The organism is Kocuria oxytropis, assembly GCF_040981195.1.
Taxonomy (GTDB): domain Bacteria; phylum Actinomycetota; class Actinomycetes; order Actinomycetales; family Micrococcaceae; genus Kocuria; species Kocuria oxytropis.
The window spans coordinates 112,726-170,396 of record NZ_JAVFXA010000008.1; the positions used below are offsets into that span (position 1 = coordinate 112,726).

Consider the following 57,671-nt stretch of genomic DNA (forward strand, 5'->3'; position numbering starts at 1 on the left):
CGAGGTCATGGAGCGACGGCGGGCGCACAGCGACTCCCTCGTCTCCCCGTACGCCGAGGAGCTCGTGCTCGGCGTCACGATGCGCCGCGGTGAGCTCGACGAGTACCTCGAGACCTACTCCCAGGGCTGGACCCTCGAGCGGATGCCGGCCGTGGACCGCAACGTGCTGCGCGTGGGCGCCTGGGAGCTGCTGTTCAACGACGACGTCCCGGACGGGGTCGCCGTGGCCGAGGCCGTGAACCTCGCCAAGGAGCTCGCGGGGGACGACTCCCCGCGCTTCGTGAACGGCCTGCTCGGCCGGCTGCAGAAGATGAAGCCGACGCTGCTCGGCTGAGCCCGCCCCCGCCGGACCGCCCGCCCGGACCGGCGGGACGGGGCTATCATCACGGGACCACGACCGGCCGATCCGGGAGGCCCGGATGACAGCGCCCGCGCTGCGCCTGCAGGACGTCTCGAAGCACTACGGGAGCGTCCCGGCGGTCGAGCGCGTCCGCCTGGAGGTGGCCCCGGGAGAGCTCTACGCGCTGCTGGGGCTCAACGGCGCCGGCAAGACCACCCTGATGCGGATGGTCCTCGGCATGGTCCGTCCCGCCGCCGGCACCGTCACGGTGCTCGGCCGCGGGCGCGGCGACCGGTCGGTCCGGGGCGAGGTCGGCTACCTCGTGGACCGGGCCTCCGCCTACCCCGAGCTGACCGTGCGCGAGAACCTGGAGGTCGCCCGGCGGCTGCGCCGGCTGCGGTCGCGGACGGCGGTCGACGACGTCGTGGAGCTCCTGGGCCTGGGGGAGCACGCCGACCGCCGCGCCCGCGTGCTCTCCCAGGGCAACCTGCAGCGGCTGGCGCTGGCCCGGGCCGTGCTGCACCGGCCCGCCCTGCTGGTCCTCGACGAGCCGGTCAACGGCCTGGACCCGGCCGGCGTCGTCGAGGTGCGGACGCTGCTCCGGGGCCTCGCCGCCGAGCACGGCACCGCCGTGCTGCTCTCCAGCCACGTCCTGGGCGAGGTCGCCCGCGTCGCCACCCGGGTCGGGGTCCTGCACCGGGGCCGGCTGATCGACGAGTTCGCCACGGCGGCCCTGCCCGACCGGGTCCGCCGCCGCCTGGAGCTCAGCACGCGCGACGACGCCCGCGCCCTGCGGGTGCTGGCGGCGGCCGGCTTCACGGCCGGCGGCGGAGCCCGAGGGCTGGTGCTCGAGGGGGACCGGGCCACGGACCGTCCGGACGAGGTCGCCGCGGCCCTCGTGCACGGCGGCGTCCCGCCCACGGGGCTCGCGGTGGTCCGCGAGGACCTCGAGGCCCACTTCCTGCGCCTGGTGGGCGCCCACCCCGCCGAGCCCCGGGAGCGTCCCGGTGCCCGGTGAGCTGGCGGCGGCGCTGCACGCGGAGGCCCTCAAGCTGCGCCGCTCCCGGGTGCCCTGGGCCACCGCCGGCGCCGTCCTGCTGGCCGCCGCCGTGGGGGCGTTCTTCATGTTCGTGCTCCAGGACGTCGGCCGGGCCCGGTCGCTGGGGCTGCTGGGCACCAAGGCCCAGCTCACCGGGGGCACCGCGGACTGGCCGGGCTACTTCGCGCTCACCGCCCAGACCGTCTCGGTGGGCGGGCTGATCATCTTCGGGACCGCCGCGATCTGGCTCTTCGGCCGGGAGTTCTCCGACCGGACCGTCACGGACCTGCTGGCCCTGCCCACCTCCCGCACCGCCGTGGTCCTGGCCAAGTTCGTCCTGCTGCTCGGCTGGTGCGCCGCGCTCACCGTGCTCCTGGTGGCCCTCGTGCTCGTCCTCGGGGCGCTCCTCGGACTGCCCGGCTGGTCCGGCGGGGCCGCCCTGCAGGGGGCGGCCGGCGTGCTCGGCGCCGGACTGCTCACGGCCGGTCTGGCCGTGCCCTACGGGCTGGCGGCGAGCGTGGGGCGCGGCTACCTGCCCGCCGTGGGCGTCCTGTTCCTCACGGTCCTCGTGGCCCAGGTGCTCGCCGCCGTCGGCCACGGCGCGTGGTTCCCCTGGGCCGTGCCCGCCCTGCTCGCCGGGACCGCCGGGCCGGCCGCCGCGCAGACCGGCTGGGGCGGGCCTCTGGGCGTGCTGCTCGTATGCCTCGGCTCCGCCGCGGCCACCGCGGCCTGGTGGGAGCGCGCCGACCACCGTGCCTAGCCGGGAGCGGGTCCCCGGTGAGAGGCGCCGGTCACACCCGGGCCGGGGGAGCAGGGCCGCTGTGCTACTTTGGGGCGAGCAAGCAACCTTTAAGTCCGTCCTGTGAGGCGGGGAAGGAGGCGGCACCCATGAACGACGGCACCCCCACGGCCGGTCCCGCGACGGGACCCTCGGCCGGGCGCGTCATCCTCTCGGCAGCCGACATCGACCGCGCCCTGACGCGCATCGCCCACGAGATCCTCGAGGCCAACAGGGGCAGCTCGGACCTCGTCCTGCTCGGCATCCCGCGCCGCGGCTATCCGCTGGCCCAGCGGATCGCGGCCAAGATCGCCGCCACCGACCCCGGCTTCGACGCCGCCGCCAGCCTCGGCCAGCTCGACGTCACCATGTTCCGCGACGACCTGCGCAAGAACCCCGCCCGCGCCCCGCAGCCCACCCGCATCCCGGTGCAGGGCATCGACGGGCGCACCGTGGTCCTCGTCGACGACGTGCTGTACTCCGGGCGCACCGTGCGCGCCGCCCTCGACGCCCTCGTGGACGTCGGCCGCCCCCGCGTGGTCCGGCTCGCCGTCCTCGTGGACCGCGGCCACCGGGAGCTGCCCATCCGGGCCGACCACGTCGGCAAGAACCTGCCCACCTCCTCCCAGGAGAAGGTCCGGGTCCGCCTGGCCGAGACCGACCCGGAGTCCCGCCCGGCCGAGAACGCCGACTGCGTGGTCATCGAGACCGCCGCCCCGGGGGCCGGCGCATGAGGCACCTGCTGTCCACGAAGGACCTCTCCTACGACGCCGCCCTGACGGTGCTGGACACCGCGGACCAGATGGCCGCCGTGGGCGAGCGCTCCGTCAAGAAGCTCCCCGCCCTGCGGGGCCGCACCGTGGTCAACCTCTTCTTCGAGGACTCGACCCGCACCCGGATCTCCTTCGAGACGGCCGCCAAGCGCCTGTCCGCGGACGTCATCAACTTCTCCGCCAAGGGCTCCTCGGTCTCCAAGGGGGAGTCCCTCAAGGACACCGCCCAGACCCTCGCGGCGATGAGCGCCGACGCCGTGGTGATCCGGCACTCCGCCTCCGGCTCCCCCCAGCAGCTCGCCGAGTCCGGCTGGATCGACGCCCCCGTGGTCAACGCCGGCGACGGCACCCACGAGCACCCCACCCAGGCCCTGCTCGACGCGATGACGCTGCGCCAGCACCGTGCGCGCACGGAGGGCCGCGACAGCACCCGCGGGCTCGACCTCGAGGGCCTGCACGTGGTGATCGTCGGCGACGTCCTGCACTCGCGGGTGGCCCGGTCCGACCTGTGGCTGTTCACCACCCTCGGCGCCCGCGTCACGTTCGTGGCCCCGCCCACGCTGCTGCCCGTCGGCATCGCGGACTGGCCGTGCCGGGTGGTCTTCTCCCTCGACGAGGCGCTGGACCCCGCTCCGGACGCCGTGATGATGCTGCGCGTGCAGCGCGAGCGGATGCACGCGGCGTTCTTCCCGACCGCCCAGGAGTACGCCCGGGAGTGGGGGCTGACGCCCGAGCGGGTCGCGGCCCTCGACGCCGCCGGGGCCACCACGGCGATCATGCACCCGGGCCCCATGAACCGCGGCCTGGAGATCTCCTCGGCCGCCGCGGACTCCCCGCGCTCCACGGTCCTGGACCAGGTGCGCAACGGCGTCTCCGTGCGGATGTCGGTGCTCTACCTGCTGCTGTCCGGCGACGACCTCGATCCCACCTCCACCCCCGCACCCCAGGAGCGCTGACCTCTCGTGACCTCGTACCTCATCCAGGGCGCCCGGCTGCTCGGCGAGCAGGCCGCCGACATCCTCGTGGCGGACGGCGTCGTCCGGCGCATCGGCCCGGACCTCGCCGCGGACGCGGGCGACGCCCGCGTCGTGGACGCCGCGGGTCTCGTGGCCCTGCCCGGCCTCGTGGACATCCACACCCACCTGCGCGAACCGGGCCGGGAGGACGCCGAGACCGTCGAGACGGGCACCCGGGCGGCCGCGCTCGGCGGCTACACCGCCGTCTTCGCGATGGCGAACTCCGATCCGGTCGCCGACACGGCCGGTGTCGTGGAGCAGGTGCACGAGCTGGGCCGCTCCGCCGGCTGGGTGGACGTCCGCCCCGTGGGAGCCGTGACCGTGGGGCTGCGCGGCGAGCGGCTGTCCGAGATCATGGCCATGGCCGAGTCCCGGGCCGGGGTGCGGGTGTTCTCCGACGACGGCATGTGCGTGCACGACCCGGTGCTCATGCGCCGTGCCCTCGAGTACGTCAAGGGCTTCGACGGCGTCGTGGCCCAGCACGCCCAGGAGCCGCGGCTGACCGAGGGCGCCCAGATGAACGAGGGCTCCGTGTCCGCCGAGCTCGGGCTCACGGGCTGGCCGGCCGTCGCGGAGGAGGCCGTCATCGCCCGCGACGTGCTGCTCGCCGAGCACGTCGGCTCCCGCGTGCACATCTGCCACCTCTCAACCCGGGGCTCCGTGGACATCGTCCGCTGGGCCAAGCAGCGCGGCATCGACGTCACCGCCGAGGCCACCCCGCACCACCTGCTGCTCACCGACGAGCGGGTCCGCAGCTTCGACCCGGTGTTCAAGGTCAACCCGCCGCTGCGCACGGACGAGGACGTGCACGCCCTGCGCGAGGCCGTGGCCGACGGCACCATCGACGTGATCGGCACCGACCACGCCCCGCACCCCGCCGAGGACAAGGAGTGCGAGTGGTCCTGCGCGGCCAACGGGATGACCGGGCTCGAGACCGCCCTGTCCGTGGTCCAGCTGAGCCTCGTCGACACCGGCCTGCTGACCTGGCGCGACGTCGCCCGGATCACCTCGGAGACCCCCGCCCGGATCGGCCGCCTGAGCACCCAGGGCCGGCCGCTGGCGGAGGGGGAGCCGGCGAACATCACCCTCTGGGACCCCGCCGCGACCACCGTGGTGGACCCCGCCCGGCACGCGTCCAAGGGCCGCAACAGCCCCTACCGCGGCATGGAGCTGCCCGGGGCCGTCCGGGCCACCTTCTTCCGCGGCCACCCCACGGTCCTGGACGGGGCGCTGAACGCCCCCGCGCCCGCCGTCTGACCCCGTCCGACCGCCCCGGAGGCCCCGTCCCATGGACCAGCTCACCACCGTGCTCGTCACGGTCCTCGTGCTCGCCGCGCTGTTCGCCCTGCTGCGCCGGGGCTGGCGCACGCGCGTGCGACGCCAGTCGGGGATCGCCGCGCCGGCCGCGCCACCGGCGGGGATCGAGGACCGCGAGCCCCGGCTCGCCGTGCCGGGCATGTACGTGAGCACCACGGAGACCGGCGCCCCGCTCGAGCGGATCGCCGCCCACGGACTGGGCGTCCGCGCCCGGGCGACCGCCCTGGTCCTCGACGAGGGCGTGCTCTTCGACCGGCAGGGCGCCCCGGCCCTGTTCGTGCCCGCCGCGGACGTCGTGGCCGTGGGCACCAGCTCCGGCATGGTCGGCAAGTTCGTGGAGAAGGACGGGCTCGCCGTGCTCACCTGGTCGCTGGGCTCCACCGTGGTGGACACCGGCTTCCGCACCCAGCGAGCCGAGGACAAGCAGCGCCTCCTGGCCGCCGTGGAGGCGATCGTCCCGGCGCCGCACTCCTGACCCGCCGGCGGCCCCGGGCCGCCGCACCGCCTTCCCGACCCGCAGACCCGAACGTGAGGACGACCTTGAGCTCGATCACCACCGACCCCGCCGTGCTCGTGCTGGAGGACGGCCGCGTCTTCCGCGGCCGCGCCTACGGCGCGCTCGGCACCGCCCTGGGCGAAGCCGTGTTCTCCACCGGCATGACCGGTTACCAGGAGACCATCACCGACCCCTCCTACGCCGGCCAGCTCGTGGTGCAGACCGCACCGCACATCGGCAACACCGGCGTCAACGCCGCCGACGCCGAGTCCCGCCGGATCTGGGTGTCCGGCTACGTCGTGCGCGACGCCGCCCGCCGCCCCTCCAACTGGCGCTCCGAGGGCTCCCTCGACGAGCAGCTGGCCGCACAGGGCGTCGTCGGCATCCAGGACGTCGACACCCGGGCCATCACCCGCCACCTGCGGGACCGCGGCGCGATGCGCGGCGGGATCTTCTCCGGCGACTCCGCCCTGCGCCCCGAGGCCGAGCTCGTGGCCGAGGTCGGCGCCGGCGAGCGGATGGAGGGACGCGCCCTCGCCGAGACCGTCACCGCCCCCGAGGCCTACGTCGTGGAGCCCGCCGAGCACGGCTGGACGGGCGAGGTGCGCCACGAGCTGGTGGCCGTGGACCTGGGCATCAAGTCCATGACCCCGCACCGCTTCGCCGAGCGGGGCGTGCGGGTGCACGTGGTCCCGGCCGGCACCACGTACGAGCAGATCGCCGCCCTGCGGCCCTCCGGGGTGTTCTTCTCCAACGGCCCGGGCGACCCCTCGACCGCCGGGACCCAGATCGAGACGCTGCGCGAGGTGCTGCGTGCCCGGATCCCGTTCTTCGGCATCTGCTTCGGCAACCAGCTCCTGGGCCGGGCGCTGGGCTTCGGCACCTACAAGCTCGTCTTCGGCCACCGCGGGATCAACCAGCCGGTCCTGGACCGGCGGACCCGCCGGGTGGAGATCACCGCCCACAACCACGGCTTCGCCGTGGACGCGCCCCTGGACGGTCCCGTGGAGGCGCCCCGGGCCGAGTTCGGGCGCGTCGAGGTCAGCCACGTGTGCCTCAACGACGACGTGGTGGAGGGGCTCAACTGCCTCGACCTGCCCGCCTTCTCGGTGCAATACCACCCCGAGGCCGCGGCCGGACCGCACGACGCCGCGTACCTCTTCGGGCGGTTCGTGGAGCTCATGGACAGCTACCGGGACGGCCCCGCCGACCCGACCATCGACAACGCCGTCCCCGGCGGCGCCCAGGGCGCGCAGGACGCACAGGAAGAAGGGCAGAACTGACATGCCGCGCAGGACAGATCTCACGAGCGTTCTGGTCATCGGCTCCGGGCCGATCGTCATCGGGCAGGCGGCGGAGTTCGACTACTCGGGCACGCAGGCCCTGCGGGTGCTCAAGGAGGAGGGCCTGCGGGTCATCCTCGTGAACTCCAACCCGGCGACCATCATGACCGACCCCGAGTTCGCCGACGCGACCTACGTGGAGCCCATCACCCCCGAGGTGGTGGAGAAGATCATCGCCAAGGAGCGGCCCGACGCCGTGCTGCCGACCCTCGGCGGGCAGACCGCGCTCAACACCGCGATCGCCCTCGACGCCAACGGCGTGCTGGACAAGTACGGCGTGGAGCTGATCGGTGCCAACGTGGAGGCCATCAACCTCGGCGAGGACCGCGAGAAGTTCAAGGGCGTGGTGGAGCGCTGCGGCGCCGAGTCCGCCCGCTCCGTCATCGTGCACTCCATGGCGGAGGCGCTGGCGGCCGCGGACGAGCTCGGCTACCCGATGGTGGTCCGCCCGTCCTTCACGATGGGCGGGCTGGGCTCGGGGATGGCCTACGACGAGGAGGACCTGCACCGCATCGCCGGGGCCGGCATCCAGTACAGCCCCACCTCCGAGGTGCTCCTCGAGGAGTCCATCCTCGGCTGGAAGGAGTACGAGCTGGAGATGATGCGCGACAAGCACGACAACGTCGTGGTCGTGTGCTCCATCGAGAACTTCGACCCGGTCGGGGTGCACACCGGGGACTCGATCACCGTGGCCCCGGCCATGACCCTGACCGACCGCGAGTACCAGAACCTCCGCGACATCGCGATCGCCGTGATCCGGGAGGTCGGCGTCGACACCGGCGGGTGCAACATCCAGTTCGCGATCGAGCCGGACACCGGCCGCGTCGTCGTCATCGAGATGAACCCGCGCGTCTCGCGCTCCTCGGCCCTGGCCTCGAAGGCCACGGGCTTCCCGATCGCCAAGATCGCCACGAAGCTGTCGCTGGGCTACACGCTCGACGAGATCCCCAACGACATCACCCGCAAGACCCCGGCGTCCTTCGAGCCGACCCTGGACTACGTCGTCGTGAAGGTCCCGCGCTTCGCGTTCGAGAAGTTCCCGGCCGCGGACCCCACGCTCACCACCACCATGAAGTCGGTGGGCGAGGCCATGGCGATCGGGCGCAACTTCACGGAGGCCCTGCAGAAGGCCATGCGCTCCCTCGAGCAGAAGAACTCGTGCTTCTCCTTCGTGCGACCCGAGCTCGACGACGACGCCCTGGCCCGGCTCGTCGACGACGCGCGCACCCCGACCACGGAGCGCATCCACCAGGTCCAGCAGGCCCTCCTGGCCGGGGCGGACGTGGAGCGGCTCTACGAGGCCACGGGCATCGACCCCTGGTTCCTCGACCAGCTGGTGCTGCTCAACGAGGTCGCGGACGCGGTGCGCCAGGACGGCGACCTCACGGTCCGCACCCTGCGCCTGGCCAAGCGGCACGGCTTCTCCGACGCCCAGATCGGCGAGCTCGCCCACCTGGACGAGGACGTGGTGCGCGGCGTGCGCCACGCGCTGGGGATCCGTCCCGTGTTCAAGACCGTCGACACGTGCGCGGCCGAGTTCGAGGCGTTCACCCCGTACCACTACTCCTCCTACGACGAGGAGAACGAGGTGGGCCGCCACGAGCGCCCCTCGATCATGATCCTGGGCTCCGGGCCGAACCGGATCGGGCAGGGCATCGAGTTCGACTACTCCTGCGTGCACGCGTCCATGGTGCTGCGCGAGGCCGGGTACGAGACCGTCATGGTCAACTGCAACCCGGAGACCGTCTCCACCGACTACGACATCTCCACGCGGCTGTACTTCGAACCGCTGACCTTCGAGGACGTGCTGGAGGTCGTGGAGACCGAGCGGCGCACCGGGGGGCTGCTCGGCGTGTTCGTGCAGCTTGGCGGGCAGACCCCGCTCAAGCTCGCCGCCCAGCTCAAGGCGGCGGGGGTGCCGATCCTCGGCACCACCCCGGAGGCCATCGACCTCGCCGAGGACCGCGGGGAGTTCGCGCGCGTGCTGGGCGAGGCCGGGCTGCGGCAGCCGAAGAACGGCACCGCGTCCACGTTCGAGGACGCCAAGCGGATCGCCGACGACATCGGCTACCCGGTGCTCGTGCGCCCCTCGTACGTGCTCGGCGGCCGCGGCATGGAGATCGTCTACGACGAGCCGGCCCTGGCCCGCTACCTGCAGAACGCCACCGAGGTCTCGGCCTCGCGGCCCGCGCTGATCGACAAGTTCCTCGAGGACGCCGTCGAGATCGACGTGGACGCCCTGTACGACGGCCGGGAGCTCTACGTGGGCGGGGTCATGGAGCACCTCGAGGAGGCCGGCATCCACTCCGGGGACTCCGCGTGCACCCTGCCCTCCATCACCCTCGGGCCGGACGTGGTGGAGCGCGTGCGCGAGGCGACCCTGGCGATCGCCCGCGGCGTGGGCGTGTGCGGGCTCATCAACATCCAGTTCGCCGTGGCCTCCGACATCCTCTACGTCATCGAGGCGAACCCGCGGGCCTCCCGCACCGTGCCGTTCGTGTCCAAGGCCACCGGCGTGCAGCTGGCCAAGGCCGCCGCCCTCATCGGCACCGGCACGACCATCGCCCAGCTGCGCGCCCAGGGGCACCTGCCCCAGCGGGCCGACGGGTCCACCCTGCCCCCCTCGGCGCCCGTGGCCGTGAAGGAGGCCGTGCTGCCGTTCGCGCGGTTCCGCACCGCCGAGGGCGCCGTGGTCGACTCCCTGCTCGGCCCGGAGATGCGCTCCACCGGTGAGGTCATGGGCCTGGACAAGTACTTCGACACGGCCTTCGCCAAGGCGCAGGCCGCCGCGAACGTCTCCCTGCCCACGTCCGGGCGGATGTTCGTCTCCGTGGCCAACAAGGACAAGCGCTCCTCGATCGTCTACGTGCGGATGTTCCGCGACCTCGGCTTCGAGATCCTCGCCACGGCCGGGACCGCCGAGGTGCTGCGCCGCAACGGCATCGAGTCGACCGTGGTCCGCAAGATCCGGGAGTCCGCGCCGGGCGAGCGGACCATCGTGGACCTCATCGCGGACGGGGAGATCGACCTGATCTTCAACACCCCGGCCGGCGGCGCCGCCCGCGGCGACGGGTACGAGATCCGCGCCGCCGCCACCAGCGTGGGCGTGCCCCTGATGACCACGGTCTCCGTGCTGGGGGCCGCCCTCCAGGCCGTCACGGCGCTGCGCTCCTACACGTGGGACGTGACGAGCCTGCAGGAGCACGAGCAGCGCCTCGAGGTCCTCCTGGGTGCCGGCGAGCCCGAGGCCGTGCGTGCCTGAGCCCGTCGTGCCCGAGTCCGCCGTGCCTGAGCCCGCTGACCCCGAGCCTGCCGTGCCCGAGTCCGCCGTGCCTGATCCCGTCGTCTCCGAGTCTGCCGTCCCCGAGTCCGCCGTGCCCGAGCCCGTGGTCCCCGGCCCGGCGGCTGCCGGGGCGGCGGGCCCGGTGCCCGCCGCCCCGGAGCAGCCCGCGCCCGACCGTGCGCCCTTCGGCGCGCGGCTGGGCGCGGCGATGGACGAGCACGGGCCCCTGTGCGTGGGCGTCGACCCGCACCCGGGCCTGCTGGACGCCTGGGGCCTGCCCCGCTCCGCCGAGGGCCTGCGCCGGTTCACGCTGACGGTCCTGGAGGCGGCCGCCGGCCGTGCCGCCGCCCTCAAGCCCCAGGTCGCGCTGTACGAGCCGTACGGCGCCGCCGGCTTCGCCGTGCTCGAGGAGCTGCTCGAACAGGCGCGGTCGGCGGGCCTGCTGACCGTGGCCGACGCCAAGCGCGGCGACATCGGCTCCACGATGGAGGCCTACGCGGCCGCGTGGCTGGGGGAGGGGTCGCCGCTCGCGGCGGACGCCGTCACCCTGAGCCCCTACCTCGGCTTCGAGTCGCTGCGCCCGGCCCTGGACCTGGCCGCGCGCACGGGCCGGGGCACGTTCGTGCTGGCGCTCACCTCCAATCCCGAGGGCCGCTCCGTCCAGCACGTGGGAGGCCGGGAGTCGGTGGCCGGGGCCGTGTGCGCCGCGGCCGCGACCGAGAACGCCCGGGTTCCCGGGACCCCGGGCGGGTCCGCCCGCGGCGGCCTGGGCTCCTGCGGGCTCGTGGTCGGCGCCACGGTCGGCAGCGCCCCGGCCGAGCTGGGGATCGACCTGACCGCCGTGCGCGGGCCCCTGCTCGCCCCCGGCTACGGCGCGCAGGGCGCCCGCGCCGAGGAGCTGCCGGCCGTGTTCGGCGCCGCGGCCGGTCAGGTGCTCGCGGCCTCGAGCCGGGCGATCCTGCGCCGCGGACCGGACGTGGCGGCGCTGCGGGAGGCCGTGCGCCGCTCCGCCGGGGAGCTGGCGGACGCGCTGGGCTGAGCCCCGGCCGCGTCCGCGCTCCCTCCCGGCGGGGACCCCGCTCCGGTCCCGCACGACGACACCCCTGGTCACGCCACGGTCGTGTCGCCTTGCGGAGCATCGATATTCATGTAGTTTCTTTAGCAAACGGGCTGTCCGTCCCTCGGCGGGACGGGGGCTGCAGTCCGTGGCGACGAGGAGGAACCACATGGCACTGCGTCCGTTGACCGACGACGAGCGAGCCGCCGCGCGGGAGAAGGCGACCCAGGCGCGGACGGCGCGCGCCGACGTGAAGAAGGGGCTGCGCGAACGCCGCATGACGGTCGCCGAGATCCTGGACCGCGCCGACCGGGACGAGGCCGTGAGCCGGCTCAAGGTCTCGGACCTGCTCGAGGCCACCCCCGGCATCGGCAAGGTCCGCTCCGCGGCCATCATGGACGAGATCGGCATCGCGCGCACCCGCCGCCTGCGCGGGCTCGGGGTGCACCAGCGCAAGGCGCTCATCGAGCACCTCGACCGCTGAGCCGGGCGGGGCGCGGGGGCCCGGGCGCGATCCGCTAGATTGGGGGAAACACCCCAGTCCCAGGAGGATGCCCGTGAGCCCCGACGCGCCCCGCGCCGCGCGCCCGTCCCTGACCGTGCTCGCCGGCCCCACGGCCGTGGGCAAGGGCACGGTCTCGACCTACGTCCGGGACCACTACCCCCAGGTGTGGCTGTCGGTGTCCGCGACGACCCGGGCCCCCCGACCCGGCGAGGTCGACGGCACGCACTACTTCTTCGTCTCCGACGAGGAGTTCGACGCGATGGCCCGCAACGGCCAGCTGCTCGAGTGGGCCGTGGTGCACAACCGGCACCGCTACGGCACGCTGCGCTCCACCGTGGAGCAGGCCCTCGCGCGCGGGCGCAGCGTCCTGCTGGAGATCGACCTGCAGGGCGCCCGCCAGGTGCGCACCACCATGCCGGAGGCCAATTTCGTGTTCCTGGCCCCGCCCAGCTGGGACGAGATGGTCGCCCGGCTCGTCGGCCGGGGCACCGAGACCGCGGACGAACAGCGGGTCCGGCTCGAAACCGCTAAACTGGAACTCGCGGCCGAGCCGGAGTTCGACCACACCGTCGTCAACGACCGGGTCGAGCGTGCCGCCGCCGAACTCGTGCAGCTCATGGGGGTCGACCCCGAGCAGGCATCCTGATACCCGTCCACCCCGTCTGGAGCAATCGCTTGTCTACCCACACCGAAGGCATCATCAACCCGCCGATCGACGCCCTGCTGAAGAAGTCCGACTCCAAGTACGGGCTCGTGATCTTCGGCGCCCGGCGCGCCCGGCAGATCAATGCCTACTACTCGCAGCTGCACGAGGGCCTGTTCGAGTACGTCGGTCCCCTCGTGGACACCCAGCTCAACGAGAAGCCGCTGTCCATCGCGTTCCGCGAGATCGACGAGGGCCTCATCGAGGGCCGCCCGGTGGAGCACGCCGGCTTCGCCGAGAACGGCCAGCTCACCACCGAGGCCGACCTCGCCGCCGACGTCTTCGGTGCGGACTTCTTCGCCCGGGGCACCGAGGAGAGCGCCGTGGACTTCTCCGCGGACGCCGCCTTCTCCGGCGGGACCTCCGTCGACTTCTCCTCCGGGGCCGAGGCCGAGACCCCGGCCGAGCCGCTGGGCGACCTGCCCGGCAGCGGCGCGGCCATCGCCGCCGACAGCGCCTCCGACGGTGCCGGTGACGCCGCCGACGCCGCCCCGGCGGAGCCGGGGCGCGAGCCCGGGGACCTGCAGGACCAGTGATCCGGCCGGCATCCCGGCGGCGGGGCGCGGCGGCATGAGGATCGTCCTCGGCATCGGCGGGGGCATCGCCGCGTACAAGGCGGCGCTGCTGCTGCGCCTGTTCACCGAGAGCGGCCACACGGTGGTGCCCGTGCCCACCGAGGCCGCCCTGCGCTTCGTGGGCGCCCCCACCTGGGAGGCCCTCTCGGGTCAGCGCGTCAGCACGGACGTGTTCGACCGGGTGGACGAGGTCAACCACGTCCACCAGGGCCAGTCCGCGGACCTCGTCGTCGTCGCCCCGGCGACCGCCGACCTGCTGGCGCGCGCCGCGCACGGGCACGCCGACGACCTGCTGACCACCACGCTGCTGGCCACCCGCGCGCCCGTCCTCTTCGCCCCGGCGATGCACACCGAGATGTGGCTCAACCCGGCCGTGCAGGCCAACGTCGCGACCCTGCGCGCCCACGGCCACACCGTCCTGGAGCCCGCCGACGGCCGGCTCACGGGCCCCGACTCCGGGCCCGGCCGCCTCCCCGAGCCCGAGGTCGTCCGGGACGCCGCGCTGGCGCTGACCGGCCGGGGGGACGCCCCGGCCGGTCCGCTGGCCGGCGCGCGGGTGCTCGTGAGCGCCGGCGGGACCCGCGAGCCCCTGGACCCGGTCCGGTTCCTGGGCAACCGGTCCTCCGGCAAGCAGGGCGTGGCGGTCGCCGCCGCGGCCCGGGACGCCGGGGCCGAGGTCACCCTCGTGGCCGCCCACCTGGAGACGCCGGTGCCCGCCGGCGTCGAGGTGGTGCACGTGGGCACCGCCGAGCAGCTGCGCCGCGCCTGCGTGCGCGCGGCGGCACGGGCGGACGTCGTGGTCATGGCCGCCGCGGTGGCCGACTACCGCCCGGCCCGGGTCGCCGACGCGAAGATGAAGAAGACCGAGGACGGGGCCGGCCCCGTCCTCGAGCTGGTGCGCAACCCCGACGTCCTGCGCGAGCTGGTGGACCTGCGCAACACCGCCCGGCGCCGCCAGCTCCTGGTGGGCTTCGCGGCCGAGACCGGCGACGCCGAGACGGACCCGCTGACGTTCGGGCGGCAGAAGCTCGTGCGCAAGGGGTGCGACCTGCTGGCCGTCAACCACGTGGGGGAGAACCTGGTGTTCGGCCAGGACAGCACCGTCCTGACCGTGCTCAGCGCTTCCGGCGGTCCCGAGCAGGTGCTGGAGGGGTCGAAGACGGACGTGGCCCGCGGGCTCGTGGCGCGGATCGCGCAGGAACTGGCCGGCGTCCGCGCCTGACCCGCACCCCGGCGGGGCCGGAGCGCGCCGGGCGGCGCCGGGCCGTCGGGGGCGCCCGGTAGTGTGGTCTCCCGTGAGCGAGACGACCCAGCACCTGAGACTGTTCACCTCCGAGTCCGTCACGGAGGGACACCCCGACAAGATCTGCGACCAGATCAGCGACTCCATCCTGGACGACCTCCTGCGCCAGGACCCCGAGTCCTCCGTGGCGGTCGAGACCATGGTGACCACGGGCCTGGTCCACGTGGCCGGCGAGGTGAAGACCCGGGGCTACGTGGAGATCCCCAACGTGGTGCGCAAGACGCTGCTCGACATCGGCTACAACTCCTCCGTGCACGGCTTCGACGGCGAGTTCTGCGGGGTGTCGATCAGCGTGGGGGAGCAGTCGCCGGAGATCTACGAGGGCGTCTTCCAGTCCCTGGAGGTCCGCGCGGGCACCGCCCGCGACGCCCGCGACGCCCAGGGCGCCGGGGACCAGGGCATCATGTTCGGCTACGCGTCCGACGAGACCGAGGTGCTCATGCCGGCGCCGATCTTCATCGCCCACCGCCTCTCCGAGCAGCTCACGCGCGTACGGAAGACCGCCGTGCTGCCCGGTCTGCGCCCCGACGGCAAGACCCAGGTCACCCTCGGCTACGACGGCCACCGGCCGGTGGCCGTGGACACCGTGGTGGTCTCCTCCCAGCACGTCGAGGGCTACGACCTGGACCAGCTCGCCTCCGACCTGCGCCAGAGCGTGATCACCCCGGTGCTCGAGGAAACCGGGCTGGACCTGTCCGGCACCGACGTCATCATCAACCCGGCCGGCAACTTCGTGCGCGGCGGTCCCGTGGGCGACGCCGGCCTGACGGGGCGCAAGATCATCGTGGACACCTACGGCGGGATGGCCCGCCACGGCGGGGGTGCCTTCTCCGGGAAGGACCCCTCCAAGGTCGACCGCTCCGCGGCCTACGCGATGCGCTGGGTGGCCAAGAACGTGGTGGCGGCCGGTCTGGCCCGGCGCGTCGAGGTCCAGGTCGCCTACGCGATCGGGCGCGCCGCCCCGGTGGGGCTCTACGTCGAGACCTTCGGCACCGAGACGGTCGACCCCGAGCGGATCGAGCGCGCCATCCGCGAGGTCTTCGACCTGCGGCCCCTGGCCATCATCGAGGAGCTCGACCTCAAGCGCCCCATCTACGCGCGGACCGCCGCGCACGGGCACTTCGGCCGCTCCGAGCCCGAGTTCACCTGGGAGCGCACCGACCGCGTCGCGGACCTGCGGTCGGCCGCCGGGCTCTGACCGTGGACCCGGAGGAGGACGGGGCCGCCGCGGAGGGCCCGCGGCAGCTCTCGCTCCTCTCGGGCTTCCCGCCCCGGCCGCCCCGCGAGGACGCCAAGGGCGTGGGCGCGGTCCTGCCGGCCGCGCAGAACCCCGTGGCGCGGGTGCTGCTGGACACCCACGTCCCGCACCTGGACCGCCCCTTCGACTACCTCGTGCCGGCCGAGCTGGCCGGGGCGGCGGTGCCGGGGGCGCGCGTGAAGGTCGGCTTCGGGGGCCAGGAGCTGACGGGCTACGTGCTGGAGCGCACCGCCGGCTCCGAGGTCATGGCCCGGATCCAGCCCCTGCGCCGGGTCCTGTCCCCGCTGCCCGTCCTCGCCCCGCAGATCGCGCTGCTGGCCGAGGACGTCGCGGCCCGGTCGGCCGGCACCGTGGCGGACGTCGTGCGGGTGGCCGTCCCGCCGCGGGTCGCCCGCGTCGAGAAGGAGGTCGAGCAGCGGCTCGCGGAGGCCCCGGCCCACTCCACCGGGCTGTCCCCGCAGGCCCCGGGGCCCTCCCACGACGCCGCGCTGGCGGACTACGCCGGCGGTCCGCAGTTCCTGGCGGAGCTGGCGGCGGGGGCCTCCCCGCGCGCCGTCGTCGAGGTGCTCCCCGCCCACCCGGCCCACGACTGGACGGACGTGCTGGCCGCCGCGGTCGGCGCGGCCTGGCGGGCCGGGCGCGGAGCGGTCGCCGTCGTCCCGGACCAGAAGGCGCTGGCGCGGCTGGAGCGCTCGGTCGTGGACGAGATCGGCCGGGAGCACCTCGTGCGCCTGCACGCCGAGGACGGGCCCACGCCCCGCTACCGGGCGTTCCTGGCCGCGGCCACCGGCCAGGTCCGGGTGGTCCTGGGCACCCGGTCCGCCGCCTACGCCCCCGTGGACGACCTCGGCCTGGTGGCCTGCTTCGACGACGGCGACGAGAACCTCGTGGAGCAGCGCGCCCCCTACCAGCACGTCCGGGACGTGCTGCTGCTGCGCGCCGGGCGCAGCGGCTGCGCGGCCCTGTTCGCCGGGCACGCCGTCAGCCCCGAGGCCCAGCGCCTCGTCGGCTCCGGCTGGGCCCGCCGGATCGCCCCGGCCCGGGACGTGCTGCGGCTCCACACGCCCCGGATCGTCTCCACCGCCGACTCCTTCCACGCGGCCCGGGACCCGCTGGCCTCCCGGGCCCGGCTGCCCGAGACGGCCTACCGCGCGGCCCGCGAGGCCCTCGAGCGGGGACCCGTCCTGGTCCAGGTCGCCCGCGCCGGCTACGCCCCGCACCTGGCGTGCGAGCGCTGCCGGGAGCCCGCCCGCTGCACCGCGTGCGACGGCCCGCTGGGGGTGGTGTCCCGGCGCGGGGTGCCCCGGTGCGGGTGGTGCGGCCGCTCGGCGCACTCGTGGGCCTGCTCCGCGTGCGGGTCCCCGCGGATGCGGCTGGTCACCGTCGGGGCGCTGCGCACCGCCGAGGAGCTGGGGCGGGCGTTCCCGCAGGTGCCCGTGGTGGCGTCCTCGGGCGACGCGGTGCGCGCGGACGTCCCCGGGAACCCGGCCCTGGTCGTGGCCACGCCGGGCGCCGAACCGGTCGCGGAGGGCGGCTACGCGGCGGCGCTGCTGCTGGACGGCAACCAGATGCTCATGCGTCCCGCCCTGCGCGCCGCGGAGCAGACGCTGCGCCGGTGGTTCAACGCGGCCGCGCTCGTGCGCCGGGGACGGGACGGCGGGCTCTTGGTGGTCACGGCCGAGCACGAGGCCGCCGTGGGGGCGCTCGTGCGGTGGGACCCGGCCGGGTACGCCGAGCGCGAGCTCGTGGAGCGCCAGTCCCTGGGCCTGCCCCCGGCGGTGCGCTCGGCGTCCGTGACCGGCCCCGCCGCGGCGGTCGCGGCGTTCCTGGCCGACCTCGAGCTGCCTCCGGCCGTGCGGGTCGTCGGCCCCACGCCCCTGGAGGAGCACGAGCCTGGCCCCGAGGGGGAACCCGCCCCGCACCGTGCGCTGCTGTTCTTCGGCTACGGCGTGGCCGGCGAGGTCACCCGCCGGCTGCGGGCCGGGCGCTCGAAGGCCTCCGCGCTGCGCAAGCACCCCCCGGTGCAGGTGCGCTGCGACGTCACCGACCTGCTCTGACCTCCCACCGCGGCCTGCTCCGGCCGCCCACCGTGGCCTGCTCCGACCTCCCACGCGGCCGGGCCTGCCCGGCCGCGACCGCGCGGGGTGTTGGCGCACGCGCCGCGGTGTGGTTGGTTGGTCTCCAGGGGCCGCACCGCGGCCGGGATTCGGAGGCCGTCGTGGGCGAAGAGGTCAGTTCCCGCAGCTACACGCGCGAGCAGCGCCAGCGCTACCGGGAGAAGGTCCGGGAGGACCTCGACGTGTTCGAGCAGATGCTCGCGCGCGCCTCGTTCGAGTTCGACCGGCCCATGACGGGGCTGGAGATCGAGCTCAACCTCGTGGACGGGCGCTTCGACCCGCACTTCCACAACGAGGAGGTGCTCGCCGCGATCGCGGATCCGGGGTTCCAGACGGAGCTCGCGCGGTACAACATCGAGCTCAACGTGCCCCCGCGCCCGCTGCCCGGCCGGGCGGCCCTGGACCTGGAGGAGGACCTGAGGGCCTCCCTCAACGCCGCCGACGCGGCGGCCCGCGGCGTCGGCTCCCGGATCGTGACGATCGGCATCCTGCCCACCCTGCGGCCCGAGCACTACGAGCAGGAGTGGATCAGCGACAACAACCGCTACACGGCGCTCAACGACTCGATCTTCGTGGCCCGCGGGGAGGACATCCGCCTCGAGATCGACGGCCCCGGCGGCGAGCGGATCGACACCTGGTGCGACTCGATCGCCCCCGAGTCGGCGTGCACCTCCGTCCAGCTGCACCTGCAGGTCGCCCCCGCCGAGTTCGCCGCGCACTGGAACGCGGCCCAGGCGCTGGCCGCCCCGCAGATCGCCCTCGGCGCCAACAGTCCCTACTTCTACGGCCGGCGGCTGCACGCCGAGACCCGGATCGCCCTGTTCGCCCAGGCCACGGACACCCGTCCGGTGGAGCTGAAGAACCAGGGGGTGCGCCCGCGGGTGTTCTTCGGCGAGCGCTGGATCACCTCGATCTTCGACCTGTTCGAGGAGAACGTCCGCTGGTTCCCGGCGCTGCTGGCCGAGTGCTCGGAGGAGGACCCGGCGGCGAAGCTGCGCGCCGGGACGGCCCCGGACCTCTCGGAGCTGCGGCTGCACAACGGGACGGTCTACCGCTGGAACCGGCCGATCTACGACGTGGTGGACGGCCGCCCGCACCTGCGGGTCGAGAACCGGGTGCTGCCCGCGGGCCCCACGATCGCCGACGTGATGGCCAACGCGGCCTTCTACTACGGGGCCGCGCGGGTGCTGGCCCGGCAGGAGCGGCCGGTGTGGACCCGGATGAGCTTCCCCGCGTGCGCCGAAAACTTCTCCCGCGCCGCCCGGGACGGCCTCGACGCCCGCTTCTACTGGCCGGGCTTCGGCGAGGTCAGTGCCGACGAGCTCGTGCTGCGCCACCTCCTGCCGCTGGCCCACCAGGGCCTCGAGGAGTGGGGGGTGTCCCCCGAGGTGCGGGAGCGCTACCTGGGGATCATCGAGGCCCGGTGCGTCTCCGGCGTCAACGGCGCGGTGTGGCAGACCCGGGCGGTCGAGCACTTCGAGCGCCACGGCGCGGACCGGCCCACCGCCCTGCGCCGGATGCTCCAGGCCTATGTCGGGCACATGGACGACAACCAGCCGGTGCACACCTGGCCGGTGCCCTAGCAGGCCCTCCGCGGAGCAGCCTGATTCCACCCCCGTCGCTTCACGGTATGCCCGGGTCAGCAGGCCGGGACGGGCGCCGGGGTGACCAGCCGGCGTTGGAGGGCGGCGGCGGTGGCCTTGGCGGTGGGGCCGACCCCGATGAGGGTGGCCGAGCCGGGCCCGGTCCAGTCTCCGTAGCCCACGAGGTAGAGCCCGTCCACCGTGGTGGAGGCCGTCCCGTCGATGCAGATCGACCGGTTGTCGTCGCGCACGTGCAGCGGGCGCAGGTGTCGCAGAGCCGGGCGGAAGCCGGTGCACCAGATCACCGCGTCCACGTCCTGTTCCCGCCCGTCGGCCCAGGCAATGCCGGTGGGGGTGAAGCGGTGGAACATCGGTTCCGAGTGGAGCAGCCCGGCGTCCCGGGCGCGCTTGACCGGGGGCACCACGACGATGTTGCCCAGTGCGGCGACACCACCGGGGTCCGGCAGTCCGGCGGCCAGGGCCCGGGATCGCTCGGTGGCCACGCGGAAGAGCTCCCGGCCGTCGACCTCATCGGGCAACCAGTGCGGCTCGCCCTTGAGGCACCAGGTCAGGTTCGCGACCTCGGCGATCTCGGCGGCGATCTGGGCTCCGGAGTTCGCCCCGCCCACCACGACCACTCGCTTTCCGTCGTAGGGAGCCGGGCCGGCGTAGTGGGCGCAATGCACCTGGGTGCCGCGGAACGTTCGTCGGCCGGGGACGGTGGGCCAGAAGGGCTGGGACCAGGTGCCGGTCGCACTGACCACCGCACGGGCGGACCAGGTGTCTGCGGTGGTCTCCAGGCGGAAGCCCTCACCGTGACGGTGCACGGCGTTGACGTGCACCGGCCGGCGGACAGGCAGGTCGTAGCGGGTCTCGTAGTCGGTGAGGTAGTCGATGACATGGGCCCCGTCCGGGTTCTGTGCCCCGGTGCTGGGCATGAGCCGTCCGGGCAGGGAGGAGAAAGTGGCGGGGGAGAACAGTCGCAGGGACGGCCAGGTGTGCCGCCAGGCCCCGCCTGGGGCGTCCTGATCGTCGAGGATGACGAAGGACAGGTCTGTGCGGCGGCGCAGGTACCACCCCACGGCCAGCCCCGCTTGGCCGGCGCCGATGATCGCCACGTCCACCTGGTGCTCCATGACGCTAAGCCTCCCGTTCCTCGGTTGCCCCACGGCTCGGCGCCGCCCCGTACGTCGGGGCGGCGCCGAACAACAGCGCAGAGTGCTCAGTTGCGGATCTGGTCCCACAGGGCCTGGACCCGGGTGTCGATCGCGTCGACGATGGTCCGCACCCCTTCCAGAGTCTCCTCGGAGGGATCGGCGATGCCCCAGTCCCAGTAGCGCTTGCCCGGGTACACCGGGCAGGCGTCCCCGCAGCCCATCGTGATCACGTAGTCCGCCGCGCGCACTACGTCGTCGGTCAGCGGCTTGGGGTAGGCGTGCGCCAGGTCGATCCCGCGCTCCTCGAGGGCTTCGACCACGAGCGGATGCACTTCGGTCCCGGGCAGGGACCCGGCGGAGCGGACCTCCACCTGCTCCCCGGCGTGGTGGGACAGCAGAGCCGCGGCGATCTGGGAGCGGCCGATGTTGTGCACGCACACGAACAGCACCTGCGCCACCGGTTTGTCGATCTTGCCCTGGGACTGGGCCAGGGCCCGGAGCCGGTCATCGGCGAAGTGCCCGGCGGTGGCCGCCAGGTAGGTGCGGATCCGTGCGGTGCGCGACAGCGTCGCGTAGGACTCGAAGACGTAGCGCTCGACCGTCTCCGGGGAGAAGATCCCCTCGTAGCGTTCAGCCAGGTGGGCGGCGGTGCGGGCCAGGACATGGGTGTCCATGGTCTCGGTGGGCTGGGTCATGACGGCTCCTTCACAGGCCGGACGGGGCACTCAGCAGCAGGCGGACGCACGGGGAACCCATGGGGCGGCCCCGATGGTCACCGGCTGGGGACCGGAACCACCGATGATCAGCGTGTCCGTCGCAGCAACGGTCGCGGGGCCGGTGGTGGTGTTCGTGGTCATGACCGTCCCCGCCCTTGCTCGGCGGTGGTGTCGTCGGCGGGCAGCAGCTCGGAGATCAGCGCCTGGATCCGTGCCTTGATCTCGTCCCGGATGGGCCGCACGGACTTCACGCCCTTGCCGGCCGGGTCCTCCAGAGCCCAGTCCTCGTAGCGTTTGCCCGGGTAGAACGGGCAGGCGTCCCCGCAGCCCATGGTGATCACCACGTCGGAGTCCTGCACGGCCTCGTCGGTGAGGACCTTCGGGGTCTGCGCACTCATGTCGATGCCCTCCTCGGCCATGGCCTCCACGGCGGCCGGGTTCACCGCATCGGCCGGAGCGGAGCCGGCCGAGCGCACCTCGATGCGCCCGCCCGAGAGGTGGGTGAGGTAGGCGGCGGCCATCTGCGACCGCCCGGCGTTGTGCACGCACACGAACAGGACGCTGGGCCTGGTCGTGGTCCCGGCCGGGGTCGTCGCGGTGGTCTCAGCAGTCATGGGGATCATCCGTTCGGTCGGAAGGGGGAAGAGGACAAGGGGGATGGGTCAGGCGGGATGGCCGGCGGTGAGCTCGGTGAGCAGCTTCCGGACGCGGGCGTCGATGTCGTCGCGGACCAGGCGCATCCGCTCGGCCCCCTCGATGCCTCGCTCGGACGGTTCGTCGGTGTGCCAGGTCTCGATGGTGCCGGCCATGCCGTCGACGGTCTCGACCTTCGCCTCGTCGCCCAGCACGACCACCCGGTCGACCCGGCGCAGCAGGTCCGGGTCGATCGGCTTGGGGAAACCGGTCGACATGTCCGCGCCGACCTCGGCGACCACCTCGGCGGACAGGGCGTTGATCGTGCTGCCGGGCTTCGTGCCGGCGGAGTGGACCTCCACCGCACCGGCGGCGTGCTTGCCCATGAGGGCCGCGGCCATCTGGGACTTGCCGCCGTTCTTGGCGCACACGAACAGGACGGAGGGCTGGGTGTCGCTCAATGGATACTCCTGGAGAGTCGCGGGGTCAGAGGCTTCGCGGGATGCGGTGGGGTCAGCGGGTGGGGACGGTGGCGTCGCCGGGGAAGAGCTTCCGGCCCGCCCACAGGGACACGTAGACCAGGCCCACCAGGACCGGGACCTCGATGAGCGGGCCGACCACCCCGGCCAGGGCTTGGCCGGAGGTGACCCCGAAGGTGCCGATGGCCACCGCGATGGCCAGCTCGAAGTTGTTGCCCGCGGCGGTGAAGGCCACGGTGGTGGACTTCGCGTAGTTCAGGCCCAGCGCGCGGGAGGCCAGCAGGCCGATGCCGAACATCAGGAAGAAGTACACCAGCAGCGGCCACGCGATCCGCACCACGTCCCACGGGTTGGAGGTGATCGCCTCGCCCTGCAGGGCGAAGAGCACCACGATCGTGAAGAGCAGCCCGTACAGGGCCCACGGGCCCAGCTTCGGCAGGAACGTGGCCTCGTACCACTGCCGGCCCTTGGCCTTCTCGCCCAGGGTGCGGGTGAGGAACCCGGCCACCAGCGGGATCCCGAGGAACACGAGCACCGAGACGACGATGGACCACACCGAGAACTCCGCGCTGGTGGTGGGCAGCCCGAGCCAGGCGGGCAGGACCTGGAGGTAGAACCAGCCCAGGGCGCCGAAGGCGATCACCTGGAACACGGAGTTGATCGCCACCAGCACGGCGGCGGCCTCGCGGTCCCCGCAGGCCAGGTCGTTCCAGATCAGCACCATGGCGATGCACCGGGCGAGCCCGACGATGATCAGCCCGGTGCGGTACTCCGGGAGGTCGGGCAGGAAGATCCAGGCCAGGGCGAACATCAGGGCCGGGCCCACGACCCAGTTCAGCACCAGGGAGGCCCCCATCAGCCGCCGGTCACCGGCCACCCGGTGGGTCTCGTCGTAGCGGACCTTGGCCAGCACCGGGTACATCATCACCAGCAGCCCGATCGCGATCGGCAGGGAGACCTCCCCGATCCGCACGGCCTCCAGGGCGGTGTCCAGGCCCGGGACGAAACGGCCCAGGAGCAGACCGGCGACCATGGCGGCGACGATCCAGGCGGGCAGCCAGCGGTCGAGGAAGGACAGGTCCTTCATCACCCCGTGGTGGGCGGCGGGGACGGTGGTGGTGGTGCTCATGGTCAGGGGAAACCCTTCGTATTGACGGTGATCTATCGGAAACACTAGGGGTCATATCGACATTGGTCAATGTAGGATGGTGGAATGACTCTCGCACCGGACCTCCAGGCCGCCGCTGTCGATCAGTGCGCCCCGCGCACGGCGGGCACGGAGTGCTGCTCCCTGTCGGGCGGGCCCATGAGCGCCGAGGATGCCCAGCGGATCGCGGGCCGGCTCAAGGCCCTGTCCGACCCCACTCGTCTGCGGCTGCTCTCCCACGTGGCCGCCCAGGGCTGCGGGGCGGTCTGTGTGTGCGACCTGACCGCGGTGGTGGATATCAGCCAGCCCACGGTCAGCCACCACATGAAGAGGCTCGTCGACGCCGGCCTGGTCACCCGCGAGCAGCGCGGCAAGTGGGCGCACTACTCCGTGGTGCCCGAGGCCTTCGACGAGCTCCGCTCCTTCCTCGACCTGCGCTGATGTCCTGGCGCCGGATTCCTCCAGATCGGGCTCTGTCTCATCCAGCACACCGCACGAGGGGATGACCACGGTGAGCAGTGATGCTTCATCCACCCGCCAGGACGTGCACGACGAGCTCGACCGGGTGCGGGCGGACTTCCACGCCCTCGTCGCGGCAGCGACTCCAGCGGATCTGCGCCGGCCCTCGTCCGGCACCCGGTGGACCAACGGGCAGCTGCTGTTCCACATGTTCTTCGGCTACCTCATCGTCAGGCGTCTGATCCCGCTGGTGCGCCTGATGGGCCGGCTCCCCGAACCGGTCGGTCGCACCGTCGCCCGGGTGCTGGAGGCGGGCACCCGCGCCTTCCACCTCATCAACTTCCAGAGCGACCGCGGGGCGGCCCGGGTGATCCACGGCCGGCGGCTGCTCCGGTGGTTCGACCGCACTCTCGACGTCCTGCAGGCCCAGCTCGAGGCCGAGTCCGCGGCCGCACTGGCCCGCGGGATGCACATGCCGGTCTCCTGGGACCCGTACTTCCGCGACTGGATGAGCCTGGCCGAGATCTACCACTACGGCACTCAGCACTACGACCACCACCGACAGCAGCTGACCCTCAGCCGGCCTCTTTGACAAGCCCTTCTCACGAGCTCGGCACTGCGGTCGAGGTGGCCTGATCGGCGTCCAGGGGTTCTCGGTGGCATCGCTCGTCCAGGACCGACCATGCTGACACCGATGGGGCCATGGGCAGGGGGAGGCGAACTCCGTTGTCTCCGCATGACATATGGCCCGGTCAGCGGCCGTCCACCGACGAGAGTTCTCGCATCCGGTGGAAATCTCGTCCGCACTGTCGACCGAACTCGATCACCGAGCCCGTGGCGGCAGGCCGGTTCAACGGCCGGTGCGGCGCTCGTGGACGTCCCGGGCGAGCGTGAGCAGCTGCCGCGCCGAGTCCTCCCAGGAGTGGGACCCGGCCCGGTCGAGCCCGGCCAGCACCCGGGCGCCGGTGCGCACCGGGTCCTGGAGATCCCGGACGGCCGCCGCGAACCCGGCGTCGTCGTCGGGGGCCGCGTAGGCGGCGGCGTCCCCGGCGACCTCCCGGAAGATCGGCAGGTCGCTGCACACCACGGGGGTGCCCGCCGCGAGGGCCTCCACGACCGGCAGCCCGTAGCCCTCGGCCCGGGAGGCGTGCACCAGGGCGGCCGCCTCGGCGAGCAGGGCGGAGTATTCGGCCTCGTCCACCCCGTCGTGGAAGACGACCCGCGCCCCGTCCGGGACGAGGGCCTCCAGCTGGGCGCGGCGGGCGGGGGAGATCCGGGAGAGCAGGTGCAGCTCGTGGTCAGGGAGCCGCCCGGCCGCGCGCAGCAGGGTCTCGACGTTCTTGTAGGGGAGGAAGGAGCCCATGTACACCAGCTTCCGCCCGCGACGCGGCAGGCGCTCCAGGGCCGCCCCGGCGGGGAGCACGGAGCCCGGCCGGGGGGCGTTGGGCACCACGTGCACGGGACGGCGGGTGAGCCGGTGGGCGGCGATGAGCTCACGGGTGGTCTGCGAGACGGTGACCACAGCATCGGCGCGGTCCAGCAGCAGCCGCTGGGGCCACCAGGCCCGGTGGTAGAGCCGCCAGCCCGCACGCACAGCGGCGGGCAGGTCCGCGGGCGGCTCGGGGTGGTCGTAGTAGATGAGGTCGTGCAGGGTGAGGATCAGCCCGTGCCGGCGGCCCGCGGAGCCCATGGTCTGCATGGGCGAGAACACCACGTCCGGCGCGTACCGGTTGAGCACCAGCGCGGTGGCGGCCTCGGCGGCCGAGACCGGGGACGGGCCGGTGACGTGCGGGAGCTCCGGGAGCATGGCCAGCTGCCGGGGATCGCTGACGAGCAGGGCCACGTCCAGGTCCGGGGTGTCGGCGGCGAGTCCGGCGACCGCCTCGGCCAGGCTCGCCCCGTAGCGGCTGATCCCGTCGTGGCGGCCCAGGCGGGTGTAGCGGGCGTCCAGGAGCAGCCTCACCGCCGGGACTCCCGGCGCTCACGGTGGCCCCCGGGCTGCCGGCGCCCCCGGCCCACGATCCGCTGCAGACCCGTGAACGTCGCGGTGTCGGGGGCGGCGACGTCTCCGGGGGGCACCTGGGCGTGCAGCGCGGACGGCTCCCCGTCCGGGGTGGGGACCGGCTCCGGTGCGGGGGAGGACAGGAAGTCGTGGACCAGCTCGGCGGTGGGTCCGGGGGCCTCGTAGTGGATGAGGTGGCCGACCCCGTCGAGGACCTCGAGGCGGTGCCGCGGGATCCAGGACGCCATCGTGCGCTGGGCGGCCACCGAGCCCAGCTCGTCCTGGGCACCGACGACCAGCAGCGTCGGCATGCTCAGCTGCATGGCGACCTCCGCGACCGTGTGCGAGACCGAGGCCTCGTAGGCCTCCAGCAGCACGTCCCGGTCCGCGAAGGCCGAGAAGTACGCCCGGTGCTGGTGGCGGACGTAGCCGCGGACGCGGGGGTCCTGCGACCTGGTCATCACCCCGCTCATGGCGTCCGTGACGAGCCAGCTGGAGAGCAGCCGGTTCCCCAGCCGCCGGGGGAGGGCCCGGCCCAGCCGGTAGTAGCCGGCCGTGAGCCGACTCAGCAGCGCCCGGCCGCCCTCCAGCGGCGGCTCGCAGATCGGGTTGACGAGCACCAGCCGCTCGACCATCACCGGATGGGCGGCGGCGAAGTGCGCGGCGACCACCGAGCCGAAGGAGTGGCCCAGAACGGCCACGCCGTGCGGGGCGCCGTCGTGCACCGCGCCGTCGGTGAGGGCCTCCACGAAGCCGCGCAGGAAGTCCGCGTACCCGGCGATGTCGTGGGGCCGGTCGGGGAAGGGCTCGGAGCGGCCGAAGCCGGGCAGGTCGGGGACGACGACGTGGTAGCGGCCGCGCAGCCGGTCGGCGATCAGCTGCAGGCCGTGGTGGTCGCCGCGGAAGCCGTGGACCAGCACGAGCAGCGGCTTGGGGGTCCGGTCGACGTCGTAGAACCAGTAGCGCACCTTGTGCCCGTCCAGGACCAGGCTGCGCCGCTCGGCCCAGGGGTTCTGCACGGTGCCGGCCGCCGGCTGCTCGTGCGGACCCGCCGCGGGGCTCCCGCCGCCGTCCGGTGCCTCCTGCCGCGCCCCGGCCGGTGCCGTCATGGTTCCTCCCTGGCGGGCCCGGCGGACGCCCGGTGCGTCCCGGCCCGCTGTCGATGCTAGCGGCTGGGGGCCGGGAGGCCGGGCAGCCCTGGGCTAGGATGGGACGGATTCCACCACCGTCGGCGCGCTGCCGGGCCTCCGTGATGCCCGGGTGCCGCCCACGCGACCGCGCGCCGCCCGTTCCGAGGGACGGCGGCGGTCCACGACCGCGAAGGCGAGGACCGTGACCGAACAGCAGCACACGACCGAGAGCACCGGGTACGACTTCCGCGCCATCGAGGCGGCGTGGCCGTCGTTCTGGGCGGAGCAGCAGGTCTACGCGCCCGTCGACGACGGCTCGCGGGAGCGCCGCTACGTCCTGGACATGTTCCCCTACCCCTCGGGCGACCTGCACATGGGGCACGCGGAGGCCTTCGCGATGGGTGACGTGGTCGCCCGGTACTGGCGCCAGCGCGGCTACGACGTCCTGCACCCGATCGGCTGGGACTCGTTCGGGCTGCCCGCGGAGAATGCGGCGATCAAGCGCGACGCCCACCCGGCGGAGTGGACCTACGCGAACATCGAGACGCAGAAGGCCTCGTTCCAGCGCTACGCGATCAGCGCGGACTGGTCCCGGGAGATCCACACCTCCGATCCTGAGTACTACCGGTGGACGCAGTGGCTGTTCCTGCAGTTCCACGCCAAGGGTCTCGCGTACCGGAGGAACTCCCCGGTCAACTGGTGCCCCAAGGACCAGACCGTGCTCGCCAACGAGCAGGTCGTCAACGGGGCGTGCGAGCGCTGCCACACCCCGGTGACCAAGAAGGCCCTGAACCAGTGGTACTTCCGGATCACCGACTACGCCGACCGGCTGCTCGACGACATGGCCGCGCTCGAGGGGCACTGGCCCGAGCGCGTGCTCGCCATGCAGCGCAACTGGATCGGGCGCTCCGAGGGCGCCCACGTGCGCTTCGCCATCGAGGGCGCCGGGGAGGGCGGGACCGACCGCGAGGTGACCGTGTTCACGACCCGCCCCGACACCCTCTACGGCGCCACGTTCTTCGTGGTCGCCGCGGACGCGGAGCTGGCCGGGGAGATCGTCGCCCCCGAGCACGCCGAGGAGCTGGCCGCCTACCGCGAGCAGGTCAAGGCGCTGTCCGACATCGAGCGGCAGGCCACCGACCGGCAGAAGACGGGGGTGTTCCTGGGCCGCCACGCCGTGAACCCGCTCAACGGCGAGAAGCTGCCCGTGTGGGCGGCCGACTACGTCCTGGCCGACTACGGCACCGGCGCGATCATGGCCGTGCCCGCCCACGACCAGCGCGACCTCGACTTCGCCCGGACCTTCGGGCTGCCCGTGCGCGCGGTGCTGGACACCGGGGAGGAGGACCCCGCCGAGACCGGGACCGCCACCACCGGCGAGGGCACCCTGATCAACTCCGGCGAGCTGTCGGGGCTGGAGAAGGCCGAGGCCATCGAGCGGGCCATCGGGCTGGTCGAGGCCGCCGGGACGGGCAACCGCCAGGTCAACTTCCGGCTGCGCGACTGGCTGCTGTCCCGCCAGCGCTTCTGGGGGGCGCCCATCCCGATCGTGCACTGCCCGGCGTGCGGTGAGGTGCCGGTGCCGGAGGAGCAGCTGCCCGTGCGGCTGCCCGACGACCTGCGCGGCGAGCAGCTGGCGCCCAAGGGCCGGTCCCCGCTCGCGGCCGCCGAGGAGTGGGTCAACGTGGCGTGCCCCGCCTGCGGCGGCCCCGCCCGGCGCGACACCGACACCATGGACACCTTCGTGGACTCCTCCTGGTACTACCTGCGCTTCGTCTCCCCGAACGACGAGAACGCCGCCTTCGACCTCGAGCAGACGCGCCGCTGGCTGCCCGTGGACCAGTACGTGGGTGGCGTGGAGCACGCCATCCTGCACCTGCTCTACTCCCGGTTCTTCACCAAGGTGCTCTTCGACCTCGGCCTGGTGGACTTCACCGAGCCGTTCAAGGCGCTGCTGAACCAGGGCCAGGTGCTCAACGGCGGCCGGGCGATGTCCAAGTCCCTGGGCAACGGCGTGGACCTGGGCGAGCAGCTGGACCGGTTCGGCGTGGACGCCGTGCGCCTGACCATGGTCTTCGCCTCCCCGCCCGAGGACGACGTCGACTGGGCCGACGTCTCCCCGCAGGGCTCCCAGAAGTTCCTGGCCCGGGCGTGGCGGCTGGCCCAGGACGTGGCCAGCGCCCCGGGCTCCGACCCGGCCGCGGGGGACCTGTCCGTGCGCCGGGCGACCCACCGGGCGGTCTCCGACGCCGGCCAGCTGCTCGACGCCGCGAAGTTCAACGTGGTGATCGCCAAGACCATGGAGCTGGTCAACGTGGTCCGCAAGGCCATCGACTCCGGCTGCGGCCCCGCCGACCCGGCGGTGCGCGAGGCGGTGGAGGCCGTGGCGGTCCTGCTGTCGCTGGTCGCCCCGTACACGGCCGAGGACATGTGGCACGCGCTGGGCCACGAGGGCTCGGTCGTCGTCGCCGGGTGGCCCGAGGTCGACCCGGAGCTGCTCGTGGAGGACACTGTCACCGCCGTGGTGCAGATCAAGGGCAAGGTCCGCGACCGGCTCGAGGTGCCCGCCGACATCGACGAGGACGCCCTGCGCGAGCTGGCCCTGGGCTCGGAGACGATCCGCCGCCAGTTGGGCGACGCCGAGATCCGCAAGGTGATCGTGCGCGCGCCCAAGCTCGTCAACATCGTGGCCTGAGCCGCGGCTCCCCGCCCGGGACGCCCCGGGTGGGAGCACCGCGACGGGCCTCACCAGGCTCCGGGCGGGGCCCGTCGGTGCGGATGCCGCGCGCCGCGGCCGGCCCGTGGCCCGGCAACGACGTGGCCCGGCAACGACGTGGCCCGGCAACGACGTGCCCCGGGACGACCCGTCGGGGAACGACATGTTGCGAGAACGACGTGGCCCGTGACGACCTGCCCCGGGACGGCCTGCCCGGGAACGACTCGCCCGAGAGTGGGGTCCCGGCCGGCGTCCGGGCTCCCCAGGCACCCACCCGGAGCCCGTGCGTCCCCAACAGCACCACGGGAGGGGACCGGTCCCGCCCGGGCGCGGTGAGCTGGGGGCATGACCGCCACCGTGCCGCCCGCTCGCCGGCGGAGGGCATCCTCTCCGCCCTCGGCCGCAGCGTCCTCCGCAGGGCCTCTGACGGCCCCGGCGTCCGCCTCGGCCGGGCCCCTGTCCGGCACCCCCGGTTCCGCCGCATCCGGCTCGTCGGCGCCGTCGTCCGAGGAAACGTCGTCCGTCGGAACGTCGCCCGAGGCGCCGTCGTCCGCGGGGCCGGCGACCGTCGCGGCGCCCGGCACCGGGAGCGCGGCCCCGCCCGGCGGCCGGATCCCCGAGCGGCTGGCCGCGCTGCTGGCCGAGACCGGCGCCGGCACGGCCGCACCCACCCCGGATGCCTCCGCTGCCTCCGTCCGTGCTCCCTCCGGCGGGCCCGAGGGACCGGGGGCGGCACCGGCCCACCGCCGGCAGGTCGCCGCCCGGACCAGGGTGCCGCGGTCCCTGCTCCTGCTCGCCCTCGCCGCGGTCACCGGACTGGCCTGGACGGTGCTGGGACCGGGCCGGGACGGCGCCGGAGGTCCGGACGCGGCCGTGCTCGCCGAGGCCGAGCTCGACGCCGGGCCCCCGGACGGCACTGCGCACGGCGGCTCCGCCGGCGCCGACACCGCGTCCGGAGCCGAGCCCACGGTGCCGGGGCCGACCGGCCCGTCGGAACCGTCCAGCCCACCGTGGCCCTCCCCGGGACCGACGCTGTACGTGCACGTGACCGGGGAGGTCGCCCGCCCCGGCGTCGTGTCCGTGGCCGGCGGCGCACGGGTCGTCGACGCGGTCGAGGCCGCCGGCGGCCTCACGGACGGCGCCGCGACGGACGCCGTCAACCTGGCCGCCCCCGTGACCGACGGCCAGCAGGTCCTCGTGCCCGGCACGGACGCGGCTGCCGCCCCCGCCGTGCCCGGGTTCCCGGCCGCGGCCGGGAACCCCGCCGCACCGCCCACGGGTCCCGCCGCCCCTGGCACGCCCCCGGGCGGGCCGCCGGGCGGGCCGCCGGGACCGCTGGACCTCAACACGGCCACCGCGGCCGAGCTCGAGTCCCTCCCACGGGTCGGCCCGGTGCTGGCCGGGCGGATCGTCGAGTTCCGGCAGCAGCACGGCGGGTTCACCGCCGTCACCGACCTCGACGCCGTGCCGGGCATCGGCCCCGCCCTGATGGACGCTCTCGTGCCCCTGGTCACGGTGTGAGGCACCCCGCCGTCTGGTGGGCCGGCGCCCTGGAGCACCAGGAGCACCGCGACACCCGCACCCCAGGACGCACCTGGGACCTGCGCCTCGTGCCCGCCGCCCTCGGCGCGTGGCTCACCGGGCTGCTGACCGTGCACCTGCCCCCGGACCGAGCCGCGGTCGGCGGGATCCTCTACCTGGCGGGGCTCGTCCTCGCCCACGTCCTGGTCCCGATCCTGGCACCCGCCACGATCCGCGCTGCCGCCCGCGTCCGCCGGTCCGGCTGTCCTGCCCCCGAGCGGAACGGCGCCTCTCAGATCGAGCGGAACGGCGCCTCCGGGGCAGGGCGGACCGTGCCGTGGTCGGCGGTCGCCCTCAGCACCCTCGCCGTCGCGGCCGTGCTCCTGAGCAGCGCGGCGGCCCGGCAGGACACCGCCCGGGGCCCGTTCGGGGACGCCCTCGCCCGAGGCGGGACGCTGTCCGTGACCGCCCAGGTGGCCGAGCCGCCCCGGCGATGGTCCGCACCCGCCGGAACGGGCCGCACGGGGGAAGGACACACGGGGGAAGGACACACGGGGGAAGGACACACGGGGGAGGACCGCACCGGCGTGGTCGTCGAGCTGGACCTCGACCGGGTCACCCACCGGGGCCGCAGCGGCTCCGCGGACGTCACGGCCACCGTGTTCGCGGACGGGCCGGCCTGGGCCGCCCTGGTCCCCGGGCAACGGATCGCCGCGGTGCTCACGGCCGGCCCGCCCGCCCCCGGCCCGCCGGTGCTGCGCGCGGCCGCCGAGCCCACGGGCCTGCCGCCGGCGGAGGACGGCCGGCGGGAGCGGATCCGGGAGCGCTTCGTGCACGCCACCGCCGGCCTCGGACCCGACGCCACGGGCCTGCTGCCCGGGATGACGTTCGGCGAGCGCTCCGGGATCGGCCCGGAGCTCGAGCAGGCGATGCGGGACACCGGGCTGAGCCACCTGACCGCCGTCTCCGGCGCCAACTGCGCCCTGGTCACCGCCCTCGCCGGGCACGCCGCCCTGTCCCTCGGAGCCGGACGGCGCACCTGCCTCGCCGCCGGTCTCGGTGCCCTGGCCGCGTTCGTGCTCCTCGTGGGCCCCGACCCCTCCGTGCTCCGCGCCGCCGTGATGGGAGGACTCGCCGCCCTCAGCCTCCTCACGGGCCGCACGGCCGTGTCCCTGGCCACCCTCTCCGGGGCCGTGCTCGTGCTCGTCGTCGTCCGCCCGGCGCTGGCCGCGGAGTACGGCTTCGTCCTCTCGGTGCTCGCGACCGCCGGGATCGTGGTCAGCGGACGCCCCCTTGCCCGGTGCCTGGGCGCCAGGGTCCCGGACGTGCTCGCCGTGGCGGTCGCGATCCCGGCGACGGCCCAGCTGTGGTGCGCGCCCGTGCTGCTGCTCCTCCAGCCCGCCGTGCCGGTGTACTCCCTGCCGGCCAACGTGCTGGCCGCCCCGCTGGTGCCGGTCGTGACCGTGTGCGGCCTCGCCGGCCTGCTGCTGCTGAACCTGCCCGGCGGGGCGGGGGACGCGGCGGCCGCGCTGCCCCTGGGCGCGGGAGCGGTGGGTGCCCGGCTCGTCGCCGGCACGGCCCGGACGCTGTCGGAGGCCCCCGGGGCGCTGGCCCCCTGGCCCGCGGGCCCGCCCGGTGTGCTCCTGATGGTCCTGGCCAGCGCCGGGGCCCTGCTCGCCGTGCACGCCCTCGACGTGCGCCGACGCCGGCCCGGCCCCACCGCCGGGACCCTGCGCACGGAACCCGCCCCGGACCCGCCCGCCGAGGAGCACCGGCGGTTCCGGGCCCGCCGGCGCACGGCGGCCGCCGCGGCCGTGCTGCTGCTGGTCCTGCTGCTGGCCGTGCGCGCCGCCGTGGACGCCCGCCGGCCGCCCCCGCCGTGGGAGGCCGTGCTGTGCGACGTGGGGCAGGGCGACGCGGTGCTCCTGCGCACCGGACCGGGGCGGGCCGTCCTCGTGGACACCGGCCCCGACCCGCGGGCCCTGGCACGGTGCCTGCGCCGCAGCGGAGTCGAGCACCTGGACCTCGTGGTCCTCAGCCACGCCCACGCCGACCACACCGGCGGCCTCCCGGCCCTCGCCCGGCACGGCGGGACCGAGGAGGTCTGGTACGCCACGGCCGCCCCGGGCCCCCCGGAGCAGCTGACCCGGAACCTGCCCGGCACCCCGGCCCGCCGTCCCGCCCCCGGCGAGACCCGCGCCCTGGGCGGGCTGCGGCTCACCGTCCTCGCCCCGGACCCGACACCACCGGGGCGCCGGCACGACCCGTCCTCCTCCGACGAGAACAACGCCTCCCTCGTGCTGCGCGCCGAGCTCACCGGCCCGGACGGCCGCAGCACCTCCTGGCTGCTCGCCGGGGACCTGGAGGAGGAGGGCGCACGCGCCCTCGTGCGCACCGCCGGCCTCCTCCTGGACGTCGACGTCCTCAAGGTCTCCCACCACGGCGCCCGCAACGGGGGCACCGCCGTCATCGACGCCGCCAGCCCCCGGCTCGCCGTCGTGTCCGTCGGGAGGGACAACGACTACGGCCATCCCCACCCGCGGATCCTCGCCCACCTGCGGAGCCGCGGCGTCCCGCTCGTGCGCACCGACGAGCACGGCAGCGCCTACCTCCTGCGCGAGGGCGGCCGGCTCCGGGCGGTCCCCGAAGCCCCCTGATGGCCAGGGCTCCGCGGGGCGCCGGCACGGGCGCCCCGCTCCTCCGGCTCCCGCGGCCTGCTCCCGCGGCGGCACATGTCGCCGGGACGTGGGAAGCTGGAACCCACCCCGCCCGCGGCCCCACCCGGCCGCCACGACAGGAGGACGCGGCCATGACCCCACCCCGACGCCCCGCACCCACCACCGGACCCACCTGGCGCGACGTCGAGCCCGCCCCGCTCGTGCTGCTCACCGGCCCCGAGGACTACCTCGCCGCCCGCGCCCGCGACCGCGTCCGCAGCGCCCTCAAGGACCAGCGCGGACCCGTGGAGCTCTCCACCGTGGACGCCGCCGCCTACACCCCCGGACAGCTCGCTGCGCTCGCCAGCCCCTCGCTCTTCGACGACGCGAAGCTCATCCACGTCAGCAACCTCGCGGCCATGAACGACGACTGCCTCGCCGACGGTCTCGCCTACGTCAGCGCTCCCGACCCCGACGTCGTCGTGCTGTGGGAGCACAGCGGCGGCAACCGCGGCAAGAAGCTCCTCGACGCCCTCAAGGCCGCCGGCGCCGTCGTCGTCGAGTGCAAGCCCCTCAAGAACGACCGGGACAAGACCGACTTCATCGTCACCGAGTTCCGCACCCACCGCCGGCGCATCGACCCGGACGCCGCCCGCGCGCTCGCGGCGGCCGTGGGCAGCAGCACGGCGGAGCTGGCTGCCGCGTGCGCCCAGCTGCTCTCCGACGGGCCGGAGAGCATCAGCTTCGACGACGTCGAGAAGTACTACGGGGGGCGGGTGGAGGCCACGGCCTTCAAGGTCGCCGACGCCGCGCTGGCCGGACGCGCCGAGAGCGCCCTCAAGCTGTGGCGCCAGGCCCTCGACACCGGGGTGGACCCCGTCCCGATGGTCGGTGCGCTGGCCGCCAAGCTGCGCACGATCGCCCAGGTGCACGGGACCCGGGGCGGCGCGGGACAGCTCGCCCAGCGCATCGGGGCGGCCCCGTGGCAGGTGGAGCGGGCGCAGGAGGAGTCCCGGCGGTTCTCCGAGGAGGACCTCGTGCGGGCGCTGCGGGCGCTGGCCGAGGCCGACGCGCAGGTCAAGGGCGAGGGCAGGGACCCCGCCTACGCCGTGGAACGGGCGATCACGACCATCGCCCTGTCCGGGCGGCGCTGAGCGCCGGGACCGCCCCTCGGGCCGGCGTCGTGCCCGGCCCCCGGGCACGACGGAGGCCCCGTCCCGGAGCGGGACGGGGCCTCCGTGCTGCGGCCCGCCGGTGCGGCGGGCGCGGTCCGCGAGGGGACCGGGATCAGATCTTGGCGACCAGCTTGGCCAGGCCGGACTTCTTGTTGGCCGCGTTGTTCTTGTGCAGGACACCCTTGCTGACGGCCTTGTCGAGCTTGCGGGAGACGACGCGCAGGGCGTCCTGGGCGGTCTCCTTGTCGGCGGCGCCGACGGCCTCGTCGACGCGGCGGACCAGCGTCTTCAGCTCGGACTTGTAGGCGTTGTTGCGCAGACGCGCCTTCTCGTTGGTGAGGTTGCGCTTCTTCTGGGACTTGATGTTGGCCACGTATAACTCCTTGGCGATGGGTGCGGAATTCGGTCAGTGAGGGCAAACAGGACGGTCATGTGACTGAGTGGGAGTGGGGACGCCCGTGTGGCGACCGCCCTGCAGTGCCCGACGACCAGCGCGGACACACAGCAGAACAGTCTAGCAGACCGCGCCCCGCCGCCGGACGGGGCGACACGGCCGGCCCGCGCGACGGCGCGCTCAGCCGCGCAGCCGGTGGAGCCGGCCGGCGACGCGGTCGAAGAGGTGCTCGGGCAGGACCGCGCCCTCCCGCCGGACGTCCGCGGGCAGGACCTGGATCACGCGGTCGAGCTTGACCTCCGAGGGGCGTCCCCGGGGGTCCCACGGGCCGGTCCCGACGTCCACGTAGGCGGGGTCCCTCTCCGTGTCGTCGGTGCGGTCCCGGGACGTGAGCATGAGGCACAGCAGGTGGTCCCCGGCCCGGTCCACCACGAGCACCGGCCGGTCCTTGCCGCGGCTGTGGTCCTCCTCGAAGGGCACCCAGGTCCACACGACCTCGCCGGGGTCGGCCTGGCCGTCGGACAGCGGGCGGTAGACGGGGCGGACGGGTCCGCTCCAGTCGCCGGGGTACGGCCGGGAGAGCCACTCGGGACGGCCGCCGCCGGCACAGGACGGCGCGGTGGGCCGGGCGGAGGGGGAGGCGGCGCGTCCGTGCGGCCGGCGGCGCTCCGGGCGCGCCTGCGCGGAGCGCCGGTAGAGATCCACGGCGCGGGAGGCGATCCGGGCCAGGTCACGGAGGTTCGGTCGCATGCGCCCACTCTAGCCAGTGGCCTGACCGGAGCGGTGCGCGCGGCGTTGTCGAACCGCGCGGGAGGGCGCGCCCGGCGAAATGGCCCCCCACCGCCAAACGTGGGAAACTGGACAGTCGAATCCCCGGCGCGGTCCACCCGCCGGTAGCCCCAGGACCTGCCGGAAGCGACGATCTCCGGAGAAAGGACCGCCCGTGTCACCGCTGGCCGTCAACCCCCCGGTTCCCGCTTCGACCGACCCGTCGATCCTCCGGAACTTCTGCATCATCGCCCACATCGACCACGGGAAGTCCACGCTCGCGGACCGGATGCTGCAGGCCACCGGCGTGGTGACGCCCCGGGAGATGAAGGCCCAGTACCTGGACCGGATGGACATCGAGCGCGAGCGCGGGATCACCATCAAGTCGCAGGCCGTGCGGATGCCGTGGAACGTGGCCGGCACGGACTACGCCCTGAACATGATCGACACCCCGGGCCACGTCGACTTCACCTACGAGGTCTCCCGCTCCCTGGCCGCGTGCGAGGGCGCGCTGCTCCTCGTGGACGCCGCGCAGGGCATCGAGGCGCAGACCCTGGCCAACCTCTACCTGGCCATGGAGAACGACCTCACGATCATCCCGGTGCTGAACAAGATCGACCTGCCCGCCGCCCAGCCGGAGAAGTACGCCCAGGAGCTGGGCCACCTCATCGGCGTGGACCCGGACGACGTGCTGCGGGTCTCGGGCAAGACGGGCGAGGGCGTGGAGGCCCTGCTGGACCGGATCGTGCAGGAGGTCCCCGCCCCGGAGGGCCGCGCCGACGCGCCGTCGCGGGCCATGATCTTCGACTCCGTCTACGACACCTACCGCGGCGTGGTGACCTACATCCGCGTGGTCGACGGCAAGCTGACCCCGCGTGAGCGGATCCGGATGATGTCCACCGGCGCCCAGCACGAGCTGCTGGAGATCGGGGTGATCTCGCCCGAGCCGAAGCCCACGCAGGGCCTGGGCGTGGGCGAGGTGGGCTACCTCATCACCGGGGTCAAGGACGTGCGCCAGTCCCGGGTGGGCGACACCGTGACCAACCACCAGCGGCCGGCGGCCGAGAACCTGGGCGGCTACGAGGACCCCAAGCCGATGGTCTTCTCGGGGCTGTTCCCCATCGACGGCTCCGACTACCCGGTGCTGCGCGACGCCCTGGACAAGCTCCAGCTCAACGACGCCGCCCTGGTCTACGAGCCCGAGAACTCCGCGGCCCTGGGCTTCGGGTTCCGCTGCGGGTTCCTGGGCCTGCTCCACCTGGAGATCACCCGGGACCGGCTGGAGCGGGAGTTCGACCTCGACCTGATCTCCACCGCGCCCTCGGTGAGCTACAACGTCACCCTCGAGGACCGCTCCGAGCGCGTGGTCACGAACCCGTCCGAGTTCCCCGAGGGGAAGATCGCCGAGATCCGCGAGCCGATGGTCGCCGCCACCGTCCTGGCGCCCTCCGAGTTCATCGGCGCGATCATGGAGCTCTGCCAGTCCAAGCGCGGCCAGCTCAAGGGCATGGACTACCTCTCCGAGGACCGCGTGGAGCTGCGCTACCGGCTTCCCCTCGCCGAGATCGTCTTCGACTTCTTCGACCAGCTCAAGTCGCGCACCAAGGGCTACGCGTCCCTGGACTGGAAGGCCGAGGGCGAGGAGGCCGCCGACCTCGTCAAGGTGGACATCCTCCTGCAGGGCGAGCCGGTGGACGCCTTCAGCGCGATCACCCACCGGGACAAGGCGTACGCCTACGGGGTGATGATGACCGGCAAGCTGCGGGAGCTCATCCCGCGCCAGCAGTTCGAGGTCCCCATCCAGGCGGCCATCGGCTCCCGGGTGATCGCCCGTGAGAACATCCGGGCCATCCGCAAGGACGTGCTCTCCAAGTGCTACGGCGGGGACATCTCGCGCAAGCGCAAGCTGCTCGAGAAGCAGAAGGAGGGCAAGAAGCGGATGAAGATGGTGGGCCGCGTGGAGGTCCCGCAGGAGGCGTTCGTCGCGGCGCTGTCCTCCGACGAGGCCGGGGCGAAGGACAAGAAGAAGTAGTGGCCCCCGCACAGCCGGAGGGCCTGCCCGGCCCGCTCGACGGACTGCTGCCGCCCTCCGCCGTGGAGGGCTCCGCCGACCGCACGCTCAGCCTCTACGTGCACGTGCCGTTCTGCGCGGTCCGGTGCGGCTACTGCGACTTCAACACCTACACGGCCGTGGAGCTCGGCCCCGGGGTGTCCCAGGACGCCTACGCCGGGGACGCCGCCGCGGAGGTCCGGTGGGCGCGCCGCGTGCTGGAGGACTCCGGAGCGGCCCCCCGCCCGCTGCACAGCGTGTTCTTCGGCGGCGGCACGCCCACGCTGCTGCCCGCCGAGGACCTCGCGGCGGTCCTGGCGCAGGCCCGCGAGAGCTTCGGTCTCGCCGCGGGCGCGGAGGTGACCACGGAGGCCAACCCGGACTCCGTGACGCCCCGGTCCCTGGCGGTGCTGCGGGAGGCCGGGGTGACCCGGGTCTCCTTCGGCATGCAGTCGGCCGTTCCGCACGTGCTCTCCGTCCTGGACCGCACGCACGACCCCGAGAACGTGCCGCGCGCCGTCCGGTGGGCACGGGAGGCGGGCCTGGGTGTCAGCGTGGACCTCATCCACGGCACCCCGGGGGAGTCCCTGGCCGACTGGGAGCACTCGGTGCGCACGGCCGTCGGCTACGAGCCGGACCACGTCTCCGCCTACGCCCTGATCATCGAGGACGGCACGAGGCTCGCGGCGCGGATGCGGCGCGGCGAGGTCCCGCCGGTCGACGAGGACGACCAGGCCGACAAGTACGAGCTCGCCGACCGGCTCCTCGCGGAGGCCGGCTACGAGTGGTACGAGGTGAGCAACTGGGCCCGGCCCGCGGACGGCGCCGACCCCTTGGCCCACCGCAGCCGGCACAACCTCGCGTACTGGCACAACCAGGACTGGTGGGGCATCGGCCCCGGAGCGCACTCGCACGTGGGCGGGACCCGCTGGTGGAACCTCAAGCACCCCGTGCCCTACACGAACCGGGTGCGTGCGGGGCACTCGCCGGCGGCCGGGCGCGAGGTCCTCGACGCGGACACCCGGCACCTCGAGCGGGTGATGCTGGAGGCCAGGATCCGGGACGGGCTGCCCACGGCCGCCCTGGCCGAGGACGGGCGGGCCGCAGTGGCGGGCCTGATCGCGGACGGTCTGGTGGAGCCGGCGGCGGCCCTGGCCGGATCGGTGGTCCTGACCCTGCGGGGCCGGCTGCTCGGGGACGCCGTGGTGCGGCGGCTGCTCCCCTGACTGTCCCCCGGCACGACCCACGAGCGGAGCAGGCGGGGGACCGGGTGGCGTCAGCCGCGCCGTGCGCGCTCCCGCGAGCGCTCGCGCAGCTTCTCGGCGAGCCGGTCGTAGAGCCGGGTGTTGAAGCGGTAGCGGTGCGGTTCGCCGCGGTTCACGCGGACGCCGCCGATGAGGGACCCCACGGCCAGCAGCAGCCACGCGGCGGCGGCGGCGAGCGCGAAGAACCAGCCGATGAACGGCACCGGGGCGAGCAGGATCCCGGCCACCACCACGAGACTCGGCAGCAGGGTGAAGTTCATGGCCTCCATCGACTCCTGCTCCGTGAACGGACCCCGCCCGCGGAAGACGCGGTGGACCAGGAACGACGGGACGAAGCCGATGACACCGCCGAAGTGCGCGAGGGTCGCCCACTGGTGGTCCTCGGTGACGGTCAGCGGCTGGGCCACGGGGGCAAGGCCCTCGAACGGGGCCCCGGTGTTCTCGCGGCTCGATCGGGGGTCGGTCTGCACGGGCACGGAAGTCCTTCGGAGGTGGGACCGCGGTGGGGCCGCGGCAGGTGGGTGGGACAGGACCATCCTACCGGCCGGTCCCGGCGGCGACAGGTGGCGGCCGCGCGCGTGTGCCTTTGTGACGGACCGCGGCGGCAGGGCGGACGGCGGGGCGCGCTGGTGCGCCGGATCAGGCCCCGGGGGCCGTGAGGAAGTCGATGAGCTCCTCGACCCGGCCCAGCAGGGACGGCTCCAGGTCGGCGTAGCTGTCCACGCGGGAGAGGATGTGCTGCCAGGCCCGCCCCAGGTCCCCGGGGGTGCGGTGCGGCCAGCCGAGGGCGGCGGCGGTGCCGGTCTTCCAGTCGGTGCCGCGGGGGACCACGGGCCAGGCGTCGACCCCGAGCGTGCGCGGCTTGACCGCCTGCCAGATGTCGACGTAGGGGTGGCCCAGGACCAGCACGTTGCCCGCGGCGCCGGGCAGGCGCATGGTCTCGGCGGCGATCCGGGACTCCTTGGAGCCGGCCACGAGGTGGTCCACGAGGATCCCGAGCCGCCGCCCGGGACCGGGCCCGAACTCGCGCACGGCGGCGGGCAGGTCGTCGATGCCGTGCAGGGGCTCCACCACGATGCCCTCGACCGCCAGGTCGTGGCCCCAGACCTTCGCGACCAGCTCCGCGTCGTGGTAGCCCTCGACCCACACCCGGGAGGCCTTCGCGGTGCTCGCGCGCAGCCCCTCGACGGCCACGGACCCGGACCGGGTGCGGGAGGGCTTGCGCGCCGCGGGGGCCCGGCGGGGTTCGACCACGACCACGGACTCGCCCTCGAGCAGGAAGCCCGGCCCCAGGGGGAACGCCTTGACCCGGCCCCTCCGGTCCTCGAGGCCGAGCACGCGCATCCCGCCGATGGTCTCCAGGGACACGACGGCGCCGACCCAACCGGTCGTGACGTCCTCCAGGACCATCCCCGGGGCGACCGGCACCTCCGGGGAGGCCGGGCGGCGGCGGGCGAGGGCGTCGTCGTCGAGGCTGCGCGGACCCCAGCCGTGCTCGCTCATGGTCGTCCTCCCGGGTCGCGGTGCCGCGCGTCCGGCGCGGATCAGCCGGAAGCGTACCAAACCGGTGGTCGCGGCCCGGTCGTCGGACACGGGGGCTACACTGGACGGCGTTAGCACTGTGCCCGCCCGAGTGCCAGGGGGCGGGCGACGAGAACGGACCGGGGGAGGAGCGACGTGAACCATCCGAGACGACTGCAGATCCTGCAGGCCATCGTGGAGGACTACGTGCACTTCCGCGAGCCCGTGGGCTCGAAGGCGCTCGTGGACCGGCACCGGCTGGGCGTCTCCTCGGCCACGGTGCGCAACGACATGGCCGCCCTCGAGGAGGAGGGGCTGATCACGGCCCCCCACACCAGTTCGGGCCGGATCCCCACGGACAAGGGCTACCGCACTTTCGTCGACCAGATCGCGGCCGTCAAGCCGCTCTCGGGTCCCGAGCGGCGGGCCATCCAGCGGCTGCTGGACGACGCCGCGGACATCGACGACGTCATGGAGCGCACCGTGCGGCTGCTCGCGCAGCTCACCCAGCAGGTCGCGGTCGTGCAGTACCCGCACGCGTCCGGGGTCACCGTGCGCCACGTCGAGGTCGTGGACCTCGGCGTCGGCCGGGTGCTCGTGGTGCTCATCCCGACCAACGGGCGGGTGGCCCAGCGCGTGGTCGTGCTGCGCGCCCCGCTCGAGGAGTCCCAGCTGCTCGAGCTGCGCGCCCGCGTGCTGGCCGCCGTGGTCGGGCGCTCCCTGACCGCGGTGCCGGACGCCCTCGCGCTGATGGTGGCGGGCACCGCCCCGCCGCTGCAGCCCGCCGCCGCGGCCGTGGGGGAGGCCGTCGGCGCCCTCGCCGCGGGCGGGGCCGAGCACCGGATGGTCATGGCCGGCACCGCCAACCTGGCCCGTGCCACGGGGGACTTCCACCTGAGCATCGGCCCGGTCCTCGAGGCGCTCGAGGAGCAGGTGGTCATGCTGCGGCTGCTCTCGGAGATGGAGCAGGACGCCCGCGGGGTCGCCGTGCGGATCGGCACGGAGAACGCCGAGGGCCCCCTGTCCGAGGCCGCCGTCGTCGCCACCGGCTACGGGCCCCAGTCCAAGGTGGGGGTCGTGGGACCGATGCGCATGGACTACCCGTCCACGATGGCCGCCGTGCGTGCGGTCGCCCGCTACCTCTCCCGTATCCTCGGGGGCTGAGCCCCCGCGGGCCCCGGTCCCCGGGGCCCGCCACCGAAAACCCACCACAGACCTCTCGACAGAACGGACCACGGTGAGCGATCACTACGAGACCCTGGGCGTGTCCCGGGACGCCAGCCAGGAAGAGATCAAGAAGGCCTACCGGAAGAAGGCCCGCCGGCTGCACCCCGACGTCAACCCCGGCCCCGAGGCCGCCGAGGACTTCAAGCGCCTCTCCCACGCCAACGACGTCCTCTCCGACCCCGAGAAGCGGCGCGTCTACGACGCCACCGGCAACGAGAACGGCACGGACACCGGCTTCGGCGGCGGCTTCCCCGGCTCGGGCTTCGGCTTCGCGGACATCTTCGACACCTTCTTCCAGGGCGCCGGCGGCGCCGGCTCCGGGCGGCGCGGGCCCGCGTCCCGGACCCGGCAGGGCCAGGACGCCCTGATCAACGTCCGCGTCTCGCTCAAGGACGCGGTCTTCGGCACCGAGAAGAAGATCACCGTGGACACCGCCGTGGTCTGCCCCACCTGCAACGGCAGCTGCTGCCAGGCCGGGACCCAGCCCGAGACCTGCGACGTCTGCCACGGCTCCGGCCAGGTCCAGCGCCAGGTCCAGTCGATCCTCGGCACCGTGGTCACCGCGGCGCCCTGCGCCACCTGCCAGGGCTTCGGGACCGTCATCAAGCACCCCTGCCACGAGTGCTACGGCGAGGGCCGGGTGCGGGACCGCCGGCCGCTGACGGTCAAGATCCCCGCGGGCGTCTCGACCGGCAACCGGATCCGGCTCTCGGGCCAGGGCGAGGCCGGCACGGCGGGCGGACCGAACGGCGACCTGTACGTGGAGCTCAAGGTCGATCCCGACCCCACCTTCGAGCGCCAGGGCGACGACCTGCACGCCCGCGTCCGCGTGCCCATGACCTCCGCGGCCCTCGGCACCACCGTGACCCTCGAGACCTTCGACGGCGAGCGCGAGGTGCCCGTGGCCCCCGGCACGCAGACCGGTCACACCGTGACCCTGCACGAGCTCGGAGCCACCCGGCTGCGCGGCGGAGGGCGCGGGGAGCTGTTCGTGCACCTGGAGGTCGAGACGCCCACGGCGCTCGACGACGAGCAGCGCGAGCTGCTCGAGCAGCTGTCCCGGCTGCGCGGCGAGGACCAGTCCACCGGCACCACCCTGAACACCCCGGCCGGCTCCGGCGGCTTCTTCTCCCGGCTCAAGGACAGGTTCTCCGACCTGTGAGCCTGCCCGTCTTCAAGGTCGACCCGGGGCGGCTCACCGGCCTCGGCCCCGGGGCCGTGCTGACGGTCACGGGTCCCGAGGCCCGGCACGCCGTCACCGTGCGCCGCCTCGCCCCCGGCGAGCGGCTCGAGCTCGTCGACGGCGCGGGAGCGCGGGCCACCGGGCGGCTGCGCACCGGCGAGCGCGAGAGCATGGAGGTCGACGTGGAGACGGTGACCACCGACCCCGGGCGCACGCCCCGGCTCGTGCTGGCCCAGGCCCTCGCGAAGGGCGACCGGGACCTGCTGGCCGTGGAGACCGCCACCGAGCTGGGCGTCGACGCCGTGGTGCCCTGGCAGGCCGACCGCTCGATCGTGCGGTGGAAGAAGGAGCGCGCGGCCAAGAGCCACGAGAAGTGGGTGCACACGGTCGCGGCCGCCGCGAAGCAGTCCCGCCGGGCGGCCTGGCCCGAGGTGCTGCCCCTGTGCACCACCCGCGAGCTCGCCCGGCTGCTCGCGGAACCGGGTACCCGGGGCCTGGTCCTGCACGAGGAGGCGGTCGACGGGCTGGCCGGGCTGTCCGGGGCCGCCGGGACCCCGTGGCACGGTGCGGAGCGGATCGTGCTCGTGGTGGGCCCCGAGGGCGGCATCGCCCCCGCCGAGCTCGAGCTCCTGACCGGCGCGGGGGCCCTGGCGGTCCGGCTCGGCCCGGAGGTGCTGCGCAGCTCGACCGCCGGGCCCGCCGCCCTGGCGGTGCTCAGCGCCGGACTCGGCCGCTGGCCCTCCGGAGCCCGGTGAGCCGGATCCCGGTGGGCCGGATCCCGGTGGGCCGGGCACCGGAGGCCTAGCCGGCCACGACCTCCACGTCCTTGTCGTCGTGCACCGTCCCGCCCCCGGCGTCCCGGCAGGAGGCCGTCACCCCGTGCTCGCCGGGCTCCAGCTCCAGCGCGGTCCGGAAGCCGGCGCTGCCGCCGCCGCGGGGGGCGATCTCCGCCGCACCCGCCGAGACCTCCTGCCCGTCCGGCCCGCGCACGGTCCACCCGCAGTCCCGGACGCCGTCCAGCACGCGGGCGGACAGCGTCACCGTCTGCTCGGTCCGCGCACCCTGCTGCGGCTCCTCGATCATCACCGGGGCCTGCGCCTGCTCGTCGGGGCGCAGGGGGACGTCCAGCCGCACGGAGCCGAAGACCTCCTCGTCGGGACGCCCGTCCACGAGCACCACGACCTCGGCCTCCGAGCCCTCGGGGAGCAGGCCCGCCGTGTGCGCGGCGTCGGTCACCGTGTGCGCGAGCTGCTGGAGCGCCAGCCGGGCCTCCCGCTCGTCGAGGCCCGGGCGGAAGGCCTCGGACGGCAGGTCCACGGTGATGGTCCCGTCCGGGGACGTCGAGGCGCCGACGCGGTCCACGGGGGCCCACAGCGTCCGGTAGTCAGGGTCCGCGGGGGTCGCCGCGGTCATCAGCTCGGCCGCGGCCGCGATGGGATCCACGGCGGCGTCCGCCTCGGACGCGTCCCGGAACTCCCGGAACAGCCGCTCCTCGTCACCCGCGGGCCCCGCCCAATAGACCGGCAGCTTGGTGGTGGCCACGTCCCCGTCGGCGGTGCTCGTCGCCGCGGAGGAGGCCGGCGCCGCGCTCGAGGCGGGGACCGCGCCGTCCGGGGAGGGCTGCGGAGCCGTGGCGCACGCGCCGAGGACGAGGGTGCCCACGGCACAGAGCGCGAGCACGGGGAGCCGGCCGCGGGCGGGCGCGTGCTGGGAACGGGCAGTGGACATGGGGGGACGCGCACCTCGGCTTTCCGGGTTCTGCTGGGGCGGTGCCGGCACCGGGGGAGGCCGCACCTGTCCCCCTGCCGGAGGACCGGACCATTCCAGCACAGCGGCCGGTGGCGCCCCCAGCCGAGGACCCCCGGCGGCCGGGACCGATACCAAATCGGAATGTGCGCCCCCGTGCCCACGGGTGCCGGAACCGCGCGGTACCCTGGAGTCAGGACGGCACCCGTCCACCGCCTCTACCACACCCACCCGATCGAGAGCGAGAGCACGGCCCGCGCGGCCGGACCCATGACTGAGACGCTGCCCGGCACCACGCACCCCCTGACGGCCCGCACCGTCATCACCTTCCCCGACCGCGAGACCATGGTCCGCTGCCTCGGATCCGGGGACGACACCCTGCGCCGGGTGGAGGCCGCGTTCCCGGGGCTCGCGACCAGCCCCCGCGGTCTCGAGCTGGGGATCGAGGGGCCGAGCGGGCCCGTGCGGATCGTCGCCACCCTCTTCGAGGAGCTGAAGGTGCTGGCGGGCCGCGAGACCTCGATCACCCCCCAGGTCATCGCCCAGCTGCTCGAGCTCATCGGCCGGGACCTCACCGCCCGGCCCAGCGGCGCGCTGACCCAGAACATCCTCTCGAGCCGCGGACGCACGATCCGGCCGAAGACGCTGCACCAGAAGGCCTACGTCGACGCCATCGACGAGCACACCGTGGTCTTCGGCATCGGCCCGGCCGGGACGGGCAAGACCTACCTCGCCATGGCCAAGGCCGTCCAGGCGCTGCAGGCCAAGGAGGTGTCGAGGATCATCCTCACCCGCCCGGCCGTGGAGGCGGGGGAGCGGCTGGGCTTCCTGCCCGGGACGCTCAGCGAGAAGATCGACCCGTACCTGCGCCCGCTCTACGACGCCCTGCACGACATGATGGACCCGGAGTCGATCCCGCGCCTCATGGAGGCGGGCACCATCGAGGTGGCCCCGCTCGCCTACATGCGCGGGCGGACCCTCAACGACGCGTTCATCATCCTCGACGAGGCGCAGAACACCACCCCCGAGCAGATGAAGATGTTCCTCACCCGGCTCGGCTTCGGCTCCCGGATGGTCGTCACCGGGGACGTCACCCAGGTGGACCTGCCGGGGAGCGCGGCCTCGGGCCTGCGCCAGGTCCAGCACGTGCTGAGCGGTGTCGAGGACGTCGCGTTCACGGAGATGACGGCGGAGGACGTCGTGCGCCACGAGCTGGTGAGCCGGATCGTCAGCGCCTACGACGCCTTCGACACGACCAACCGGCACCGCAACGAGCGGCGCCGGCGCAAGGACGACGCCCGGGCCGCCCGCGACGCCGCCCCGGCCGCTCCTGCCGGGGACGGGGAGCAGGCCTGATGGCCGTCGAGTTCGACGTCCAGGTCGACCCGCGGGACGTGCCCGCCGGGGAGCGCCCGGCCTGGGACGCGGTCGACGTCGAGCTGCTGGGACGGCTCGCGGGCCACGTCCTGGAGCGGCTGCACGTGCACCCCGACGCGGAGCTGTCGATCGCCGTCGTCGACGAGGACGAGATGGCGCGCCTGCACCTCGAGTGGATGGACCTGCCCGGCCCCACGGACGTCCTGTCCTTCCCCATGGACGAGCTGCGCCCGGGCACCGCGGAGGAGCCGGCCGAGGGGACCCTGGGCGACATCGTGCTCTGCCCCCCGGTGGCCCGCCGGCAGGCCGAGGCCGCCGGGCACTCCGTGGCCGACGAGCTGTGCCTGCTCACCACCCACGGCATCCTGCACCTGCTGGGGCACGACCACGCGGAGCCCGAGGAGCGGCGGACCATGTTCGCCCTGCAGCGGGACCTGCTCACCGACTTCCTCGGCCGGCCGGCGCCGGTCGAGACCATGGAGTAGCGCCCGTGCTGACCACTGCCGTCCTGGTCGTGGCGGCGGTCGTGTTCCTGGGCACGGCCTTCGTCCTCACGGCCGCCGAGACCGGTCTCACCTACCTGCCCCGCGCGGACGCCGAGGCCATCGCCCGGGACGCCCCCGACTCGTCGGCCGCCAGGATCCTGGCCACGCCCACCGCGCACCTGCAGGCCCTGCGCTTCTGGAGCGTGTGGTTCGAGACGGCCTCCGCCGTGGCGGTCGCCCTCGCGATGTTCGACGGCCTCGACGACGTCTGGCTGGCGGGCCTGCTGGCCACCGTGGTGATGGCCGCCGTCGGCTTCGTCCTCACCGGGGTCTCGCCCCGGCAGGTCGGGCGCAGCCACCCCACCGGCACCGTGCGGGCCACCGCCGGGCTCGTCCGCGTCCTGCGCATCCTTCTCGGGCCCGTCCCCGGGCTGCTCGTGCGCCTCGGCTCGTCCGTCGCCCGGGACGCGGAGCACACCGCCCCCGGCCACCTCACCGAGGAGGAGCTGCTCGAGTTCGTGGACCGCTCCACGGGCCAGGCCCTCATCGAGGACAACGAGGCCGAGCTGCTGCACTCGGTCTTCGACCTGGACGACACCAACGTCCGGGCCGTCATGGTGCCCCGCACCGACATGGTCTCGATCGACGACGACGACACCGTGGACGACGCGCTGAACCTGTTCTTCCGCTCCGGCTACTCCCGCATCCCGGTGATCGGGGAGAGCGCCGACGACGTCCTCGGCATCCTGTACCAGAAGGACCTCGCGGAACGCGTGTACCGCCTCGGCACCGGGCTGCGCCTCGGGGGGCTCTCCGAGCTCGCCCGGGAGGTCCGCTACGTGCCCGAGTCGAAGAAGGTCAACGAGCTGCTGCGCGAGATGCAGCTCGAGTCGATCCACGTGGCCATCGTGGTCGACGAGTACGGGGGCACCGCCGGTCTCGTGACCCTGGAGGACCTCATCGAGGAGCTGCTCGGGGAGATCGTCGACGAGTACGACCGCGAGAAGCCCGAGGTGGCCCCGCTCGGCGACGGCCGCTACCGGGTCTCGGCCGCGCTCGGCGTCGAGGACCTGGGCGACCTGTTCGGCGTCGACCTCGAGGACGACGAGGTCGACACGGCCGGCGGGCTGCTCGCCAAGTCCATCGGCCGGGTGCCCATCGTGGGCTCCCGCGCCACCGTCGAGGGCATCGTCCTCGAAGCCGTCACCCTGGAGGGCCGGCGCAACCGGGTGGGCCAGCTCGAGGTCCACCGGGACCCCGACTGGGTCCCACCCGGCTCCACGGCCGTGGAGCCCGCACGCCAGGATTCCGAGGAGGAGACCCACCACCATGTCTGAGCCCGCACCCACCGGAGACGTTCCCGCCGGAGACGCGCCCACCGGGCCCGCATCCACCGGAGACCTTCCCGCCGGAGCCGTTCCCGCCGCCGAGCCCGCCGCGGGGGAGCACCCCCCGTTCCGCGCCGGGTTTGCCGTGCTGGTCGGCCGTCCGAACGCCGGGAAGTCCACGCTCACCAACGCCCTCGTCGGGCAGAAGGTCGCGATCACGTCGAGCCGGCCGCAGACCACGCGGCACACCATCCGGGGCATCGTGCACCGGCCCGAGGGCCAGCTCGTGCTGGTGGACACCCCGGGCCTGCACCGGCCGCGGACGCTGCTCGGCGAGCGGCTCAACGACCTCGTGGCCGACACCCTCGCCGAGGTCGACGTCATCGGCTTCTGCGTGCCCGCCGACGAGAAGATCGGCCCCGGGGACCGGTTCATCGCCCAGCAGCTCGCCGCGTCCGGCAACAAGCCGGTCGTGGCGATCGTGACGAAGACGGACACCGTCTCCCGCGCCGAGCTCGCCGAGCAGCTGCTGGCCGTCACCGAGCTGGGCCGCACCGTCATGGAGGCCGAGCAGCGGGTCCGCGCGGAACGGGCCGAGCGCGCCGCCCGCAAGCCCCGCCACCGCGCCGGGGGCGCGCACGCGCCCCGGCCCGACGCCTGGGAACCGGGCTGGGCCGACGTCATCCCCGTCTCGGCCGTGGACGGCTTCCAGGTCGAGGCCCTCGCCGAGCTGCTCGTCGGCCGGATGCCGGAGTCCCCGGCCCTGTACCCCGACGGCGAGCTCACCGACGAGCCGGAGATGACCATGGTGGCCGAGCTCGTCCGGGAGGCCGCCCTCGAGGGGGTCCGGGACGAGCTGCCGCACTCCCTGGCGGTCGTGGTCGAGGAGATGGTGCCCCGCGAGGGCCGCCCCGCGGACCGCCCCCTGCTCGACGTGCGCGTGAACGTCTACGTCGAGCGGTCCTCGCAGAAGGCCATCATCATCGGCAAGGGCGGGGCGCGGCTGCGCGAGATCGGGACCCGTTCCCGCACCGCCATCGAGGCCCTGCTCGGCACGAGGGTCTACCTCGACCTGCACGTGAAGATCGCCAAGGAGTGGCAGCGCGACCCCAAGCAGCTGTCCCGCCTGGGCTTCTGAGCCGCCGGTGCGGGCCGCTCACGCCCGCACCCCGCCGCGTCGCCCGCCCCGCGCCCGGCGGACGGCTACCATGACATCCGGCGCCCCGGACGGGCGCCGTCCCCCCGATCCCGGGTCTCGTGCGCGGGGCCACCCAGGAGAAGAGCACCGTGTCCTCAACGCCCCCCGACGCCCCCGCACGCCCGCGCCCGCGGCGCTGGTCCCGGAAGCGCTGGGCCGCCGTCGCGCTGGTCGCCGTGCTGATCGCCGCCCTGGGCGCCGGCGTGGCCGCGACCTGGCGCCTGCAGTCCAACCTGGACACCTCCCCGCTCGACCTGGGCGACGGCACCGGCCCCGAGTCCGGTCCGCTGGACATCCTCGTCATGGGCACGGACACCCGTGACGGCGAGGGCAACGAGCGGTACGGCGACGACGAGGACAGCTCGGGTGCCGGCCTGACCGACGTCATGATGCTGGTGCACGTGAACGAGGACCGCAGCGGTGTCACCGTCGTGTCCCTGCCGCGCGACCTGGTGGCCGACATTCCCCGGTGCACGGACCCGGAGACGGGCGAGGTCCACCCGGCCGAGGAGGACGCGATGCTCAACTCCGCGATCGCCAACGGCGGCCCCGGGTGCACGGTCGCGACCGTCAACGAGATGACCGGGTTGAAGATCGACCACTTCATGCTCGCCGACTTCAACGCGGTCAAGGAGCTCTCCTCCACCGTGGGCGGGGTCGAGGTGTGCGTCAACGAGGCCGTCGACGACCCCAAGTCCGGTCTCGAGCTGCCCGCCGGCGTGTCCTCCGTGGAGGGTGAGCAGGCCCTCGCGTTCCTGCGCAGCCGCGCCGCCTTCGGCGACGGCGGGGACACGAGCCGGATCCGCTCCCAGCAGTCCTTCCTGGCCTCCCTGGCCCGCAAGGTCAAGGACGAGGGCACGCTGCGGGACCTGCCCCGGCTCTACGAGATCGCCGACGTGGCCACGCGCAACCTGCACGTGGACGAGGGGCTCGGGTCCGTCCCGACCGTCGTCGGCCTCGCCACGGCCGTGCGGGGGATCGACCTCGGTGCCATGGTCTTCGTCACCGTGCCCACGGAGCCGTACACGGCGGACCCCAACCGGCTCCAGCTGGAGGAGGAACCGGCCGAGCACCTGTTCGAGGCGCTGCGCGAGGACCGGCCGCTGACGTCCCCGTCCGCGGAACCGGCCGAAGACCCGACCTCCACCACGACGCCGACGCCCGGGGCCGCGACCCCGGCCCCCACGGTCGACCCGACCACCGTGCCGCTGACGGTCGCCAACGTCTCCGGCGTCGACGGCCGGGACGAGGAGGTCGCCGCGGTGCTCGAGGCCGAGGGCTACACCGCCGTCGAGTCCGGCCCGCAGGCCACCGAGCTGCCCGGCACCCAGGTCTTCTTCGGGACGGGCTGGTACGGGGCCGCCGTCGAGGTCGCCGAGCTGCTGGGGGTGCCGTCCTCGCAGATCGTGCCCAGCACGGACGTCGCCGGGGTGTTCGTCTCGGTGGGCCAGGACTTCCAGGAGGGGGACCGGCTCGAGCTGGGACCCGTGCTGCCCGGGGAGTTCAACGGGCAGACCGCCGAGCAGTACACCTGCCAGGAGGCCGCCGGCGACTGGTGAGCCCGGCCCCCGGGGCGCCGAGGGCCCCGTGGTAGGTTGGGTCCATGCGGACCGGGACGCTCCTCCTCCTTACGTGCCGCAACGGGGCCTGATCCGTCGACGAGTGGCCGGCCTCCCGTTGCGGAGTTCCTGATGCCCGGCCACCCGCAGACGTCCCGAGCAGAACAGGCCCATCCCATGCGCAACCGTCAGCAGCCCTCCGGCATGCCGATCCACAAGTACGTCCCGTACCAGCAGCAGTTCCCCGTCGAGCTGCCCGACCGGACCTGGCCGGACCGGGTCATCACCGAGGCGCCGCGCTGGTGCGCGGTGGACCTGCGGGACGGGAACCAGGCGCTGATCGACCCCATGAACTCCGACCGCAAGCTGAAGATGTTCGAGCTGCTCGTGCGGATGGGCTACAAGGAGATCGAGGTGGGGTTCCCCTCGGCCTCGCAGACCGACTTCGACTTCGTGCGCCGGCTCGTCGAGGAGGACCGGATCCCGGACGACGTCACGATCCAGGTCCTGACGCAGTCCCGCGAGCACCTCATCGAGCGCACCTACGAGGCCATCGACGGCGCGGACCGGGCGATCGTGCACCTCTACAACGCGACCTCCACGCTGCAGCGGCGCGTCGTCTTCGACCAGGACATGGACGGCATCGTGGACATCGCCCTCACCGGCGCCCGGCTGTGCCGCAAGTACGAGGAGCAGCTGCGGAACACCGCCGTGACCTACGAGTACTCCCCGGAGTCCTACACCGGCACGGAGCTCGAGTTCGCGGCGCGCATCTCCAACGCCGTGGCCGAGACCTTCGAGATCGGCGGGGACCGGGAGATGATCCTCAACCTGCCCGCCACCGTCGAGATGGCCACCCCCAACGTCTACGCGGACTCCATCGAGTGGATGTGCCGCAACCTCTACGACCGGGACGCCACGGTGGTGTCCCTGCACCCGCACAACGACCGCGGCACCGGTGTCGCCGCGGCCGAACTGGGCTACCTGGCCGGTGCCGACCGGATCGAGGGCTGCCTCTTCGGCAACGGCGAGCGCACCGGCAACGTGGACCTGGTGACCCTGGGCCTGAACCTGCTGACGCAGGGGGTGGACCCGCAGATCGACTTCTCCGACATCGACGAGATCCGCCGGACCGTGGAGTACTGCAACCAGCTGCCCGTGCCCGAGCGCGCCCCCTACGGCGGGGACCTCGTGTTCACGGCCTTCTCCGGCTCCCACCAGGACGCCATCAAGAAGGGCTTCGACCGGATGGCCCGGGACGCCCAGGAGCAGGGGCGCGGCGTGGACGAGATGGTGTGGGCCGTGCCCTACCTGCCGATCGACCCCAAGGACCTGGGCCGGACCTACGAGGCCGTGATCCGCGTGAACTCGCAGTCGGGCAAGGGCGGCGTGGCCTACCTGCTCGCCAACGAGCACGGGCTGGACCTGCCGCGGCGGGCGCAGATCGAGTTCTCGCGGGTGGTGCAGGAGCACACCGACACCTCCGGCGGGGAGGTCTCCGGCGCGGAGCTGTGGAAGGTGTTCGCGGACGAGTACCTGCCCACCGCTCAGGACGGGGGCCCCGCGCGCTGGGGACGCTACCGGATCACGAACATCACCACGACGTCCGAGGAGGACGGGGAGACCACCCTCGAGATCGGCCTCGACGTGGACGGCGTCCAGCACCACCGGACGGCGCAGGGCAACGGTCCCATCGAGGCGCTGCTGGCGATCTTCGCCGCCGAGGGCGTGGACGTGCGCGTGCTCGACTACAGCGAGCACGCCCTGTCGGCCGGCGGCGACGCCCAGGCCGCCAGCTACGTCGAGGCCGCGGTCGGGGACCGGGTCCTGTGGGGCGTCGGCATCGACGCCAACACCACGCGTGCGTCCCTGAAGGCCGTCGTCTCCGCGGTCAACCGGGCCGTGCGGGACGCCCAGGGCTGACCGGGAGCAGGGCCGACCGGGCGCAGCGCTGACCGGGTGCTGGTCTGCCCGGGCCCCGATCCGGCGCGACGGCGGGCCACCCCCGGACGGGGGAGGCCCGCCGCCGTCGTCGTCCGGGCCCGTCCGCCCCCACCCCGCGGCCGGTGCCGTCCGCCCGGCGTGGGAGAATGGGGCCGTGGCCAGGACGACGTTCGCATCACGCAGTTACCGGGACGACGCGGTCGTGCTCCGCACCTACAAACTCGGCGAGGCCGACCGGATCGTGGTGCTCCTCACCCGGGACCACGGCCAGGTCCGGGCCGTGGCCAAGGGCGTGCGGCGCACCACCTCCCGCTTCGGCTCCCGGCTCGAGCCGTTCAACGTGGCCGAACTCCAGCTCGTGACCGGCCGGCACCTGGACATCGTCTCGCAGGCGCTGGGCAAGCGCGGCTACGGCTCGGTCATCGCGGCCGACTACGCCAAGTACACCGCGGCCGCGGCGATGACCGAGGCCGCGGAGAAGTTCACGGAGAACGACGACGAGTCGGCCGCCCAGCAGTACCGGCTGCTCGTCGGCGCGCTGTCGGCGCTGGCACGGGGTCTGCACGAGCCGGGGGCCGTCCTCGACTCCTATCTGCTGCGCGCGGTGTCCACCGCCGGGTGGGCCCCGAGCTTCACCGACTGCGCCCGGTGCGGCGCCCCCGGCCCGCACGAGGCGTTCTCCGCCCCGCTCGGCGGCGCCGTCTGCCCCGCGTGCCGCCCGCCGGGGGCCGCCGCCCCCGACCCGGACACCGTCGCCCACCTCTCCGCCCTGCTCACCGGCGCGTGGGAGCTCATCGACGCCGCCGAGCCGCGCACGGCCCGGTCCGCCGCGGGCATCGTCGCCACCTACGTACAGTGGCACCTGGAGAGGGCCGTCCGGTCCCTGAACCTCGTGGAACGGAGCTGACCATGCCCGGCTTTGCCGCCCCGCCCGCCCATCCGAGCGGGGCCACCGCCCCGCCGATCCCCCCGCAGTTCGTGCCCCGGCACGTGGCCGTGGTGATGGACGGCAACGGCCGCTGGGCGAACCAGCGCGGTCTCCCGCGCAACGAGGGCCACAAGGCGGGGGAGGCGGCGCTGATCGAGGTGATGGCCGGGGCCATCGAGATGGGCATCCCGTACGTCAGCGCCTACGCCTTCTCGACCGAGAACTGGAAGCGTTCCCTGGACGAGGTGACGTTCCTCATGAACTACACCGCCGACGTCATGGAGCGTCAGCTGCCCACCTTCCAGGAGTGGGGCATCCGGATCCGGTGGGCCGGGCGCAAGCCGCGCCTGTGGCGCTCGGTCATCCACCGCCTGGAGGAGGCCGAGCGGGCGACGCGCGACAACGACGTCGTCACCCTCACCATGTGCGTGAACTACGGCGGGCGGGCCGAGATCGCCGATGCCGCGGCGGCCATGGCCGCCGACGCGAAGGCCGGCACCCTGAACCCGCGCAGCATCGACGAGAGGACCGTCCAGCGCTACCTGGACGAACCGGACCTGCCGGACGTCGACCTCTTCCTGCGCTCCTCCGGGGAGCAGCGGATCTCGAACTTCCTGCTGTGGCAGTCCGCCTACGCGGAGCTCGTCTTCCAGGACGTCCTCTGGCCGGACGTCGACCGCCGCACCCTGTGGGAGGCCGTCGAGGTCTACGCGCGGCGGGACCGGCGCTACGGCGGGGCCGTCGACCGCGTGGCGGGACCCGGCGCCTCCGCCTGAGGCCGGCGCCGCCGCAGGCCGCGCAGCCAGGACGCGAGATCGCGCTGCGCGGCCCGGCGCACGGACTGCCGGGACAGGTGGACGTCGTGCACGGCGCCCTCGTAGGAGCGCACCGTCACGTCGGAGCCCAGGTCGGGCGCGTGCCGGCGGATCTGCCGGACGTCCAGGACGGTGTCCGCCGAGCGCATCCGCTCGCTCCACCACGGCCGGATGCACGAACGGGCAGAAGTCTGAACCAGCACGGGAACGTGAAGGTTCAGCCCCTTGGCAACTTCACCCTGAGCCTGAAGGACAGCGTTGAGCCAGCCCGGGGTGATGTCGAAGCTGGTCTCGGGCCGCCAGCGGGGGTCGATCGGCCACTCGCCCTCCGCGTGCTCGCTGATCACCCGGTAGTAGTGGCTGCGCAGCCGTGCCCGCACGGGCCGGTCCGGCCGCTGCTCGGCGAGCCGGGCCACCAGGGGGCGCAGGGCCGCGCCCACGGCGTCGGCGCCGTGGCTGCCGATCCACGGGGCGTTGAGCGCCAGGGCGTCCAGGTCATCGGGGTGGCGGGAGGCCCACAGGGCCGCGGTGAGACCCCCGGTGGAGTGGCCCATGAGCACGAGCCTGCCGTCCGGGCCGGGCACCCCGTCCTCGGCCATGACCGCGAGCGCGGCGGCGATGTCGTCGTCGTAGTCCGCCAGGTCGGTCGTGTGCCCGGGCAGCCCGTCCTCCTCGGCGAGCACCGCGTCCGTGAGGTTGCGGCCGTAGCCGTGCAGGTCCAGGGCGTAGAAGGCGTAGCCCGCGGCCGCGCACGTGCGGGCGAGCTCCGCGTTGAAGAAGTAGTCGGACCAGCCGTGCAGGTACAGCACCGCCCCCCGCAGGGTTCCCGGCGCGGCGGGAGCGTCCCCGGGCCGGTAGCGCACCACCGTGGCGGTGGAGTGCGGCGCGGAGTCCGGGTCCAGGTCCACGGTCCGGGCCCGGAAGCCCGGTCCCAGCACGTCCGGGACCCACGGGTCCGGGGGAGCGCTCATGCCCTCACCTCGCCAGGGCGGTCGTCGGGACGGCGGCCCGGGAGCGCCTCCGCGACCACCGGGCCGGAGGAGCGCCCTGTGGAAGACTGGGCCCATGCGCTTCTACCCTACGTTCTTCGCGGCCGTCTTCTCCCGGATGGATGCCGAGCGGGCCCACCGGATCGGGTTCCTGGGCATCCGGGCGGCGCGGACCGTGCGGATCAGCACGGCCCTGCGGGTGTACACCCGTCCCGATCCCGCGCTCGAGGTGGAGGCGATGGGCCTGCGCTTCCCGTCCCCCTTCGGCCTGGCCGCGGGCTTCGACAAGGGCGCGGAGGGGGTCGGTGCCCTCACCGACCTCGGCTTCGGCCACGTCGAGATCGGCACCGTGACCGCCCAGGCGCAGCCGGGCAACCCACGGCCGCGCCTGTTCCGGCTCGTGCGGGACCGGGCGGTGGTCAACCGGATGGGCTTCAACAACGAGGGAGCCGCGGTCGTGGCACCGCGCCTGGCCCGCGCGCGCCGCGAGCTCGAGGCCGACCACCGCGGCCGGACCCGGCCCGTGCTGGGGGTCAACATCGGCAAGACCAAGACGGTGCCGCTGGAGGACGCGGTGGACGACTACCTGCAGAGCGCCCGGACCCTGGCCCCCCTGGCGGACTACCTGGTGGTCAACGTGTCCTCGCCCAACACCCCGGGGCTGCGCCAGCTGCAGGAGATCGAGAGCCTGCGCCCGCTCCTGGGCGCGGTGGGCCGGGCGGCCGACGAGGCCGCGGACCGTCACGTCCCCCTGCTCGTGAAGATCGCCCCGGACCTCTCCGACGAGGACGTGCTGGCCGTCGCCGACCTCGCGCTCGACCTCGGCCTGGACGGGATCGTGGCCACCAACACGACGATCGCCCGCGACGGGCTGGGCCTGGTCTCCGAGCCCGCCGAGATCGAGGCGCACGGGGCCGGAGGGCTCTCGGGCGCCCCGCTGCGCCGCCGGTCCCTGGAGGTGCTGCGGCTGCTGCGCGAGCGCGTGGGGGACCGGCTGACGCTGGTCTCCGTGGGGGGCGTGACCACCGCCGAGGACGTCGAGGAGCGCCTCGACGCCGGCGCCGCGCTCGTGCAGGGCTACACCGCGTTCCTCTACGAGGGCCCGTTCTGGGCGCGCCGCATCAACCGGGGCCTGGCCCGCCGGGCGGGCCGGGCCTGGGGCTGAGGCCCGCCGACGGGACACCGCCGCCGACAGGACACCGCCGCGGGCGGGACCGGCCCGGCGGACACAGCACTGCCCCCGGACCGCACGGTCCGGGGGCAGTGCTGCGGGACGTCGTCCCGGGCGGCCCGGTGCGGGCCCGCCGGGGCTCAGGAGGGGCGCTCCCCGCGGGCGACCTGGGGCTTGGGCAGCCGGAGCCGGCGCATCGTGAAGGAGCGCATGGCCGCGTACCAGCGCACACCGGGCTCCAGCGTCCCGAACTTCGCCGTCATCGCCTTCTTCATCCGGGCCGTGGACAGCACGGCGTCCACGATGCCGAGGACCATCAGCGCCCAGATGAGGTAGACGCCGTAGGCGGCCACCTGCTGGACGGGGAAGAAGAGGATGACGAGGGCCAGCAGCGCCACCACCATGAGGTACTCGCCGACGTTGAACCGGGAGTCGACCCAGTCCC

50 protein-coding genes and 1 pseudogene (2 of these 51 only partly in view) are annotated in these 57,671 nt (G+C 74.1%); 37 read left to right on the forward strand and 14 right to left on the reverse strand.

What is annotated here, in order from left to right; all coding sequences use genetic code 11:
* The 17 genes and pseudogenes from nusB to QYM41_RS10210 form a co-directional block, all read left to right on the forward strand.
* Positions 1–334: the 3' portion of a transcription antitermination factor NusB gene (gene nusB, locus QYM41_RS10130; protein ID WP_368799607.1), read on the forward strand. Its footprint begins 77 nt before the window's first position; the window shows 334 of its 411 coding nt (coding positions 78–411); its start codon lies beyond the left edge, outside the window; the stop codon is at positions 332–334.
* Between the two features lie 85 nt (positions 335–419).
* Positions 420–1,358 (forward strand): ABC transporter ATP-binding protein, encoded by a 939-nt coding sequence (locus tag QYM41_RS10135; RefSeq protein WP_368799608.1) that lies wholly within the window; start codon positions 420–422, stop codon positions 1,356–1,358.
* Positions 1,348–2,139: an ABC transporter permease gene (locus tag QYM41_RS10140; protein WP_368799609.1), complete on the forward strand. Its 792-nt coding sequence runs from the start codon at positions 1,348–1,350 to the stop codon at positions 2,137–2,139. Before QYM41_RS10135 ends, QYM41_RS10140 begins: the two co-directional genes overlap by 11 nt.
* Before the next feature lie 128 nt (positions 2,140–2,267).
* A complete protein-coding gene (gene pyrR, locus QYM41_RS10145; protein WP_368799610.1) occupies positions 2,268–2,891 on the forward strand; it encodes a bifunctional pyr operon transcriptional regulator/uracil phosphoribosyltransferase PyrR in 624 nt (207 codons plus the stop codon).
* Positions 2,888–3,886: an aspartate carbamoyltransferase catalytic subunit gene (locus tag QYM41_RS10150; RefSeq protein ID WP_368799611.1), complete on the forward strand. Its 999-nt coding sequence runs from the start codon at positions 2,888–2,890 to the stop codon at positions 3,884–3,886. Before pyrR ends, QYM41_RS10150 begins: the two co-directional genes overlap by 4 nt.
* A gap of 6 nt (positions 3,887–3,892) precedes the next feature.
* On the forward strand, positions 3,893–5,203 hold the full coding sequence (locus QYM41_RS10155) for a dihydroorotase (protein WP_368799612.1): 1,311 nt from the start codon (positions 3,893–3,895) through the stop codon (positions 5,201–5,203).
* A 31-nt stretch (positions 5,204–5,234) separates the two neighbouring features.
* Positions 5,235–5,738 (forward strand): PH-like domain-containing protein, encoded by a 504-nt coding sequence (locus QYM41_RS10160; protein WP_368799613.1) that lies wholly within the window; start codon positions 5,235–5,237, stop codon positions 5,736–5,738.
* A 65-nt stretch (positions 5,739–5,803) separates the two neighbouring features.
* On the forward strand, positions 5,804–7,042 hold the full coding sequence (carA, locus tag QYM41_RS10165; protein ID WP_368799614.1) for a glutamine-hydrolyzing carbamoyl-phosphate synthase small subunit: 1,239 nt from the start codon (positions 5,804–5,806) through the stop codon (positions 7,040–7,042).
* Position 7,043: 1 nt separating this feature from the next.
* The gene (carB, locus tag QYM41_RS10170) at positions 7,044–10,364 is read left to right on the forward strand and encodes a carbamoyl-phosphate synthase large subunit (protein ID WP_368799615.1); all 3,321 of its coding nucleotides are present in this window, start codon (positions 7,044–7,046) and stop codon (positions 10,362–10,364) included.
* Positions 10,365–10,527: 163 nt separating this feature from the next.
* Positions 10,528–11,424, forward strand: coding sequence for an orotidine-5'-phosphate decarboxylase (pyrF, locus tag QYM41_RS10175; RefSeq protein WP_368799665.1), 897 nt, complete (start codon positions 10,528–10,530; stop codon positions 11,422–11,424).
* A gap of 187 nt (positions 11,425–11,611) precedes the next feature.
* Positions 11,612–11,926: an integration host factor, actinobacterial type gene (gene mihF / locus QYM41_RS10180; RefSeq protein WP_368799616.1), complete on the forward strand. Its 315-nt coding sequence runs from the start codon at positions 11,612–11,614 to the stop codon at positions 11,924–11,926.
* A gap of 67 nt (positions 11,927–11,993) precedes the next feature.
* Positions 11,994–12,593 (forward strand): guanylate kinase, encoded by a 600-nt coding sequence (gmk, locus tag QYM41_RS10185; RefSeq protein ID WP_368799617.1) that lies wholly within the window; start codon positions 11,994–11,996, stop codon positions 12,591–12,593.
* A 29-nt stretch (positions 12,594–12,622) separates the two neighbouring features.
* Positions 12,623–12,877, forward strand: a pseudogene (rpoZ, locus tag QYM41_RS10190) (DNA-directed RNA polymerase subunit omega); the annotation flags it as partial.
* Between the two features lie 343 nt (positions 12,878–13,220).
* On the forward strand, positions 13,221–14,447 hold the full coding sequence (coaBC, locus tag QYM41_RS10195) for a bifunctional phosphopantothenoylcysteine decarboxylase/phosphopantothenate--cysteine ligase CoaBC (protein WP_368799618.1): 1,227 nt from the start codon (positions 13,221–13,223) through the stop codon (positions 14,445–14,447).
* Positions 14,448–14,520: 73 nt separating this feature from the next.
* Complete coding sequence (metK, locus tag QYM41_RS10200) at positions 14,521–15,726, forward strand: methionine adenosyltransferase (protein WP_368799619.1); 1,206 nt, start codon at positions 14,521–14,523, stop codon at positions 15,724–15,726.
* A gap of 2 nt (positions 15,727–15,728) precedes the next feature.
* Positions 15,729–17,843, forward strand: coding sequence for a primosomal protein N' family DNA-binding protein (locus QYM41_RS10205; RefSeq protein WP_368799620.1), 2,115 nt, complete (start codon positions 15,729–15,731; stop codon positions 17,841–17,843).
* A 161-nt stretch (positions 17,844–18,004) separates the two neighbouring features.
* A complete protein-coding gene (locus tag QYM41_RS10210) occupies positions 18,005–19,486 on the forward strand; it encodes a glutamate-cysteine ligase family protein (RefSeq protein WP_368799621.1) in 1,482 nt (493 codons plus the stop codon).
* A gap of 56 nt (positions 19,487–19,542) precedes the next feature.
* On the opposite strand, the gene QYM41_RS10215 is transcribed toward QYM41_RS10210, so the two are convergent.
* From QYM41_RS10215 to arsB, 5 genes are all read right to left on the reverse strand, one after another.
* Positions 19,543–20,622, reverse strand: a complete 1,080-nt coding sequence (locus QYM41_RS10215) for an ArsO family NAD(P)H-dependent flavin-containing monooxygenase (protein WP_368799622.1) — start codon at positions 20,620–20,622, stop codon at positions 19,543–19,545.
* 86 nt (positions 20,623–20,708) lie between these two features.
* Complete coding sequence (locus QYM41_RS10220) at positions 20,709–21,338, reverse strand: arsenate reductase ArsC (RefSeq protein ID WP_368799623.1); 630 nt, start codon at positions 21,336–21,338, stop codon at positions 20,709–20,711.
* A 158-nt stretch (positions 21,339–21,496) separates the two neighbouring features.
* The gene (locus QYM41_RS10225; RefSeq protein WP_368799624.1) at positions 21,497–21,973 is read right to left on the reverse strand and encodes an arsenate reductase ArsC; all 477 of its coding nucleotides are present in this window, start codon (positions 21,971–21,973) and stop codon (positions 21,497–21,499) included.
* Positions 21,974–22,021: 48 nt separating this feature from the next.
* Positions 22,022–22,453, reverse strand: a complete 432-nt coding sequence (locus QYM41_RS10230) for an arsenate-mycothiol transferase ArsC (protein WP_368799625.1) — start codon at positions 22,451–22,453, stop codon at positions 22,022–22,024.
* A 52-nt stretch (positions 22,454–22,505) separates the two neighbouring features.
* Entirely contained in the window at positions 22,506–23,600 is a 1,095-nt protein-coding gene (arsB, locus tag QYM41_RS10235; RefSeq protein WP_368799626.1) for an ACR3 family arsenite efflux transporter, read from the reverse strand.
* 84 nt (positions 23,601–23,684) lie between these two features.
* On the opposite strand from arsB, the gene QYM41_RS10240 reads away from it, so the two are divergent.
* Together QYM41_RS10240 and QYM41_RS10245 are read left to right on the forward strand one after the other, a co-directional pair.
* The gene (locus QYM41_RS10240) at positions 23,685–24,059 is read left to right on the forward strand and encodes an ArsR/SmtB family transcription factor (protein ID WP_438612582.1); all 375 of its coding nucleotides are present in this window, start codon (positions 23,685–23,687) and stop codon (positions 24,057–24,059) included.
* Between the two features lie 61 nt (positions 24,060–24,120).
* Positions 24,121–24,669, forward strand: a complete 549-nt coding sequence (locus QYM41_RS10245) for a DinB family protein (RefSeq protein WP_368799627.1) — start codon at positions 24,121–24,123, stop codon at positions 24,667–24,669.
* 258 nt (positions 24,670–24,927) lie between these two features.
* Here QYM41_RS10245 and QYM41_RS10250 read toward each other — a convergent pair whose 3' ends face one another.
* Positions 24,928–26,040 (reverse strand): glycosyltransferase, encoded by a 1,113-nt coding sequence (locus QYM41_RS10250; RefSeq protein ID WP_368799628.1) that lies wholly within the window; start codon positions 26,038–26,040, stop codon positions 24,928–24,930.
* A complete protein-coding gene (locus tag QYM41_RS10255; protein WP_368799629.1) occupies positions 26,037–27,188 on the reverse strand; it encodes an alpha/beta fold hydrolase in 1,152 nt (383 codons plus the stop codon). Before QYM41_RS10255 ends, QYM41_RS10250 begins: the two co-directional genes overlap by 4 nt.
* Positions 27,189–27,411: 223 nt before the next feature.
* Between QYM41_RS10255 and leuS the strand changes: the two genes are divergently transcribed.
* The 4 genes from leuS to holA all read left to right on the forward strand — a co-directional run bounded on the left by leuS (position 27,412) and on the right by holA (position 35,257).
* Positions 27,412–29,904, forward strand: a complete 2,493-nt coding sequence (gene leuS, locus QYM41_RS10260) for a leucine--tRNA ligase (protein WP_368799630.1) — start codon at positions 27,412–27,414, stop codon at positions 29,902–29,904.
* A 792-nt stretch (positions 29,905–30,696) separates the two neighbouring features.
* Positions 30,697–31,446: a ComEA family DNA-binding protein gene (locus QYM41_RS10265; protein ID WP_368799631.1), complete on the forward strand. Its 750-nt coding sequence runs from the start codon at positions 30,697–30,699 to the stop codon at positions 31,444–31,446.
* Complete coding sequence (locus tag QYM41_RS10270) at positions 31,443–34,103, forward strand: ComEC/Rec2 family competence protein (protein ID WP_368799632.1); 2,661 nt, start codon at positions 31,443–31,445, stop codon at positions 34,101–34,103. Before QYM41_RS10265 ends, QYM41_RS10270 begins: the two co-directional genes overlap by 4 nt.
* 152 nt (positions 34,104–34,255) lie before the next feature.
* Positions 34,256–35,257 (forward strand): DNA polymerase III subunit delta, encoded by a 1,002-nt coding sequence (gene holA / locus QYM41_RS10275; RefSeq protein WP_368799633.1) that lies wholly within the window; start codon positions 34,256–34,258, stop codon positions 35,255–35,257.
* Between the two features lie 133 nt (positions 35,258–35,390).
* Here the strand turns inward: holA and rpsT are convergent, their stop codons facing one another.
* Positions 35,391–35,651, reverse strand: coding sequence for a 30S ribosomal protein S20 (gene rpsT, locus QYM41_RS10280; RefSeq protein ID WP_368799634.1), 261 nt, complete (start codon positions 35,649–35,651; stop codon positions 35,391–35,393).
* Between the two features lie 201 nt (positions 35,652–35,852).
* Positions 35,853–36,422, reverse strand: coding sequence for a type II toxin-antitoxin system PemK/MazF family toxin (locus QYM41_RS10285; RefSeq protein WP_368799635.1), 570 nt, complete (start codon positions 36,420–36,422; stop codon positions 35,853–35,855).
* 193 nt (positions 36,423–36,615) lie between these two features.
* Here QYM41_RS10285 and lepA point away from each other — a divergent pair, with 193 nt between their 5' ends.
* The gene (lepA, locus tag QYM41_RS10290; RefSeq protein WP_368799636.1) at positions 36,616–38,472 is read left to right on the forward strand and encodes a translation elongation factor 4; all 1,857 of its coding nucleotides are present in this window, start codon (positions 36,616–36,618) and stop codon (positions 38,470–38,472) included.
* Entirely contained in the window at positions 38,472–39,716 is a 1,245-nt protein-coding gene (hemW, locus tag QYM41_RS10295; RefSeq protein ID WP_368799637.1) for a radical SAM family heme chaperone HemW, read from the forward strand. Before lepA ends, hemW begins: the two co-directional genes overlap by 1 nt.
* A gap of 50 nt (positions 39,717–39,766) precedes the next feature.
* On the opposite strand, the gene QYM41_RS10300 is transcribed toward hemW, so the two are convergent.
* Positions 39,767–40,231 (reverse strand): DUF4870 domain-containing protein, encoded by a 465-nt coding sequence (locus QYM41_RS10300; RefSeq protein ID WP_368799638.1) that lies wholly within the window; start codon positions 40,229–40,231, stop codon positions 39,767–39,769.
* 163 nt (positions 40,232–40,394) lie between these two features.
* Positions 40,395–41,258 (reverse strand): DUF3097 domain-containing protein, encoded by an 864-nt coding sequence (locus QYM41_RS10305; RefSeq protein WP_368799639.1) that lies wholly within the window; start codon positions 41,256–41,258, stop codon positions 40,395–40,397.
* Positions 41,259–41,432: 174 nt separating this feature from the next.
* Here QYM41_RS10305 and hrcA point away from each other — a divergent pair, with 174 nt between their 5' ends.
* The 3 genes from hrcA (at position 41,433) to QYM41_RS10320 (ending at position 44,441) form a co-directional block, all read left to right on the forward strand.
* Entirely contained in the window at positions 41,433–42,440 is a 1,008-nt protein-coding gene (hrcA, locus tag QYM41_RS10310; protein ID WP_368799640.1) for a heat-inducible transcriptional repressor HrcA, read from the forward strand.
* Positions 42,441–42,513: 73 nt separating this feature from the next.
* Positions 42,514–43,665 carry a molecular chaperone DnaJ gene (gene dnaJ / locus QYM41_RS10315; protein ID WP_368799641.1) on the forward strand — a complete coding sequence of 384 codons (1,152 nt, stop codon included), beginning with the start codon at positions 42,514–42,516 and terminating at the stop codon, positions 43,663–43,665.
* Positions 43,662–44,441: a 16S rRNA (uracil(1498)-N(3))-methyltransferase gene (locus tag QYM41_RS10320; RefSeq protein ID WP_368799642.1), complete on the forward strand. Its 780-nt coding sequence runs from the start codon at positions 43,662–43,664 to the stop codon at positions 44,439–44,441. Before dnaJ ends, QYM41_RS10320 begins: the two co-directional genes overlap by 4 nt.
* Before the next feature lie 46 nt (positions 44,442–44,487).
* On the opposite strand, the gene QYM41_RS10325 is transcribed toward QYM41_RS10320, so the two are convergent.
* Positions 44,488–45,414 carry a GerMN domain-containing protein gene (locus tag QYM41_RS10325; protein ID WP_368799643.1) on the reverse strand — a complete coding sequence of 309 codons (927 nt, stop codon included), beginning with the start codon at positions 45,412–45,414 and terminating at the stop codon, positions 44,488–44,490.
* Positions 45,415–45,702: 288 nt separating this feature from the next.
* Between QYM41_RS10325 and QYM41_RS10330 the strand changes: the two genes are divergently transcribed.
* The 8 genes from QYM41_RS10330 to QYM41_RS10365 all read left to right on the forward strand — a co-directional run bounded on the left by QYM41_RS10330 (position 45,703) and on the right by QYM41_RS10365 (position 55,027).
* On the forward strand, positions 45,703–46,788 hold the full coding sequence (locus QYM41_RS10330; RefSeq protein ID WP_368799644.1) for a PhoH family protein: 1,086 nt from the start codon (positions 45,703–45,705) through the stop codon (positions 46,786–46,788).
* Positions 46,788–47,294, forward strand: a complete 507-nt coding sequence (gene ybeY / locus QYM41_RS10335) for an rRNA maturation RNase YbeY (RefSeq protein WP_368799645.1) — start codon at positions 46,788–46,790, stop codon at positions 47,292–47,294. Before QYM41_RS10330 ends, ybeY begins: the two co-directional genes overlap by 1 nt.
* A gap of 5 nt (positions 47,295–47,299) precedes the next feature.
* A complete protein-coding gene (locus QYM41_RS10340; RefSeq protein WP_368799646.1) occupies positions 47,300–48,631 on the forward strand; it encodes a hemolysin family protein in 1,332 nt (443 codons plus the stop codon).
* A complete protein-coding gene (locus tag QYM41_RS10345; protein ID WP_368799647.1) occupies positions 48,624–49,760 on the forward strand; it encodes a GTPase Era in 1,137 nt (378 codons plus the stop codon). The genes QYM41_RS10340 and QYM41_RS10345 overlap by 8 nt, the downstream gene beginning before the upstream one ends.
* Positions 49,761–49,909: 149 nt before the next feature.
* Positions 49,910–51,379 carry an LCP family protein gene (locus tag QYM41_RS10350; protein WP_368799648.1) on the forward strand — a complete coding sequence of 490 codons (1,470 nt, stop codon included), beginning with the start codon at positions 49,910–49,912 and terminating at the stop codon, positions 51,377–51,379.
* A gap of 177 nt (positions 51,380–51,556) precedes the next feature.
* Positions 51,557–53,302: a 2-isopropylmalate synthase gene (gene leuA, locus QYM41_RS10355; protein WP_368799649.1), complete on the forward strand. Its 1,746-nt coding sequence runs from the start codon at positions 51,557–51,559 to the stop codon at positions 53,300–53,302.
* A 175-nt stretch (positions 53,303–53,477) separates the two neighbouring features.
* Positions 53,478–54,230: a DNA repair protein RecO gene (recO, locus tag QYM41_RS10360; protein WP_368799650.1), complete on the forward strand. Its 753-nt coding sequence runs from the start codon at positions 53,478–53,480 to the stop codon at positions 54,228–54,230.
* Between the two features lie 2 nt (positions 54,231–54,232).
* The gene (locus tag QYM41_RS10365) at positions 54,233–55,027 is read left to right on the forward strand and encodes an isoprenyl transferase (RefSeq protein WP_368799651.1); all 795 of its coding nucleotides are present in this window, start codon (positions 54,233–54,235) and stop codon (positions 55,025–55,027) included.
* On the opposite strand, the gene QYM41_RS10370 is transcribed toward QYM41_RS10365, so the two are convergent.
* Positions 54,979–56,037 (reverse strand): alpha/beta hydrolase, encoded by a 1,059-nt coding sequence (locus tag QYM41_RS10370; RefSeq protein WP_368799652.1) that lies wholly within the window; start codon positions 56,035–56,037, stop codon positions 54,979–54,981. The genes QYM41_RS10365 and QYM41_RS10370 overlap by 49 nt on opposite strands.
* Before the next feature lie 94 nt (positions 56,038–56,131).
* Between QYM41_RS10370 and QYM41_RS10375 the strand changes: the two genes are divergently transcribed.
* Positions 56,132–57,220, forward strand: a complete 1,089-nt coding sequence (locus tag QYM41_RS10375) for a quinone-dependent dihydroorotate dehydrogenase (RefSeq protein WP_368799653.1) — start codon at positions 56,132–56,134, stop codon at positions 57,218–57,220.
* A 146-nt stretch (positions 57,221–57,366) separates the two neighbouring features.
* Here QYM41_RS10375 and QYM41_RS10380 read toward each other — a convergent pair whose 3' ends face one another.
* On the reverse strand, positions 57,367–57,671 hold the 3' portion of the coding sequence (locus tag QYM41_RS10380) for a DUF3043 domain-containing protein (protein ID WP_368799654.1). 301 nt of this gene lie beyond the right edge of the window; only the last 305 of its 606 coding nucleotides appear in the window; its start codon lies off the right edge, out of view — the gene reads right to left on this strand; it ends in the stop codon at positions 57,367–57,369.

Bases quoted from the DNA above. Each gene is read 5' to 3' on its own strand.
- carB (WP_368799615.1), top strand. From the start codon at position 7,044: ATGCCGCGCAGGACAGATCTCACGAGCGTTCTGGTCATCGGCTCCGGG.
- QYM41_RS10330 (WP_368799644.1), top strand. From the start codon at position 45,703: ATGACTGAGACGCTGCCCGGCACCACGCACCCCCTGACGGCCCGCACC.
- QYM41_RS10225 (WP_368799624.1), bottom strand. From the start codon at position 21,973: ATGACTGCTGAGACCACCGCGACGACCCCGGCCGGGACCACGACCAGG.
- QYM41_RS10220 (WP_368799623.1), bottom strand. From the start codon at position 21,338: ATGACCCAGCCCACCGAGACCATGGACACCCATGTCCTGGCCCGCACC.
- pyrR (WP_368799610.1), top strand. From the start codon at position 2,268: ATGAACGACGGCACCCCCACGGCCGGTCCCGCGACGGGACCCTCGGCC.
- mihF (WP_368799616.1), top strand. From the start codon at position 11,612: ATGGCACTGCGTCCGTTGACCGACGACGAGCGAGCCGCCGCGCGGGAG.
- QYM41_RS10215 (WP_368799622.1), bottom strand. From the start codon at position 20,622: ATGGAGCACCAGGTGGACGTGGCGATCATCGGCGCCGGCCAAGCGGGG.
- ybeY (WP_368799645.1), top strand. From the start codon at position 46,788: ATGGCCGTCGAGTTCGACGTCCAGGTCGACCCGCGGGACGTGCCCGCC.
- QYM41_RS10345 (WP_368799647.1), top strand. From the start codon at position 48,624: ATGTCTGAGCCCGCACCCACCGGAGACGTTCCCGCCGGAGACGCGCCC.
- gmk (WP_368799617.1), top strand. From the start codon at position 11,994: ATGCCCGTGAGCCCCGACGCGCCCCGCGCCGCGCGCCCGTCCCTGACC.
- leuA (WP_368799649.1), top strand. From the start codon at position 51,557: ATGCGCAACCGTCAGCAGCCCTCCGGCATGCCGATCCACAAGTACGTC.
- arsB (WP_368799626.1), bottom strand. From the start codon at position 23,600: ATGAGCACCACCACCACCGTCCCCGCCGCCCACCACGGGGTGATGAAG.
- QYM41_RS10255 (WP_368799629.1), bottom strand. From the start codon at position 27,188: ATGACGGCACCGGCCGGGGCGCGGCAGGAGGCACCGGACGGCGGCGGG.
- QYM41_RS10245 (WP_368799627.1), top strand. From the start codon at position 24,121: ATGACCACGGTGAGCAGTGATGCTTCATCCACCCGCCAGGACGTGCAC.
- QYM41_RS10150 (WP_368799611.1), top strand. From the start codon at position 2,888: ATGAGGCACCTGCTGTCCACGAAGGACCTCTCCTACGACGCCGCCCTG.
- QYM41_RS10160 (WP_368799613.1), top strand. From the start codon at position 5,235: ATGGACCAGCTCACCACCGTGCTCGTCACGGTCCTCGTGCTCGCCGCG.
- QYM41_RS10365 (WP_368799651.1), top strand. From the start codon at position 54,233: ATGCCCGGCTTTGCCGCCCCGCCCGCCCATCCGAGCGGGGCCACCGCC.
- QYM41_RS10305 (WP_368799639.1), bottom strand. From the start codon at position 41,258: ATGAGCGAGCACGGCTGGGGTCCGCGCAGCCTCGACGACGACGCCCTC.
- holA (WP_368799633.1), top strand. From the start codon at position 34,256: ATGACCCCACCCCGACGCCCCGCACCCACCACCGGACCCACCTGGCGC.
- coaBC (WP_368799618.1), top strand. From the start codon at position 13,221: ATGAGGATCGTCCTCGGCATCGGCGGGGGCATCGCCGCGTACAAGGCG.
- QYM41_RS10240 (WP_438612582.1), top strand. From the start codon at position 23,685: ATGACTCTCGCACCGGACCTCCAGGCCGCCGCTGTCGATCAGTGCGCC.
- QYM41_RS10325 (WP_368799643.1), bottom strand. From the start codon at position 45,414: ATGTCCACTGCCCGTTCCCAGCACGCGCCCGCCCGCGGCCGGCTCCCC.
- QYM41_RS10370 (WP_368799652.1), bottom strand. From the start codon at position 56,037: ATGAGCGCTCCCCCGGACCCGTGGGTCCCGGACGTGCTGGGACCGGGC.
- QYM41_RS10135 (WP_368799608.1), top strand. From the start codon at position 420: ATGACAGCGCCCGCGCTGCGCCTGCAGGACGTCTCGAAGCACTACGGG.
- QYM41_RS10285 (WP_368799635.1), bottom strand. From the start codon at position 36,422: ATGCGACCGAACCTCCGTGACCTGGCCCGGATCGCCTCCCGCGCCGTG.
- QYM41_RS10375 (WP_368799653.1), top strand. From the start codon at position 56,132: ATGCGCTTCTACCCTACGTTCTTCGCGGCCGTCTTCTCCCGGATGGAT.